This window comes from Bacillus tuaregi, from assembly GCF_900104575.1.
Classification (GTDB): Bacteria; Bacillota; Bacilli; order Bacillales; family Cytobacillaceae; genus Bacillus_BD; species Bacillus_BD tuaregi.
In genome coordinates, this window is sequence record NZ_LT629731.1 from 1,501,194 (window position 1) to 1,558,864 (window position 57,671).

At 39.6% G+C, this 57,671-nt stretch carries 63 protein-coding genes (2 of these 63 cut by a window edge); 49 read left to right on the top strand and 14 right to left on the bottom strand.

The annotated features are described in order from the left end of the window. A protein-coding gene (locus tag BQ5321_RS09405) for a phage tail protein (RefSeq protein WP_234978378.1) crosses the window boundary here: on the bottom strand, positions 1-389 show its 5' portion. The gene continues 103 nt to the left of window position 1, outside the view; only the first 389 of its 492 coding nucleotides appear in the window; its start codon is at positions 387-389; its stop codon lies off the left edge, out of view. Positions 390-624: 235 nt separating this feature from the next. Between BQ5321_RS09405 and BQ5321_RS09410 the strand changes: the two genes are divergently transcribed. From BQ5321_RS09410 to BQ5321_RS09450, 10 genes are all read left to right on the top strand, one after another. After that, complete coding sequence (locus BQ5321_RS09410) at positions 625-1,317, top strand: response regulator transcription factor (protein WP_071394248.1); 693 nt, start codon at positions 625-627, stop codon at positions 1,315-1,317. Between the two features lie 80 nt (positions 1,318-1,397). After that, complete coding sequence (locus BQ5321_RS09415; protein ID WP_071394249.1) at positions 1,398-2,321, top strand: ABC transporter ATP-binding protein; 924 nt, start codon at positions 1,398-1,400, stop codon at positions 2,319-2,321. Then, the gene (locus tag BQ5321_RS09420; RefSeq protein WP_071394250.1) at positions 2,314-3,069 is read left to right on the top strand and encodes an ABC transporter permease; all 756 of its coding nucleotides are present in this window, start codon (positions 2,314-2,316) and stop codon (positions 3,067-3,069) included. Before BQ5321_RS09415 ends, BQ5321_RS09420 begins: the two co-directional genes overlap by 8 nt. Positions 3,070-3,081: 12 nt before the next feature. Further along, on the top strand, positions 3,082-3,987 hold the full coding sequence (locus tag BQ5321_RS09425; RefSeq protein WP_315970099.1) for a sensor histidine kinase: 906 nt from the start codon (positions 3,082-3,084) through the stop codon (positions 3,985-3,987). A gap of 160 nt (positions 3,988-4,147) precedes the next feature. Then, positions 4,148-4,939 carry a MerR family transcriptional regulator gene (locus BQ5321_RS09430; protein ID WP_071394251.1) on the top strand — a complete coding sequence of 264 codons (792 nt, stop codon included), beginning with the start codon at positions 4,148-4,150 and terminating at the stop codon, positions 4,937-4,939. 169 nt (positions 4,940-5,108) lie between these two features. Then, positions 5,109-5,258, top strand: coding sequence for a hypothetical protein (locus BQ5321_RS24415; RefSeq protein ID WP_187143731.1), 150 nt, complete (start codon positions 5,109-5,111; stop codon positions 5,256-5,258). Between the two features lie 366 nt (positions 5,259-5,624). Next, on the top strand, positions 5,625-6,068 hold the full coding sequence (locus tag BQ5321_RS09435; RefSeq protein WP_071394252.1) for an NUDIX hydrolase: 444 nt from the start codon (positions 5,625-5,627) through the stop codon (positions 6,066-6,068). 100 nt (positions 6,069-6,168) lie between these two features. Next, positions 6,169-6,441 (top strand): GrpB family protein, encoded by a 273-nt coding sequence (locus BQ5321_RS09440; protein WP_071394253.1) that lies wholly within the window; start codon positions 6,169-6,171, stop codon positions 6,439-6,441. 183 nt (positions 6,442-6,624) lie between these two features. Continuing rightward, the gene (coaD, locus tag BQ5321_RS09445; RefSeq protein WP_071394254.1) at positions 6,625-7,113 is read left to right on the top strand and encodes a pantetheine-phosphate adenylyltransferase; all 489 of its coding nucleotides are present in this window, start codon (positions 6,625-6,627) and stop codon (positions 7,111-7,113) included. Between the two features lie 159 nt (positions 7,114-7,272). Continuing rightward, the gene (locus tag BQ5321_RS09450; protein ID WP_071394255.1) at positions 7,273-7,647 is read left to right on the top strand and encodes a nuclear transport factor 2 family protein; all 375 of its coding nucleotides are present in this window, start codon (positions 7,273-7,275) and stop codon (positions 7,645-7,647) included. Between the two features lie 153 nt (positions 7,648-7,800). Here the strand turns inward: BQ5321_RS09450 and BQ5321_RS09455 are convergent, their stop codons facing one another. The 4 genes from BQ5321_RS09455 to BQ5321_RS09470 form a co-directional block, all read right to left on the bottom strand. Further along, positions 7,801-9,789 (bottom strand): TRAP transporter permease, encoded by a 1,989-nt coding sequence (locus tag BQ5321_RS09455; RefSeq protein ID WP_071394256.1) that lies wholly within the window; start codon positions 9,787-9,789, stop codon positions 7,801-7,803. Positions 9,790-9,808: 19 nt separating this feature from the next. Then, the gene (locus BQ5321_RS09460; RefSeq protein ID WP_159433414.1) at positions 9,809-10,813 is read right to left on the bottom strand and encodes a TAXI family TRAP transporter solute-binding subunit; all 1,005 of its coding nucleotides are present in this window, start codon (positions 10,811-10,813) and stop codon (positions 9,809-9,811) included. Between the two features lie 164 nt (positions 10,814-10,977). After that, positions 10,978-12,351 carry a sigma-54-dependent transcriptional regulator gene (locus BQ5321_RS09465; protein ID WP_234978379.1) on the bottom strand — a complete coding sequence of 458 codons (1,374 nt, stop codon included), beginning with the start codon at positions 12,349-12,351 and terminating at the stop codon, positions 10,978-10,980. A 1-nt stretch (position 12,352) separates the two neighbouring features. Continuing rightward, complete coding sequence (locus BQ5321_RS09470) at positions 12,353-14,371, bottom strand: transporter substrate-binding domain-containing protein (protein ID WP_159433415.1); 2,019 nt, start codon at positions 14,369-14,371, stop codon at positions 12,353-12,355. A gap of 506 nt (positions 14,372-14,877) precedes the next feature. Here BQ5321_RS09470 and BQ5321_RS09475 point away from each other — a divergent pair. The 4 genes from BQ5321_RS09475 to BQ5321_RS09490 all read left to right on the top strand — a co-directional run bounded on the left by BQ5321_RS09475 (position 14,878) and on the right by BQ5321_RS09490 (position 17,184). Further along, the gene (locus BQ5321_RS09475; protein WP_071394260.1) at positions 14,878-15,666 is read left to right on the top strand and encodes a hypothetical protein; all 789 of its coding nucleotides are present in this window, start codon (positions 14,878-14,880) and stop codon (positions 15,664-15,666) included. 5 nt (positions 15,667-15,671) lie between these two features. Then, positions 15,672-16,130, top strand: coding sequence for a hypothetical protein (locus BQ5321_RS09480; protein ID WP_071394261.1), 459 nt, complete (start codon positions 15,672-15,674; stop codon positions 16,128-16,130). A 216-nt stretch (positions 16,131-16,346) separates the two neighbouring features. Beyond that, the gene (locus BQ5321_RS09485) at positions 16,347-16,625 is read left to right on the top strand and encodes an ArsR/SmtB family transcription factor (protein ID WP_071394262.1); all 279 of its coding nucleotides are present in this window, start codon (positions 16,347-16,349) and stop codon (positions 16,623-16,625) included. Positions 16,626-16,797: 172 nt separating this feature from the next. Further along, positions 16,798-17,184 (top strand): VOC family protein, encoded by a 387-nt coding sequence (locus tag BQ5321_RS09490; RefSeq protein WP_071394263.1) that lies wholly within the window; start codon positions 16,798-16,800, stop codon positions 17,182-17,184. A gap of 167 nt (positions 17,185-17,351) precedes the next feature. On the opposite strand, the gene BQ5321_RS09495 is transcribed toward BQ5321_RS09490, so the two are convergent. Then, the gene (locus BQ5321_RS09495; protein WP_071394264.1) at positions 17,352-17,897 is read right to left on the bottom strand and encodes a VanZ family protein; all 546 of its coding nucleotides are present in this window, start codon (positions 17,895-17,897) and stop codon (positions 17,352-17,354) included. Between the two features lie 271 nt (positions 17,898-18,168). Between BQ5321_RS09495 and BQ5321_RS09500 the strand changes: the two genes are divergently transcribed. The 4 genes from BQ5321_RS09500 (at position 18,169) to BQ5321_RS09515 (ending at position 22,533) form a co-directional block, all read left to right on the top strand. Beyond that, positions 18,169-18,564, top strand: a complete 396-nt coding sequence (locus BQ5321_RS09500) for a nuclear transport factor 2-like protein (RefSeq protein WP_071394265.1) — start codon at positions 18,169-18,171, stop codon at positions 18,562-18,564. Between the two features lie 199 nt (positions 18,565-18,763). Next, positions 18,764-19,837: a GerAB/ArcD/ProY family transporter gene (locus tag BQ5321_RS09505; RefSeq protein WP_261798757.1), complete on the top strand. Its 1,074-nt coding sequence runs from the start codon at positions 18,764-18,766 to the stop codon at positions 19,835-19,837. Next, positions 19,827-21,377 (top strand): spore germination protein, encoded by a 1,551-nt coding sequence (locus BQ5321_RS09510; RefSeq protein ID WP_084786721.1) that lies wholly within the window; start codon positions 19,827-19,829, stop codon positions 21,375-21,377. The genes BQ5321_RS09505 and BQ5321_RS09510 overlap by 11 nt, the downstream gene beginning before the upstream one ends. Then, complete coding sequence (locus BQ5321_RS09515) at positions 21,352-22,533, top strand: Ger(x)C family spore germination protein (RefSeq protein WP_159433416.1); 1,182 nt, start codon at positions 21,352-21,354, stop codon at positions 22,531-22,533. Before BQ5321_RS09510 ends, BQ5321_RS09515 begins: the two co-directional genes overlap by 26 nt. On the opposite strand, the gene BQ5321_RS09520 is transcribed toward BQ5321_RS09515, so the two are convergent. Beyond that, positions 22,520-22,708 carry a hypothetical protein gene (locus BQ5321_RS09520; protein WP_071394267.1) on the bottom strand — a complete coding sequence of 63 codons (189 nt, stop codon included), beginning with the start codon at positions 22,706-22,708 and terminating at the stop codon, positions 22,520-22,522. The two genes, BQ5321_RS09515 and BQ5321_RS09520, sit on opposite strands and share 14 nt — an antisense overlap. A gap of 56 nt (positions 22,709-22,764) precedes the next feature. Between BQ5321_RS09520 and BQ5321_RS09525 the strand changes: the two genes are divergently transcribed. The 4 genes from BQ5321_RS09525 (at position 22,765) to BQ5321_RS09540 (ending at position 25,888) form a co-directional block, all read left to right on the top strand. Beyond that, a complete protein-coding gene (locus BQ5321_RS09525; RefSeq protein WP_071394268.1) occupies positions 22,765-23,493 on the top strand; it encodes a MerR family transcriptional regulator in 729 nt (242 codons plus the stop codon). A gap of 166 nt (positions 23,494-23,659) precedes the next feature. Continuing rightward, entirely contained in the window at positions 23,660-24,130 is a 471-nt protein-coding gene (gene trmL, locus BQ5321_RS09530; RefSeq protein ID WP_071394269.1) for a tRNA (uridine(34)/cytosine(34)/5-carboxymethylaminomethyluridine(34)-2'-O)-methyltransferase TrmL, read from the top strand. A gap of 361 nt (positions 24,131-24,491) precedes the next feature. After that, positions 24,492-24,977 (top strand): DUF4306 domain-containing protein, encoded by a 486-nt coding sequence (locus tag BQ5321_RS09535; RefSeq protein WP_071394270.1) that lies wholly within the window; start codon positions 24,492-24,494, stop codon positions 24,975-24,977. Positions 24,978-25,246: 269 nt separating this feature from the next. Further along, the gene (locus BQ5321_RS09540) at positions 25,247-25,888 is read left to right on the top strand and encodes a CPBP family intramembrane glutamic endopeptidase (protein WP_071394271.1); all 642 of its coding nucleotides are present in this window, start codon (positions 25,247-25,249) and stop codon (positions 25,886-25,888) included. 247 nt (positions 25,889-26,135) lie between these two features. On the opposite strand, the gene BQ5321_RS09545 is transcribed toward BQ5321_RS09540, so the two are convergent. Beyond that, positions 26,136-26,612 (bottom strand): DUF4003 family protein, encoded by a 477-nt coding sequence (locus BQ5321_RS09545; RefSeq protein WP_159433417.1) that lies wholly within the window; start codon positions 26,610-26,612, stop codon positions 26,136-26,138. A 322-nt stretch (positions 26,613-26,934) separates the two neighbouring features. On the opposite strand from BQ5321_RS09545, the gene BQ5321_RS09550 reads away from it, so the two are divergent. Continuing rightward, positions 26,935-27,450 carry a YehS family protein gene (locus tag BQ5321_RS09550; protein ID WP_071394273.1) on the top strand — a complete coding sequence of 172 codons (516 nt, stop codon included), beginning with the start codon at positions 26,935-26,937 and terminating at the stop codon, positions 27,448-27,450. Positions 27,451-27,495: 45 nt separating this feature from the next. Next, complete coding sequence (locus tag BQ5321_RS09555) at positions 27,496-27,894, top strand: transcriptional regulator (RefSeq protein ID WP_071394274.1); 399 nt, start codon at positions 27,496-27,498, stop codon at positions 27,892-27,894. A gap of 288 nt (positions 27,895-28,182) precedes the next feature. On the opposite strand, the gene BQ5321_RS09560 is transcribed toward BQ5321_RS09555, so the two are convergent. After that, the gene (locus BQ5321_RS09560; RefSeq protein WP_071394275.1) at positions 28,183-28,416 is read right to left on the bottom strand and encodes a hypothetical protein; all 234 of its coding nucleotides are present in this window, start codon (positions 28,414-28,416) and stop codon (positions 28,183-28,185) included. Between the two features lie 224 nt (positions 28,417-28,640). Between BQ5321_RS09560 and BQ5321_RS09565 the strand changes: the two genes are divergently transcribed. The 17 genes from BQ5321_RS09565 (at position 28,641) to BQ5321_RS09650 (ending at position 43,746) form a co-directional block, all read left to right on the top strand. Continuing rightward, the gene (locus BQ5321_RS09565; protein WP_084786724.1) at positions 28,641-29,258 is read left to right on the top strand and encodes a GNAT family N-acetyltransferase; all 618 of its coding nucleotides are present in this window, start codon (positions 28,641-28,643) and stop codon (positions 29,256-29,258) included. Between the two features lie 38 nt (positions 29,259-29,296). After that, positions 29,297-29,914, top strand: a complete 618-nt coding sequence (locus BQ5321_RS09570; protein WP_071394276.1) for a TetR/AcrR family transcriptional regulator — start codon at positions 29,297-29,299, stop codon at positions 29,912-29,914. 452 nt (positions 29,915-30,366) lie between these two features. Beyond that, positions 30,367-31,572, top strand: a complete 1,206-nt coding sequence (locus BQ5321_RS09580; RefSeq protein ID WP_071394278.1) for an iron-containing alcohol dehydrogenase — start codon at positions 30,367-30,369, stop codon at positions 31,570-31,572. 209 nt (positions 31,573-31,781) lie between these two features. After that, positions 31,782-32,063 carry a hypothetical protein gene (locus BQ5321_RS09585; RefSeq protein ID WP_071394279.1) on the top strand — a complete coding sequence of 94 codons (282 nt, stop codon included), beginning with the start codon at positions 31,782-31,784 and terminating at the stop codon, positions 32,061-32,063. 839 nt (positions 32,064-32,902) lie between these two features. Beyond that, a complete protein-coding gene (gene urtA / locus BQ5321_RS09590) occupies positions 32,903-34,147 on the top strand; it encodes an urea ABC transporter substrate-binding protein (protein ID WP_139187778.1) in 1,245 nt (414 codons plus the stop codon). An 88-nt stretch (positions 34,148-34,235) separates the two neighbouring features. Further along, entirely contained in the window at positions 34,236-35,138 is a 903-nt protein-coding gene (gene urtB / locus BQ5321_RS09595; RefSeq protein ID WP_071394280.1) for an urea ABC transporter permease subunit UrtB, read from the top strand. 12 nt (positions 35,139-35,150) lie between these two features. Further along, complete coding sequence (gene urtC, locus BQ5321_RS09600) at positions 35,151-36,224, top strand: urea ABC transporter permease subunit UrtC (RefSeq protein ID WP_071394281.1); 1,074 nt, start codon at positions 35,151-35,153, stop codon at positions 36,222-36,224. Next, entirely contained in the window at positions 36,199-36,942 is a 744-nt protein-coding gene (gene urtD, locus BQ5321_RS09605) for an urea ABC transporter ATP-binding protein UrtD (RefSeq protein ID WP_071394282.1), read from the top strand. Before urtC ends, urtD begins: the two co-directional genes overlap by 26 nt. 1 nt (position 36,943) lies before the next feature. Beyond that, positions 36,944-37,645 carry an urea ABC transporter ATP-binding subunit UrtE gene (gene urtE / locus BQ5321_RS09610; protein WP_071394283.1) on the top strand — a complete coding sequence of 234 codons (702 nt, stop codon included), beginning with the start codon at positions 36,944-36,946 and terminating at the stop codon, positions 37,643-37,645. Between the two features lie 94 nt (positions 37,646-37,739). Next, a complete protein-coding gene (locus BQ5321_RS09615; RefSeq protein ID WP_071394284.1) occupies positions 37,740-38,042 on the top strand; it encodes an urease subunit gamma in 303 nt (100 codons plus the stop codon). Between the two features lie 38 nt (positions 38,043-38,080). Continuing rightward, a complete protein-coding gene (locus BQ5321_RS09620) occupies positions 38,081-38,401 on the top strand; it encodes an urease subunit beta (RefSeq protein WP_071394285.1) in 321 nt (106 codons plus the stop codon). A 6-nt stretch (positions 38,402-38,407) separates the two neighbouring features. Next, entirely contained in the window at positions 38,408-40,114 is a 1,707-nt protein-coding gene (gene ureC / locus BQ5321_RS09625) for an urease subunit alpha (protein ID WP_071394286.1), read from the top strand. Between the two features lie 10 nt (positions 40,115-40,124). Beyond that, positions 40,125-40,571: an urease accessory protein UreE gene (gene ureE / locus BQ5321_RS09630; protein ID WP_071394287.1), complete on the top strand. Its 447-nt coding sequence runs from the start codon at positions 40,125-40,127 to the stop codon at positions 40,569-40,571. Between the two features lie 97 nt (positions 40,572-40,668). After that, on the top strand, positions 40,669-41,253 hold the full coding sequence (locus BQ5321_RS09635; protein ID WP_234978381.1) for an urease accessory protein UreF: 585 nt from the start codon (positions 40,669-40,671) through the stop codon (positions 41,251-41,253). A gap of 41 nt (positions 41,254-41,294) precedes the next feature. Continuing rightward, positions 41,295-41,912: an urease accessory protein UreG gene (ureG, locus tag BQ5321_RS09640; RefSeq protein WP_071394289.1), complete on the top strand. Its 618-nt coding sequence runs from the start codon at positions 41,295-41,297 to the stop codon at positions 41,910-41,912. Next, positions 41,909-42,727 carry an urease accessory protein UreD gene (locus tag BQ5321_RS09645; RefSeq protein WP_071394290.1) on the top strand — a complete coding sequence of 273 codons (819 nt, stop codon included), beginning with the start codon at positions 41,909-41,911 and terminating at the stop codon, positions 42,725-42,727. Before ureG ends, BQ5321_RS09645 begins: the two co-directional genes overlap by 4 nt. 158 nt (positions 42,728-42,885) lie before the next feature. Next, positions 42,886-43,746 carry an EamA family transporter gene (locus tag BQ5321_RS09650; RefSeq protein WP_071394291.1) on the top strand — a complete coding sequence of 287 codons (861 nt, stop codon included), beginning with the start codon at positions 42,886-42,888 and terminating at the stop codon, positions 43,744-43,746. Between the two features lie 92 nt (positions 43,747-43,838). Here BQ5321_RS09650 and BQ5321_RS09655 read toward each other — a convergent pair whose 3' ends face one another. Then, positions 43,839-45,488: a glycine betaine uptake BCCT transporter gene (locus BQ5321_RS09655; protein ID WP_084786725.1), complete on the bottom strand. Its 1,650-nt coding sequence runs from the start codon at positions 45,486-45,488 to the stop codon at positions 43,839-43,841. A 799-nt stretch (positions 45,489-46,287) separates the two neighbouring features. After that, positions 46,288-47,196 carry a nuclease-related domain-containing protein gene (locus BQ5321_RS09660; RefSeq protein ID WP_071394292.1) on the bottom strand — a complete coding sequence of 303 codons (909 nt, stop codon included), beginning with the start codon at positions 47,194-47,196 and terminating at the stop codon, positions 46,288-46,290. Between the two features lie 258 nt (positions 47,197-47,454). Here BQ5321_RS09660 and BQ5321_RS09665 point away from each other — a divergent pair, with 258 nt between their 5' ends. From BQ5321_RS09665 to BQ5321_RS24225, 5 genes are all read left to right on the top strand, one after another. Next, complete coding sequence (locus BQ5321_RS09665) at positions 47,455-48,132, top strand: CPBP family intramembrane glutamic endopeptidase (protein WP_071394293.1); 678 nt, start codon at positions 47,455-47,457, stop codon at positions 48,130-48,132. Between the two features lie 26 nt (positions 48,133-48,158). Further along, on the top strand, positions 48,159-48,653 hold the full coding sequence (locus BQ5321_RS09670) for a hypothetical protein (RefSeq protein WP_071394294.1): 495 nt from the start codon (positions 48,159-48,161) through the stop codon (positions 48,651-48,653). 387 nt (positions 48,654-49,040) lie between these two features. Continuing rightward, a complete protein-coding gene (locus BQ5321_RS09675; RefSeq protein WP_071394295.1) occupies positions 49,041-49,988 on the top strand; it encodes an exonuclease domain-containing protein in 948 nt (315 codons plus the stop codon). 651 nt (positions 49,989-50,639) lie between these two features. Then, positions 50,640-50,822: a hypothetical protein gene (locus BQ5321_RS09680; protein WP_071394296.1), complete on the top strand. Its 183-nt coding sequence runs from the start codon at positions 50,640-50,642 to the stop codon at positions 50,820-50,822. 408 nt (positions 50,823-51,230) lie between these two features. Then, positions 51,231-51,374, top strand: coding sequence for a hypothetical protein (locus tag BQ5321_RS24225; protein ID WP_159433418.1), 144 nt, complete (start codon positions 51,231-51,233; stop codon positions 51,372-51,374). Between the two features lie 149 nt (positions 51,375-51,523). Here BQ5321_RS24225 and pplA read toward each other — a convergent pair whose 3' ends face one another. Next, entirely contained in the window at positions 51,524-52,471 is a 948-nt protein-coding gene (gene pplA / locus BQ5321_RS09685) for an extracellular electron transfer flavoprotein PplA (protein WP_071394297.1), read from the bottom strand. Positions 52,472-52,764: 293 nt separating this feature from the next. Next, positions 52,765-53,364: a TetR/AcrR family transcriptional regulator gene (locus BQ5321_RS09690; protein ID WP_071394298.1), complete on the bottom strand. Its 600-nt coding sequence runs from the start codon at positions 53,362-53,364 to the stop codon at positions 52,765-52,767. Positions 53,365-53,587: 223 nt separating this feature from the next. Here BQ5321_RS09690 and BQ5321_RS09695 point away from each other — a divergent pair, with 223 nt between their 5' ends. Next, positions 53,588-54,817 carry a benzoate/H(+) symporter BenE family transporter gene (locus tag BQ5321_RS09695; protein ID WP_071394299.1) on the top strand — a complete coding sequence of 410 codons (1,230 nt, stop codon included), beginning with the start codon at positions 53,588-53,590 and terminating at the stop codon, positions 54,815-54,817. 144 nt (positions 54,818-54,961) lie between these two features. Continuing rightward, positions 54,962-56,176, top strand: coding sequence for an MFS transporter (locus BQ5321_RS09700; protein WP_234978382.1), 1,215 nt, complete (start codon positions 54,962-54,964; stop codon positions 56,174-56,176). A 38-nt stretch (positions 56,177-56,214) separates the two neighbouring features. Here the strand turns inward: BQ5321_RS09700 and BQ5321_RS09705 are convergent, their stop codons facing one another. After that, positions 56,215-56,502 (bottom strand): HesB/YadR/YfhF family protein, encoded by a 288-nt coding sequence (locus BQ5321_RS09705; protein ID WP_071394301.1) that lies wholly within the window; start codon positions 56,500-56,502, stop codon positions 56,215-56,217. Positions 56,503-57,097: 595 nt separating this feature from the next. On the opposite strand from BQ5321_RS09705, the gene BQ5321_RS09710 reads away from it, so the two are divergent. Then, on the top strand, positions 57,098-57,671 hold the 5' portion of the coding sequence (locus BQ5321_RS09710) for an NADH dehydrogenase subunit 5 (RefSeq protein WP_071394302.1). It continues 938 nt past the right edge of the window; the window shows 574 of its 1,512 coding nt (coding positions 1-574); it begins with the start codon at positions 57,098-57,100; its stop codon lies beyond the right edge, outside the window.

The window sequence follows — 57,671 nt, forward strand, 5'->3', positions numbered from 1 at the left end:
TTTCCTTCTAATTCACTTGGTACCTCCATCCCTTCAGAAAGCTTAAAACCCACTGCCCGCTTCGGCTTAGGACCATCAACCGTGTACAGAATGTTGACTTCCAGACCGTCCTCATAGAAAACAAAGGTCCATTTGATATTTTCCACTTGAAAACGCGACGTTTCTAAAGGCTTGGCTGCAAACTCAATATCACGTTCTTCTTTCAAAATTCGGTTCACATAATCAAGCGTCTCTTGACTTTCGCTAGCGGGGAAAACCGTAAATTCATGCTTGTATTTATTCATAAAGTACCTGGCTTCATTAGCCCGTAAACCAGCCAACGCTTCTGCTACAGGTGACGTTTCTAGGCCAGCTATAGACACGTCTTTATAATCAACGAGATATTCCATTTTAACGCCTCCCATTATTTCCTTCAAAAGAAATTCACATTTCACCATATTCCACTCTATCATACCCGCGATCCGTTTGACTGATAAGGAGGTTAAAGGTCTTTTTTCAGGTATTGGGTTATTTCCTTCAACAACCTTTAGCAGCACCTATAGATATTTTGTTAAAATAATAACAGAAACAGAAGGCTTGCAATGATAAGCAAGATGCTAAATCTATTATTAAGGTGTTGATCATATGGAAAAGGAAATAAAAATTTTAGTGGTAGAAGATGATAATGATATTAATCAATTATTGTGTGACATTATAAGAAATAGTGGTTATCTGCCACAGCCTGCTTTTTCTGGAACAGAAGCGATGATTTACTTGGAGCAGCGAGAGTGGGATATGGTGCTGTTAGATTTGATGCTCCCCGGAATGTCAGGCGAAGAGCTTCTTGCTAAAATAACCGAACAATGTCCTGTTCCTGTCATGATCATATCAGCGAAGAGTGAACAGCAAACAAAAATAGAAGCATTAAGATCAGGTGCGGATGATTATATAACGAAGCCTTTTGATATAGAAGAAGTATCTGCGAGGATTGATTCCCATTTGCGCAGATATCGACAAACAAGGCAATATTCACAAAGTACAGAGCTAAGGTATAAGGATATTCGTATTGATACAGATTCGCAAATAGTACAGGTGAATGGAATGGCCCTTTTTTTTACAGCAAGAGAATATGCCATTTTGACCCTACTTATGTCGTCACCTAAGAAAGTCTTCACAAAATCCAATTTGTTTCAGAGTGTATGGAATGAGGAATACTATGGAGATGACAATACGATAAGTGTTCATATGAGTAACCTCAGAAGCAAACTATCGAAAGCCAATCCAAACGAAGATTATATTGAGACGGTCTGGGGTGTCGGATATAAATTGAAAGCTTAAGACTTTCTTAAGACTTTTATTAACTCTTTTTTATGATTTCCTTTCTAAACTAAGAGCATCACATAAAGGAGGGAAACAATATGGTTGAATATGTGCTAAGAACGAATAGCATATCAAAGAAATATAAAAATCAATTGGCCCTTAATAAGGTAAATCTTACGATAAAAAAAGGCGCTATTTATGGATTTATTGGGCAAAACGGTGCAGGGAAATCAACCCTTATTAGAATAGTAACAGGTCTTGCTTTTCCGACCATGGGGAAGATGGAATTGTTTGGACAAAATCATGAGCGGGAGCATATTGAGGCTAGAAAGCGAATAGGGACGATAATAGAAGGTCCTGCCTTGTATCCGCATTTGAGTGCAGCTGAAAATTTAGAAGCCCACAGACTATTAAAAGGAATTCCTGGGAGGGAATGTGTCCAAAAGATACTTGAAATTGTTGGACTTCAAGATACAGGAAAAAAGAAGGCAAAGAATTTTTCATTAGGAATGAAACAGAGACTTGGAATTGGGATTGCGTTGTTAGGTGATCCAGAATTCCTAATTCTTGATGAACCCATCAATGGACTTGACCCGATGGGCGTGGTTGAAATACGAGAATTATTGAAAAAGCTTAATCAGGAATATGGAATTACCATCCTAATATCAAGTCATATTTTAAGTGAACTCCATCTACTTGCTACCCACTATGGAATTATTCATAAGGGTGAATTGTTGGAGCAATTAACGGCAAATGAGCTTAATGAAAAATGTCAGCAGTATATTCATATTAAAGTGGATAATCCAGATAGAGCGGCTACGATCATTGAGACCGTGCTAGGTACTACCCATTATGATGTCTTGCCTGACGGGAAAATTAAGCTTTATCGTCACCTGGAAGCTCCAAGCAAAGTTTCAAAACTCCTTACAGATAACGGTTTATTAATCGAGCAATTTATGCCGATGGGCGAAGACCTAGAAACCTATTTTACCAATCGGATCGGTGGTGTTCAGCATGGATAATCTATTGAAATTTGAGTTATTTAAGTTGAGGAAGGATCGGTCATTTTGGACATTGGTCATTGGGCTCATCGGAGCGGCTGTTTTTTATCCAATGCTAATCTTTTTTCAGGATGGAGTATTTGGTACGGATCCGGTTTCCGTGAAGGATTTATACACGTTAACAGCTCTTGGAGGAAATAATTATATTGTTCGATTAGTTCCTTGTATTCTTGCCGGTTTCTTTATTTCAAGTGAATATTCAATTGGGACAATGAAAAGTATGGGGGCTTCTGGTAATAGTAGATTTCGTATTTTTTCTTCTAAATTAATTGTCTTTTCATTAGGGACAGCCATTATTTCACTGATATTCCCTGTGTTCATGACTGGGGTTGCGGCGATCTTTTCTGGATTTAATGACATGCCAGATGTAGGATTTCTCGTTCGAACGATGGGATTAACCGTTCTATACGCAGCCGCATTTGCTTCTATGATGGCTTTAGCTGCGATATTATTTACAGACGGTGGAAAAACAATTGGATTTCTTATCTTATTCTTTATTCTTTTTGATAGTATTTTATATATGTTAAGTCAAAAATTATCCTTATTTGAAACGATTTTTAATTATTCTGCATTCAAGCTCTATTTAGATATTGCCAAATATGATCTTGCGTCTGGTGAATTACTCAAGTTGATCCTGGTACCCATCATAACCTTTATTATTTTTGGACTTATAGGCAGTTTTGTGTTTCAAAGGAAGGAAATCAAGTAACAAGGAAAGCGGGTGAGAACTATCGTCTATATAGCCGTCACTTCAATCGTCATAACTGTATTCGTCCTCACTCGTTTTTATTTGTTGAAAAAGGAAATAAGAAGAGCTGAAAAGCAATTGCACGAGTTAAATCACGAGCGTACTGAAAAAAAAATCGACCTTGCTTTTTTTGATAAGGATATGGAAAAGCTTGTGAAAGAAATAAACAAGCAAATTGATGTCACCAAACAGGCAAACGCAGAAAAACGACGGAAAGAGAATGAACTAAAGCAGGCAATTGCGAATATATCACATGATATTCGTACGCCTATGACATCTATTTTAGGGTATATTCAATTTTTGGAATCAGATGAATTATCCACAGAGAAAAAAGCAGAGTATACTACAGTGGTAAAAAAGGGAGCATTGAGATTAAAGGTCTTATTAGAGGATTTTTTTGAGTTATCAATCATTGAATCGGCCGATTATCCGTTAAAGCCTGAAAAAGTAAAATTGAACCAATTAGTATTAGAGGTTTTGGTAGGCTTTTATGAGTCCTTTAATCAGCAGGGCCTTGAGCCTGCACTTCATATCCCAGACGAAGAGATTGAGATCATCGGTGATATCTCTGCAGTGAAAAGAGTGATAGAAAACCTAATGGTTAATGCGATTAAACATTCAAGTGGAAATGTTTCCATCCGGCTTGAAAAATGGCCATCATCCGTACAACTGACCATTAGTAACACTGTTGAACAATTAAGTGAACAGGATATTCAATTTCTCTTTGACCGATTTTACAAAGCAGACAAAACGAGAACGGAAAAAAGCACAGGATTAGGTCTGGCCATTGCTAAAAGCCTGATGACGAAAATGGAAGGTAATCTTACTGCACGCTTAAAAGATCAGGAGTTATCCATGATTTGTGAATGGAAAATTTAGGGGGATGTTGACGATAAATCATCTTTCGGAAATTGTAGAGTACCATTCAATATCATTCTGGTTCTGGTCCATTGTCTGCACAATGCTAATATTGATAAAAGTCCTTGCTATTGACGTTACGTCAAGTGATATCATTCAAAATGAAAAGGAGTGAGGACAAATGAGACTGGAGAAAAAATACTCAATTGGAGAATTTGCGAAACTGACAGGAATCACGGAACGCACACTGCGTCACTATGATCAGATTGGACTGTTGAAACCCTCGGAATACACAGAACATGGGCATCGGAAGTATAACAACCAATCCCTTGCAGAGCTTCAAAAAATATTAGTACTAAAATTTTTGGATTTGTCACTGGAGGATATTTCTGAATATCTAAAGCAACCTGAACAGGATTTTTCAAAGACACTGGTCAGTCAGGCAAAAATGCTAGAAGAAAAACAGAAGCAGATTGAAAAGGTGTTACAAGCCATTGCCCACGTTCAAAGTACCATTGCAGGACTAGAGGCCGTCGATCAGGATTCACTGCTTGTACTGATTCATGCCTTGAAAAATGAAGAGGCACGAAAGAGCTGGATAAATGAGCATGCGGACGACTCCGTGTATAATAAGCTGCACTCGTACACAGCGCAACTTGACACTGATAAGGACATGGCCAAGTGGACTAGTAAAATGAAGCGATTCATTCAAGAAGGGAAAGCTCCAAATGATCCTGAAGTACTTCAGCATACAGAAGCGATGGTGTCGATGATGAAGGATGAAGTCGAACTCCTTTTAGATGATGAAGCGAAAAATGAGCTCGTGAATAATGAAGGTTGTTTTGCAGAGCCGAATCCTTATTTATTTCCAAGTGCGTTTAACCAAGAAGAGGAGAAGTTCATGGAAAAGGTGATTGAGGAGCTGATTAGTAGGAAAATCACTATCAAGCGGCAGGATAATGAAAAATCGTAGCGTGGTCGAATCGTTCTTCCAAGAATCGTGCGCAAGAGTCAAAGAACTATGGACTGATTATTTAGCAGTCCTTTTTCTGTTTTTCTGTACTATACTAATAAAATAATCAGGTTTACTTTCGTGAAATAAGGTATATTATTATGGAAGACAAGAAAAGTAGGTGAACAAATTGGGAAAATATCAATTGGACTACAAAGGTCAGGCAGCTGTGACGAAGTTTCATGAAAAACAGAAGCCTGCCAAATTTGATAAAAAGCAGCAACTTGAAAAAATGCGTGCTGAGTATTTGAAAAAGAAGCAAAAACAAACAGAAAAATAATATGTATGAAAACATAGGAAGACAAACTCTCCCTATGTTTTTTATTAGGGAAAAGCCTATTGATTACCACCTTGGGCAGAAGCTTATGCTTTTTTTGAGAGGTGTTAAATAGTTAATGAATGAAGCGGCGAAAATATCCTAATTATAACCGTAGAATAGCAATCCATGTATCAAGAAATAATCGTATTTCTCGATAATACCCCGTCGTTTAAGATTGAACCTACTTCCCCTTGTCCTGAATCACCATCTTTTGGGACAACAGACCTGTCCCTCTGTCACTTCGAGGAGTAAGTAGAGCCTACATTTACATAAAAACGAATAGGCAGTAGTGTGCAAGTAGGACTCAGTTTTGAAAGGAGAAATGGCTTGAAAAGAGTGGATGTAGCATATGTACTAATTTTTGATGAATATAATGAAAAGGTATTGATGGTCAAAAATAAAGATGATAAATCATCTTATTTTACACTTCCGGGTGGCAAAGTAGAAGCTGGAGAAACCTTGAAAGAGGCCGCTATTCGTGAAGTAAAAGAAGAGACTGGTTTGGATGTTGCATTAGATGGGATTTTTACTGTGAGTGAGGCATTCTTTGAACAAAAAGGACATCATACAATCTTTTTTACTTTTATTGGGAGGATTGTTGGAGGGGAAATAAAAATAACATTCCCTGAAGAAATTGAAGAAGTAATTTGGGTAAATGGTAACGTAGCAGAAAACTATATGCATATTCCAATCGATTTGAAAGGAATGATTAATAAAAAGTTAACAACACCATATATTTTTAGAGGCAATGTTGTTCATAGAAGCACATGATACAAAGGCCCACAGGGACACGAAGACTCCTCGAAAATTCTACGAGTTCCTGAGGTAACAGGTCAGAATGATTGAAGAAAATAATGGGGGGATTGGATGAATGAACAATCATAAGGAACAGTCGAACATTCCAGTATGGGCATATGAAACAATTGAGATCAAAGCGCCTGACCCTATGTGGAAGGAAAAAGGAATACAGGAGGGAGCTACGCTTTACCAGATACTTTCAGATTTGGGTGTTAAACAAGTTGAACATATAGGCAGTACAACTATTCCTAAATTACCAGCTAAGCCCATTATAGACTTAATGGCTTCTATTCCATCATATAAACGGATCAAAGAAATAGTAGAAAAACTAGCATTACAAGATTGATAAGGTCACTCGCTTATACAAATATTAAACTATTATTAATAAAAAATATGATATCCACCATGAGTAGATTGTATCCATTTTCCTTGGTTAAAGCAGTACTTTGTTCATTTTTTCCTAAAAGAAAAGTTTCTAAATAAATAATGGGAAGAATAAACAAATAACAAGGAAAAATGAGGTGACGAAATGAAAGCAATCTATCCCGGTAGCTTTGACCCTATTGCAAATGGACATATAGATATAATTGAAAGAGCGAGTGAATTTTTTGATGAAATCGTCGTAGCGGTTATGATTAATCCTAAGAAGAAATACTTATTTTCACTTGAAGAACGGAGAAAACTGGTTGAAGACTGTTTTCATGACAATAAAAAAATCAAAGTGGTTACATTTGAAGGACTACTTGTTGATTATATGAGGGAGCACCATTATCGAGTCATTATTAGAGGATTGAGAACGCTTACTGATTATGGCTATGAAGCCCAGATGGCTTTAACCAATAAAAATCTCTATAAAGAGTCAGAAACCTTTTTTATTCATTCTGAAGAAAAATATACCTTTCTTAGTTCAAGCATCGTAAGAGAAGTCTATTTTAATGGGGGAAGTTTGTCCGGTTATATCCCTCATCATGTAGAAAAGGCACTTGTAGAAAAAATTCAAGCTACGAGGAGTAAGTAGCCTACATTTACATAAAAACGAACAGGCAGTAGAGTGAAGAAGGATTCAGTATTGAAAGGGGAAATGGCTTGAAAAAGTGGATGTAGCATATGTAATAATTTATGATGAAAATAATGAAAAGCATAAATAGGAACCTATTAAAGAAAGGAATGAATGGTCATGACTCAATCTAATAAGGAGAAGGCTGTATCTTTTTTGCAGCTGGTTGCATCGGGGAGAGTTCGCGAAGCATTTCGTCAATTTACGAGTCCGGATTTCCTTCATCATAATCCTTATTTTCGAGGAGATGCGGATTCTCTCATGCATGCGATGGAAGAGAATGCCAATAAGAATCCAGAAAAAGTATTTGAGGTGAAACAGGTGATGGGAGAGGGGAATCGGGTGGCGGTATACTCCCATGTGAAGCAAAAGCAGGATGACCTTGGGGGAGCTGTGGTTCATATCTTCCGCTTTCAAAACGACCTCATTACTGAGTTATGGGATGTGGGACAGCCGATACCGGAGAATTCCCCGAATGAGAACGGTGTCTTCTAAGAAAGAAGGTTTGTTCTAAAAAACGGAGTGAATGTACAAAAAAGGGTTGCCGGCGGCAGCCCTTTAAGTGGTTGTACGGTATAAAGGTGCCAGTCTCCAACCTAAAATTGAATGGTGACTGGCATCTTTTCATATTCTACGGGCGAATTTGATTTATTTCAATGTAAGATCATCTAATTGCTTCATGTGCTGAATAGGTTGTGCGTGTGTTTTTACTTTAGCTTTTCTAAACCATTGAAGAACAGCCACACAGGCTAATACCACTATTCCGATGATGTCTGTTAGCATACCTGGAATAACTAAGGTAATCGCTCCGATAAAACAGAGGACCGCGATATACCATTTCATGTCAGTTAAGAAATAGCGTTCTAATGCTGCACTTAGTCCCATGATGCCAACAATGGCTGTAAGGGTCACGGAAATGACTTCGAGTGGACCTGATACATCCTGCATCAGTAACGCAGGGGAGTAGACGAAAAGGAAGGGAATTAAGAAACCAGAAAAGGCTAATCTTAATGCCTCGAAACCCGTTCGATTCGGATTTCCTCCCGCTATTCCTGCTCCAGCAAAAGCTGCTAACGCAACCGGTGGTGTAACGTTCGCAAGAATGCCAAAATAGAAAACAAACATATGTGTTAACAAAGGCGCCACTCCAAGCTCAAGGAGAGCAGGTGCTGCCATGGTAGACGTAATGATATACGTTGGAATCGATGGCAAGCCCATTCCCATAATGATACAAGCGATCATCGTGAACAATAAGGTCAGCAGTACTTCACCTTGGCCCAAAACGAGAATCGATTGCGTTAATTTTGGACCAAGCCCTGTTAACGTACTCACACCGACAATGATGCCAACAATCGCACAGGACATCGCCACACCAAGCGAGGAACGAACCCCATCTTCCATCGCTTTAAGGATGGCTTTTGGTCCCATTCGCGTTTCTTTATTAAACCAGCTGACAACGATACTCAGCAGAATCGAAATGAAGGCTGCGTATAAAGGTGTTTTTCCCAGCATTAATAGGGCGATAAGAACGACAATTGGAATCAGCAAATGACCACCTTTTTTCAAGGTTTGTCTCACATTTGGTAATTCCTCTTTCGACATTCCATTTAAGCCAAGCTTTTTGGCGCGAAAATGGACAATAAAGATGATGCCTAGATAGTAGAGCAGTGCCGGTAGGATCGCTGCTAAAGCGATTTGATTATAAGGCATGCCCAATGTTTCCGCCATAATAAAAGCGGTTGCACCCATGACCGGTGGAAGAATCTGACCGCCGACAGAGGCCGTAGCCTCAACCGCACCTGCAAATTCAGGCTTATAGCCAACCCGTTTCATGAGAGGAATAGTAAAAGCACCCGTTGTGACGACATTGGCAAGGGCACTACCATTGATGGACCCAAGCAAGCCGCTTGAGATGACCGATACCTTTGCAGGGCCACCAGAGGTATGACCCGCTAGACCCATGGAAATATCGGTGAAAAATTTTCCCATTCCAGAAGCGTTTAAAAACGCACCGAACAGGATGAAGAGAATAATGTAGGAAGCCGAAACCGAGATTGCAATCCCAAATATTCCTTCCGTAGATAGGAACATGTAGGTGACCACATCCTCCACATCTTTACCAGAATGACGTAATAAATCGGGGGCATATTGTCCAAAGAAAGCATAAGCCATGAATAGGAGGGCAAGAATCGTTAAGGCATTCCCCGCCACCCGCCTTCCGCCTTCAATGACGACAGCTATTAAGACAATTCCAAAGAAAATATCTAATGAGTTAGGCATATACACAGACATGCGCACAGCAATCATTTTATAGTCGGCAAACATATAGATGGTCGTTGACAGAGCAGCCAGCATCCAAACCATATCCATCAGACTGACCTTGTCTTTCTTCTTTTTATAAAAAGCTGGATAAAGAATGAACACAAGTGCAGCAATGACGGCTGTATGTAGTGAGCGATGTCTTAACGCATCAAGCGGACCAAAATAAGACGTATACAAATGATATCCAGCAAGTCCGACACTTAAAAGAAAAATGACCCATCGCCAAAAGCCTTTATTGATCTTTTTTGTTCTCGATTCTGTATCAAATTTCTCTAGTATGTCCTTTTCATTGATATTTGCCTGAGTTTCCTGCAAATCCCTTCACCGCCCTTCATTATTGTAGAATTCCTTCTTCTTTATAATATTTTTCAGCGCCAGGATGTAGTGGTAATGGTAGTTGCGTAGCTACTTTATCGAGATGAATGTCGTTGGCAGAGTTGTGTATTCTCTTTAATTCTTCTAGATTGTCAAATAGTGTCTTCGTTAATTCATAGACTGCTTCGTCAGGTAAATCCTCATTTGTAATTAGTAGATTATTGACCATGACGGTTGGCTGGTCTTCACTGACTCCTTCATACGTATCGGATGGAATCACGCCAATCTCAAAGGCGGGGTACTTTTCCTTTAATTCAAGCGTTAAGTGTTCAGGAACAGGAATGATGACAACATCGTCTGTGGCAGCAAGCTCCATAATTCCTGAGTTTGGATAGCCAGAAGAGAGGAATGCCGCATCAGTTGTGCCGTTTTTAATGCCTTCAATGCCCTCTGCAAAGGAGAGGAAATCCGCCTTTACATCCTTATACGTCATGCCGGCACCTTCGAGAATCCGCTTCGCCATGATTTCCGTTCCGCTTCCTAGCGCCCCAACAGCTAATTTTTTTCCGCGAAGATCCTCAAGTGTTTTAATCTTAGTGGTGGAAGTGGTGACAATTTGCATATAGTTGGGATACAAGGAGGCAATCGCCCGAATATTTTTAATGCTGCCAAAATCCTTGAAATTTCCTTGTCCATTATAGGCATCTGCTACCGTATCGGCCATCGCAAAGCCCATTTCGGCTTTTCCACGTGATACCTTTGCTGTATTTTCTGCAGAGGCGCTTGTTGTCTGCGCGCTTGTTTGTGCGTGTATTTTTTCTCCATAAATCTTAGCCATTGCATTTCCTAGCTGAAAATAAACACCAGATGTGCCACCGGTTAAAATGGTAAGCGGTTCATTTTCATAATAGAATGTACGATCGCCACCTTTGTGATCGCTTTCATTTACTTGCTCGGTTATTCCGCAGGCACTTAATAGCAATAGAGTATATACCGTAACAATCAGCCACGTTTTACGAAACAAAGTGTAACACCCCTTTATCATGTTCTTACTGGGAATATAGCAATAACCATGCCAATAACTTAATATTCTGATAATGTGTGATTATCATCCTTTACGATAAAAAAACGGCAATATTTGCCGTTTTAGGGCGGAAAAATTTTCCTACCGGCAAATTTTTCCCTCTTTTATTCTTCATCTCGATATTGCTTTAATTTATTCCGTAGATTGCGTTCACTTATTTCTAATAGAGAAGCCGTTTTTCGTTTATTACCATCACAATAATCTAGTACTGCTTTGATGAGCATTTTTTCAACCTGTTTGAGTGTGGATGGAATCGGAATTTGAAGGCTATGATCTCTCGTTGTTTCATTTTGTCCATTTCGTGCTTCTGGTTTATTCTGCAAAAAGGGCAGTTCAGCGGGTGTAATCATGTTGCTTTGTGCCATAGCTACTGCATATTCGATTACATTGGCTAGCTGTCTAATATTTCCAGGGTAGGAGTAATTCTCTAACGCATTTTTCGCTTCTTTTGATAGAGTACTAATCGGGCGATTCATCTCTTCTGCATATTTTGCGATAAAATGAGAGATAAGAAGCTGTAAATCCTTTTTTCGTTCTCGTAATGGTGGTAGATGGAGTGGGATGACATTTAAGCGGAAATATAAATCTTCGCGAAAGCTCCCATTTTCCACCATTTCTAATAGATTCCGGTTCGTGGCCGTTATGATCCGGACATCCACTTTAATCGGGACATTTGCTCCGATTGGAGTGATTTCCTTTTCCTGTAAAAAACGAAGGAGCTTCGCTTGTAATTGCACATGCATTTCACCGATTTCATCAAGAAATAACGTACCATTTTTTGCCGCTTCGACTTTACCCTGGCGTCCGGTAATCGCCCCAGTAAAGGCACCCTTTCGATGTCCGAATAGTTCACTTTCAAGAATGGACTCAGGAATTGCGGCACAGTTTAGCGCGATAAACGGTCCATCCTTTCGTTTACCGTTCCGGTGAATCGCACGGGCAACGAGTTCTTTTCCTGTGCCACTTTCTCCCGTAATTAATACATTTGAATCAATATCCTTGACCTGTTCGATGATGGAAAAAACCTTTTGGATTTCAGGGCTTTCCCCAATGATTTGATCGTACCCTTTGATTCTATCGATTTGTTCATTCAACTGCCGAACTTGATGATGTAATTGCTGGTGCTCGAGCGCCTTCTCGATGAGAACAAGCAGTTCGTCTACCTCGGGCGGCTTTGTAATATAATGAAAGGCCCCGTGCTTCATCGCTTCCACTGACGATTCAATAGTTCCAAAGGCTGTCATCATGATAACCGCTGTCGCAGGGCGTATTTCTTTTATCTTCACTAATATGTCCAGACCATTATGTCTCCCAAGACGCCAATCGAGTAGGATGACATGAACCTCTTGTTCTTGTAACCGCTCTAATGCCTGTTCTGCATCTGGACAGGCGGTGATGTGATAATCATCTTCAAGAACAAAGCGGAGCGATGAACAAATGGCTGGTTCATCATCTATAATCATGATATAGGGCTTCACACTATTCCACTCCATTCTCTGCTATAGGTAATTTCATCGTAAACTCCGTTCCATCCGGGAGCGCCGCTGCTTCAAGACTTCCTTTATTATCGGCCATCCATTGATAGCAAAGAGATAGACCGAGGCCAACACCCTTTTCCTTTGTTGTATAAAAAGGTTCAAAGATTTGCGAAAGGATCTCAGGTTGTATGCCACACCCTGTATCTCTAACCCGAATATAGGCATATTGTTCGTCATGATAGCCTTGAATCTCCATCTTTTTTTCGATCTGATCCTCCATAGCATCCATGGCATTTAACATGAGATTCAATAGTACCTGTCCCACTTGTTCCTTGTCTCCAAAGGCTTTTGCTTGATTGTCTATTTGCCATTCTAATTGGACAAAGCTCTTTTTCAATGTAGGTTCCATAATTAGAACAATAGGGTGGATGCATTCTGACAAGAGGAAGCTATCTTTTTTTCGTTCACCTTTTCTCGAATAGCCGAGTAGGCTCTCGACAATTCCATTCATCCGTCGCACAGCCTCAGGCATATGCATGAGCATTTCTTCTCGAAAAGTGGGATCCTCATACTTTTTCGGAAGCATATCAATGAATATCTTTAACGTCGTGAGTGGATTTCGAATTTCATGCGCCACACCAGCGACCAGTCTGCCAAGTGCACCCATTTTTTCTTGTAAAGCTAGCTTCTTTTCTAACACTCTTTCATCCGTACGGTCTGCAAGCGTGATAAGGAATCCATCCGAATGGGATTGTTGATTCTGTAGTGGGATGATTCGAAAGAGTATCGACTTTTGTTTTCCGTGTTCTTCAAACGACAGTTCTTTTGAAAAAGATTGATTGGGCTTAAGACTCACAAACTCCTGATAATCTGAGAAGATTTGTTGAATAATGGGAAGAGACAGGATGTCGGCGGTTTGAACGGGTTGAATTTCATTGATATTTAGAATCAGACGGGCACGATTATTCAAACTTGTTAGCTTGTGTGTTTTACTGAAAGTAATAATCCCTGAGTAGATGTTGTTTAATATCTTTTCTTTAAATTGATCGGCTTCGAATAATTCTTTCTGCTGCTGTTTCAATTGTTCATTGGCTATATTTAAGGCGGATGTTCTTTTTTTTACTTCGCTACTCAATTTCTTATTCCATAGTTGGCTAACGAACAAAGCTACGAGAAACAGCACCAGAAAGAGGACTAGTAAAATAATCGTCTTTCGCATTTCCTGCAATCGTTCGTCCGGTATTAAACCAAACCAGTGGGAATAGATTTCAAGGTAGTCACCATTTTCTCTCATATCACTTAATGATCGATTGATTGTTTCTAGCAGCTCTGTTTCGTTCGGATGAATGGCTGCCGCATATTCAACGGATGTGCCTGTTAAACCATCAACGGTCACAAAGGCTTTATGCTGATTTTTTTGTTCTAAATAATAATCAGCGGTCCATTTATTCGTCAATAGTGCATCTGCGCGTCCTTCCATTAAATGAACAAAGGCGTCCTTTGTATGCAGGGTAAGGGCAATCTCTGCCCCTCGGACATTTTTCATCATTGAAAGGGAGGAGGGGTCTTCCTGCATCACAACGACCTTGTCGCGTAAATCGCTTAAAGTACGTACATGCTCGGCCTCTTCACTTGGAATGACAATCGTATCGGTCATCAACATATATGAATCTGAAAACAATAGCTGCGAATTCAACTGGCTAGAATATTTCATGCCTAAAATGGCATCCACTTCACCTTTTTTCAGTAAATCAAGCGCTTCATACGAATTCATCGGGATCCATTCGAACCGTATATTTTCTTTCGTGGAAATTCTTTCAAATAATTCCACACTAAAACCATTAAACCTACCGTTTTCATCAATGAACGAAAAGGGCGGTAGGTGTTGATCTCCCGCAATTCGATAGACTCTCTGGGGAGGTTCTTCAGCATACCTATTTCCAAGAACATCAGAGGGAGTCACAAGTAATATAGCTATGAATATCAATAAAATGGGAATAGATTGACCAAAAGTTTTCATAGAAAAAAGCTCCTTGCATAGATCAAATTCGCCTGTCGAATTTGCGTCCGGATTACCTGAGCTCGCTCGATAAACTACCTTAAAAAAATCCGTGACATCCGCCGGAGGCTTAACTTCATTCAGCCGGGGTTTGAACCTCCACTGAATCGAAGAACTATTTGCATTCATCCCCCACTTGTAGAAGTGAGGACTTCTGTACCTGTCGCAAGCTTTCGGTACAAAAAGCATTTGCTGAATGAAGTTAAATAGTATTTTAACATAAAATGGAATGAATTTTCTTTATATTTGGAAATTTAAGGAGGGTGTAAGGTACCTTCTGGAATTTGTAAAAAACGAAGTCGTTAGGGCAGACATTATTGGTATAGTTTTGTACTCGGCATGGGTGTTATCTCTATAGTGTGAGTCCTGAGACGCACCATTCTCGCGCGGGTTAACGAATAAAGACAGGAATAAATGCATTCCAAATTTGGAAATCTATTTATAAATCGCTCCTGAAGGTGAATTAGGTGAACAACTATTCAAATGATAATACTGCCAGACGATATATAGCCCATGTTAGTATTTTTGGGTCGACGCAATTGCACTTAAGAAATCCTTATATTATTGCATGGTGGTCTGCAGCTTTCCCAGGGTTCGGGCATATGCTTTTATCAAAATATCTTCGAGGTTATGTCTTATTTATTTGGGAGGTTGTGGTTAACATTAAAGCCCATGTTAATTCTTCTATGATTTATTCTTTTCAAGGGAATATTGATATGGCAAAAGAGGTACTAGACACAAGATGGCTTCTGATGTATATTCCAGTTTACCTTTTCGGAATTTGGGATAGTTATCGGACAACCGTGGATATGAATAAGATTTATCTGTTAGCCGAGCGAGAGGAACATCGTTATAATTCCTTTGCATTAGGCGCGATAGAGGTTAATTATTTAGATAAGCGGAACCCCATCATTTCCCTTATGTGGTCATTGTTTATCCCTGGACTAGGACAACTTTATATCCATAGGATTTTAACAGCATTCTTTGTCATCATATGGTTAGTTATTTTTTATTATTATTCTCATGTCCAAGAAGCGGTTGTCCTTTTATTTTTAGGTAAAGTAGAGGAAGCAACCACGGTTATAAATCCAGAATGGCTTCTCTTTATCCCTTCACACTATGGGTTTGCCGTGTATGATTCTTATATCAATACGGTTGAGAATAACAAACTTTTTGAAAAGGACGTAAGAAAGCACTTAATCGAGAATTATCAATCGCAGGGCTTCAAAATACTAAAAGGACAAAAAGTGAAGTGATAAATATGCAGTTATTTTCAACCTTTGAAACTACAGGATTCCTAGAAATGGCCATCTCAACACTGGAAAATAGAGGGATTAAGAAAGATAGCCTATTTGCTGTCCCATTGGATAATAGAGCAGAAGAACGGAAAATTTTCGATAACTTGCATCGCTCAGATGGTACAAGCCTGATTGATATTGGAATGGGGCTTGCTACTGCTTTTTCCGTAATTGGAGCAAGTATTGGCTTCAAATTAGCGTGGGGACCCATTTATTGGGGGCTGATTAGTGCGTTTGTGGGATTTGTTGTTGGTTTTGCTATTCGGCTTTTTCTGGAATTGGTCATAAAGAAAAGGAAAAAACTCTTGAAAGGAAAACACTCTGAAGTTATCTTAATTGTTGATTGTGAAGAATCACAAGCAGAATTAGTAGAAAATATCCTTTGGAGCCATTTTGCTTTAGGAGTGGCAAAAGTAAAATGATGAGAGGTGACAGGCATCTTCCAGAAGTTTGGAAGGTGCCTGTCACCTCTTCTTTTATTCTAAATGTTATTTGAAAATCCGTTAAAGATTTCTGTAATGGTCAAACTACATATATTGACTTAAACTCATTATGGTTACATAATTTGTTTCATTTTCATGCAACTTTTTAGTTGCGTGATATTGACAAGCAACTAAATGGTTGCTTATAATAGGAATATGAAATGGGAAAAAGACACGATATTCAAAGCATTGGCTGACTCGACTCGGCGACTGATACTAGACGAACTATCCGAATGCAATGAGATGACGATGTATGAACTCACTTCACGTCTTATTATGAACCACAAACTTATCATTACTCGGCAGGGGGTAGCAAAGCATCTTTCTATATTGGAAGAGGCTGGGCTTGTTAAATCAGAACGAAAGGGGAAATATCGAGTACTTATATTCGACAACGAACCACTTAGAAACTTGCTGAAAGGGTGGATTGATTAAGAATAAGAAATAAGAATTATCTATCCTGCAGACGTTATGAAGGGAACACAAGGTGTTTGAATAGTTCAGGAAATTCGAGTATATCAATTAGATTTTTGACGAACAGGTAGTGATTCACTTACAGCATAGATTATGCATCACGCTACAGCGCAGACATTATAGGAGGAATAATATGAAAATCATCGTAACCAGTTTATTTGTTGACGATCAAGATAAGGCACTGAAATTTTATACAGAAACGCTTGGTTTTCTAATAAAGCATGACATACCAGTCGGTGAATTCAGATGGATAGCACTTGTTTCTCCGGACAATGAAGACGGTACACAGCTTCTTCTTGAACCGAATGACAATCCAGCTGCCAAAGAATATCAAAAGAAATTGCTCGAGCAAGGTATCCCAGCAACCATGTTTGGCGTCACAGATATTCGCAAAGAATACGAAAGATTATTACAACATGGTGTGAAGTTTACAATGGAGCCGACCATGATGGGAGACAACACTATAGCTGTCTTTGAAGATACATGCGGTAATCTTCTTCAAATCATTGAGCAAAAGTAAAGTTTCCAAAAGCCCTGTCCGTTTATTGGGACAGGGCTTGCTTTTTAAGCAAAATAAAGTTGGAAATGAGGGTTATATCATTTACAAGCTGCTATCGCACAATAACGAGATTCCACGTTAGACGTTTCTTAAATTCTGGTATCGTTCACCTACCTCGGTATTTGCCATTACTGTTTTTTAATCTTATCTATGTCTTTGGCCATAATCGAGGTTTTTCCAATCAACTTGCAATAAACCTTGTCATACCATTGGATGGCACCATAGCCAATCAATCCGCCAGAAGTATTCAGGAGTAAGTCATCTACATCGAAAATGCCAAGAGAAGTTAAAAGCTGTAAGCATTCAAAGCCAAAGCTTAAACCAAAGGATAGAGTCAATACGTGTATACAGGATATTCTGTTATGTTTAGACAATAAGACAAGAAAAAGACCAAATGGTATGAATACGATAATATTTCCAACCAAATTACTGAAATCTCGCCACATGGATAGGCTATGAATATTAATGAATATGGTTTTAAATGGGATGATATTACTGCTTTGAAATTGGTACATGAGATGATCAGGGTTCTCAAGATTCCTCTTTAATAGCTGCCAGAGTATGGTTAAATCCATCCACCTATACTTAAACAGTATAATTCTAATTAATCCGTACAGATAAAGGAAAAATAGTCCTGGTATGATTATTTTGTTCATTACTATCTTTTTTTTCATTATGACATCGATAGCTCCTTTTTATCCCATTTGATTATTTTTTTGGTGAGCCTTGTTATAGGTTAAGAAAAACTTTTAAAATAAAAAGTGGGGTAAATATTAAATTTTTCTTAAATATGATTTAGGATATTTTTCAATCGGGAGAAGTATTGCAGTAATGCTGCCATCATTAAGACACTATTAGTCGTTACGATGATCATATAAATTGAAAAGTCTTTTTACATAAAATTTTAGTAAGTTAGTAGTAAACCCGAAGAAGGAGGAGTTAACGATGAATTCTGAAAACATAAGGGTGGAATGTGCAGAGAATTGTGGGAACTCACCTAAAAAACAGATGCTAAAGGAGCTTAGCATTGCTTTTGTCAAAAAGGAGATTGATTTCTGTCTGAATTGTATGAGTGATGATGTGATTTGGAATATCATCGGTGATCGATTGAATCAGGGGAAGGGTGATTATGAGAAAGCACTATGGAAAATGGGAAATCGAGAGGTTCAGGAATTACATATTCACAATATCATCACGCATGGAAACGTTGGCTCTGTCAATAGCACGTTGATTTTAGACGATGAGAGAAGGATAGAACGTTGTGATGTCTATAATTTCGGCGGTTTTGGAAAAAATTCTAAAATTAAAAAAATCACTTCGTATGTGATTGAAATAGTCTAATTAGATAATAAAGAAGCAAGTAAGTGATAGAAGCCTACTGCTTCTTTTTTGTTTTTTTTAGAAAGTTACTACCATAACGGGGTTGAGTAATTTATCCTAATTTCCTTTTTACAAAGGAATATTTAACTAATCTACGCAAAGGATAATAGGAAAATAGTATTAGGGGTGTGATACCATCAATAAATATCACCTAATCTCGATTTTTCAAATCATCCTTTTACTGATTACCGCTGTAGGGATGAAAAACCATGTACTCGTGATCCCTCCATTGATTCAAACTGCGAAAAAGGATTCCTGGATAAGTGTTCTGCTAGCCATGCTCATTGCGTTTGTTTGTATATGGATGATCGTCAGCATACATAAAAAGACGAAGAAAGAGAATTTATTGAAGTGGTTAAACGAACATGTAAATAAAGGGGTCGTTGCCTTTCTAGTTGGATTGCTCTTGCTGATTTTTACCATTATGAGTGTAGTAACGCTAAGAGAAACCGTAACATGGATCAATATCTCCTTGCTTCCCAAGACACCTGAATTTGTCACGGCCATAATCCTCGGATTGGTCTGTCTTTTGACGGCTTGTACAAACCTCAAATCCATTTGTATTATTAATCAATTTCTACTCTTCTTTGTTGTGATACTTGGTTTTTTTGTCGCAACCGTCAATATGCAGCATAAAGATTTTTCCTTATTATTGCCCGTATTTGAGCATGGCTACCGCCCGATTTTGAAGGGAATTCTCTATCCTCTATCTGGATTTATTGAATTAATATTCATATTATTCATCCAAGACCAAATTAAAGAAAAGCTGCGGTTTCGCTATTTAGCCGTCACACTCTTTATTTTAACAGGCTTAACCATAGGACCTTTAGTGGGAGCGATTATTGAGTTTAGTCAAGGGGAGGCGGAAAGACTTCGTTTCCCAGCCTATGAAGAGTGGGAATTGGTAGCAATCGGGCACTTTATTGAACATATTTTCTTTTTTGTGATTTATCAGTGGTTAACAGGTGCATTTATTCGTATAACGCTGATGTTTTTCTTTATCAGAGAATTACTTTCGCTAATAAATAAAAAGGTGAACCAATTATTTTTCGCTATTTTTATTGTGGTGATCGTTTTGACCCTTTACCCAATGAATGATTTTCAATACTCCTTCATTTTATTTTATGTGTTGATTCCTTTTACAGCTATTTTCTTTATTGGATTTACGATTATCTTGTATGGATTCGTGACTTTTGCAGCAAGACATGAAAAGGGGATGAAGAATGAAGCTTAATGAATGGATAGAGAAAAGTAAGGAAAAGAAATCGAAATCTATTAACCAAATAGCAATTAGTGAAGAGAAAAAAGAAGCAACCGAACCATTTAATGTAGAGGATTTAAAAAAGATCTTTGCGAATAACTCAGATGTTGTCATTTCACCATCAAAATATGGCCAGCATGAATTGACATTCATCTATTGTTCGGGATTAGTCAAAACAGAGATGCTGTTTACAACGATTCCGATCATACTTGAGAAATTTTTTGAATGTCATCGTGACATACCTTCAGAGGCATTTATTCAGCAAAACCTCCATATTCCTTCCCTAAGAACCATTAAGAATAAAGAAAACGCCGTATCGGAAGTATTTGGAGGAAAACTATTGTTGTATTTCACGATGGTTAATACGTTCTTTATGGTTGATATCTCGGAACGACCGCAACGAAGTCCTGAGGATACAAAAGCGGAGTCAACCATTTTAGGACCGCGGGATGATTTTATTGAAGATCTGAACGTAAATTATTCTCTTATTCGAAAAAGGTTAAGAACGCCTTCTTTAGTATTTGAAGAGTTTACAGTTGGGCAACGCTCGAACACTAAGCTATTACTACTTTATATGGACGATATTGCTAGTAAGGAAATATTAAAGGAAATCAAAAAAAAAATATCGCAAATCTCGACGGACAGTTTGACAAGCCGGACTCAATTTGAAGAATTAATCAATGATCATCCCTACGATCTTTTTCCAAAGCATAAATATACAGGAAAGCCAGACTTTGCGGTAGAGAGCCTTCTGAGTGGCAGATTCGTTATCTTAATAGATGGGGTGGCTACCGCCTACATTACCCCAATCACCTTTCATGTTCTGTTTAAATCGAACGAGGACCGCGAAGTTAATTATATTTTTAGCTCATTGGAAAGATTTTTACGGGTATCTGGGTTACTCGTTTCCACCTTATTACCTGGGTTTTGGATTTCTTTGACCACCTTCCATCAGGATCAGTTACCATTAACCTTATTAGCAACAGTGGTCGAAACTAGAAGAGGTGTACCCTTTCCTGCTCCGGTAGAGGCTTTTGGCATGCTGCTGTTATTTGACCTTTTTCGTGAAGCGGGGGTGCGTTTACCGATGGCTATTGGTCAGATATTAAGTGTTGTTGGAGGATTAATTATTGGGGATGCAGCCATACGCTCCGGTCTAACCAGCCCTTCGATGCTCGTGATTATTGCCTTATCGACGGTTTCGACCTTTACCTTAATTGACCAATCTGTCATAGGGGCTATTTCCGTTATCCGATTTTTTTCGATTATTATGGGCTCTATTTTAGGCTTCTTTGGGGTATTAATGTCCTTTTTCATCCTTTTAAGTTATATGGGGAGTATTCAAGTATTTGGCGTGGCCTATTTAGATGGAATGAATGAATTCAATAGTGGCAGTTTTCTAAAAACGTTTTTTAGATTACCTCATTCTGCCCTTAAGAGTCGTCCTGAGGGGCTTAATCTTCAAGATGAAACGAGAAAGGATGATAGTGATCATAATAAAACAAAAGGGTAAATATTTCATTTTGTTCTTTTTGCTTATCGTGTTCATTTTTCCCTTAACAGGCTGTTGGGATGCCGAAGAAACGGACCGAATGGTGTATGCTCAAGGCTTAGGAATTGATTATAAAGATGGTAAATATACGGTATATGTTCAGTTAATGAATTTAAGCCTGTTAGCAAAAGCAGAATCATCAGGGGGAAATGGAATGGATATACAATCCGAAATTGGGCAAGCAACAGGAAGTTCTTTAGAGAATGCATTTTATACTTTATATGAAACAGCACAGCGCCAGATTCACTGGGGCCATCTCAATTATATTTTTTTTACAGAGAACGCTTTAAAAAGTCAGGCGCTACAGGAAATAACCGAAATAATGGATCGATATTATGAATCCCATTATCGAATGTATATCTACTCCACAAAAAATCCAATAGAAGATTTAATGAGCACCGATCCACCGATGAATATGTCTACCTATCTGACACGAATCAGTGATCCTAAGGAGGCATTTGAGCAGAATTCCCGGTTTCAACCGATTGATATGAGAGAAATGATTGTACTACACTATCAACCACCACATGAAGTGGTGATTCCTCATGCTGCGGTTAATAAAAAGGACTGGAAAGGGGATAAAGAAACTCGAAGTATTGGCATCATTAATGGAGTTTCGATCATATCGAATAATACATTGAAGGGTACTATATTAAATGGAGATGCCCAAGGTATAAGATGGATGAACCTAAAAAAATTTGAGCGAACAGGATTAAGCTTAACTCCAAAGGAGGGGGAAACAGAAGGGATTACGATTACAAAGAAAAAGATAGATATAAAACCAGTTATAGAGGACGGAAAGATTCAATTTGATGTAAAGATGGATGCGGAAGCGGTTATTTATAAGCTCGCAAGCAATATGAAGCTTTCACAATTAAGTAAAGCTGCAAAAAAAATAATTGAAAATGATATTAGGCGTACATATAGAAAAAGCTTGGAGATGGATAGTGATATTTATCGTTTGTCTGAAGTGCTATACAAAAAAGACTATCAAGCTTGGAAAAAGGTTGAGAAAGGAGGGAAAATCCCTTTACATGAGGATTCTATTAGAAAGATTGATATAGAAATTATGATTCATAATGGAGGGAAAAATCGCAAGCTACCTACATTAAAATAATCACTATTTTTGATAAATAAAGTGGAGGGGGGACTTGAGGTTCAGCCTCTTGTCCCGAAGGTGCCATTCTCCAGGCCTTCAGTCCCCAATTCATTTTTAGCGCCTGGGATATGGCAGGGATTCGATCAATCGGGTCTATTTCTCCTAAATAGCGGGCTAATATTGTATGATTCATATTGACTCTCACGTTACGGGATACTTTATAGTAACTAGTGAAGGGAGCGATTCAGGATGAAGGTCAAGGAAGTGGCTGATTTAGTCGGAATTAGTGTGCGCACACTCCACCATTATGATGAAATTGGATTATTAATCCCCGAGGAAACCACTGAGGCTGGTTATCGAGTCTATTCTGACGAGAATCTCGAAACCCTGCAGCAAATCTTATTTTTTAAAGAGCTCGGCTTCCCTTTAAAGAAAATTAAAGAAATCATTGATAGTCCGGCATTTAATCGGCAGGAGGCACTAGAAATGCAGTATCAAATGCTTCAAGAAAAAAAGCGACGGCTCGATAAAATGATACAGACTATAGAAAAAACCATTCAGTATTCAAAAGGAGAGAGACAAATGTCCAATCAAGAAAAATTCGAAGGCTTTGACTTTAGCCATAATCCTTACGAACAGGAAGCAAGAGAAAGATGGGGAGATCAAGCGGTGGATGAGGCAAATGAAAAAGCAAAAAGCATGACCGCTTTCGATCAAGAGAAATTTAATGAAATCTATCGTAATCTTGCCGCCATTCGCCATCATTCACCGAATTCCAAGGAGGCACAAGAAGGTATTCATGAATGGTATCAGTACCTAAACAAATTGGGGAACTACTCACTTGAGGCCTTCAAATCACTAGGCCAAATGTATGTTGATGACAACCGCTTCACGAAGAACATTGACCAATTTGGTGAGGGCTTAGCGAAATTCATGCGTGATGCCATGGCGGTTTATGCAGACGCACAAAAACAATAGTAGAAAAAACCTATTAAGCCTGGCTTAATAGGTTTTTTCTCTTTCTTCAACCCTTTCCATTGATAAAACAACCAGTACCGTAAGTGAAAAAGACAATACAGTCCCTATCATATGCATGCAGTATGCTATAATACGGAAGGATAAATAAAGCTAGAGGTGAGCATTCTTGGCCATACATGTTGTACTATATCAACCAGATATTCCATCAAATACCATTAATATTGCCCTGACCTGCGCTGCGACGGATACAGCCCTGCATTTAATTCGGCCGCTAGGCTTTTCAACCGATGAAGAAATGATCAAAAAAGCAGGCATCGATTACTGGGACTCGGTTAAATTAAAGTATTATGACTCATTGGAAGAATTTTTTTCGAAAAATAAAGGTGAGTTTTACTATATTGAGACTTTCGGTGAAAAAACACATTCAGGCTTTGACTTCAGTGATACATCAAAGGATCATTATTTTATGTTCGGAAAAGAAACAACCGGCTTACCAATGGATTTGCTGGAAAATAATAAAGATCATTTCCTAAGAATCCCGATGAATGAGCATGTTCGCTCCCTGAACCTTTCCAATACAGCCGCGATTTTGGTCTATGAGGCATTAAGACAGCAGGGGTATCCGAATTTAACCTAAAGATGATGATTAAAAATTGGATTATGTCCAGTAAGAAAACTCTTCCTTATTGTAAGGGAGAGTTTTTTGTTATGAAAAAAATGGATGGTGCCTGTCGCGTTTCGCTAAAAATCCGTTCCTTTTTGTCAGTAAAAGCAAAACGAATCCCGGTTGGCTAAGGAAGGATTTCTCAACAAAACGAAGAATTGTAGTACAGAACGAAAATGCAAATGGCGGGCCTAGCAATCTATTTATCAAGGTTAATGTTAGGAATAGCTTGCTTTGATGCCTTTAGATGTGGAGACGGAATGAAGCTTATGGAAAATCAGCCAGAATACAACAAAAAAAGGTTGTTAATTCCTATATAGGGAGGTTATTTTTCATGCTGCGATATCTCTTTCAATTCTGTACGGCCTTTGCTGTTTTTTTATTTTCCTTTCTTGCCGCATGGTATGAAGGGAGTGCGCTCCTCAATCATCCTTCGGAATGGCGCTCCTCGACACCGATTACCCAGCTTATGTATGGACATGTTCAACAATCCAGTGAGATTTTACAATGGGACTTTTTCGTTTACGCTGCCAAATACCGGCCGACCTTTCCGATGATCATGACCGTGAGCGGTCTCTATTTGCTCCTATTAATAGGAAATCTGATTTTTAGAAAGGTGCGGAGATGGTTTGCCTATTATCTGTTTTTGATAAGCGCAGTATTATTCACGCTTAGTTATTTCAGCTTTGAAACCGCAACAGTAGGCGGTCAAAAAATGTTCATCCTATTCGCAGCCTGTGGGTCACTTTGCTTGATAACGGGACTCATCATCTATTTGCTGGTCACAGTGAGGATGAAGAGGATGATGAAGACGGAATAAAGCTGGGGCTTTTCACACTTTGTGAGAAGCTTTTTTTCTTGCTAGCTAGACCTCATATTGGTTGATTTTCTTCCTTTTCTATTTACATCAATGATAAAAGCGGTTTTATCAATCCCTCCATCAGAATTGGTTTTAAATACGGAATAGTATAAAAAGTCAAGAATAGGACACAGCCAATGGAAGAGAAAAGTAATAAAATAATAATAGATAATTGGTTCTATGCTAGATTGTACGCATTACAGTCTAATTGAAATCGGGAGGGAAAGGCTATGCAAAATATAAATAGGATGTCCTTAACCGTAATGAGTATCATGGTGGTTTTATCATTTACTAATTTCTTTGGAGTAAAAATCGCTGGAGCAGCCGTAATGATAGGTGTAATCTTCTTTTTTATTAATAAGGCTTATGAGAAACAGCCGATTAGCGACAGTGGACTTGATGTAAAGGCGATTGGGACCAATTTAAAAAGTAGAAGTATTTGGTTTTGGATGGCACTGCCTATTATCATGGATGCTATCAGTATTAGCATCTCAAAATTATTTTTACCTGAGTACATCGATCATGTCCTTGCTAGAACGGAGATTTTTGTATCCTTTGATAAGGTCATTATACTAGTATTTCAGCTTATCATTCTTGCATTAGGAGAAGAAATAGCTTGGCGGGCATTTTTCCAAAAGCAGTTAAACAAAGTTTTGCCTATTGTGCCAACACTCCTCCTTTCGTCACTGTTATTTGCTTTCGGACATATTACAGAGGGAAATACCTTCATTGTGGTCTATGATATCTTTTTTGTATTTATAAACAGTGTTTTATATGGTGTTATTTTTTATAAAACCAATAATGCGTGGGTGAGCGGTATATCCCATTTTCTAGCCAATTTATTTAGTGTCATCATTTTAGTATTCCTTTGATATAGGTGCGGTGCTAGTTGTATAACTATGTGTAGTACATCACTAATTATGTTTAAATGATTTATCGGCAATCTATAAAATCTAAGTGAAAAGACGGAAAAGAATTTCGCCAATTGTCTCGAAAAACATGTATAGGGGCAGTTTTGCTATGCCTAATCGGAAAAACTTCACCTATTATCCCCAAAACGAGCTCTACTCTGCATCTAACCGAATAATTTTCGCTTATTATACTTTCGCTAATTCTTAATTAGGACATGCCTGCATATTTAAGAAAAATGGGACGGTGTTCCATTCTACTGAAATATTCACAACCGTCCCAGCCTATCACACTAATTTGTCGTTGAAATATTCCTTTGAGTCGGCTTACCTCTGTATCTTCTTCCATTAGCATGGCCGCCATATAAGTGTGCATGGAAGATTGGAAGCCTTTCTCTTTGAGTGCTTTGTAGTTACGATGTAAACGATCGATTTCATGGTCATAATGATTCGTTTTTATATAGATTAATCCTGCAATTGAAAAAGTAATCAATCTTAATGGGGAAAACGCAGACGAGCTTTTTTTCACCTTTTCGATTACATTTTTAAAATCGGTCCCATTTATTCGTTTACCTTTTGCCGTACACTGTGCCGCGGTCATCATAACGAGTCGTTGATCTATCCATTTACCACCAGATTGTCGTAGTATTTCTATATTCTCCTGAAATAGAGCAATATCCATCATCATCACTCCAATATTGAATAGTCTTGATATCTTTATTACGGATAATAGAGTAAAAAGGTTTCTATAACTATGCCACCTTTCTAACAAAGAAGGAAATATTTTCACTGAATTAATTATTATGAAACCTGTGATGACTAAATAATTCTTCATACGGTAGGAATATAAGCTACTAAGTTACACGATGAATTTCCTCCGTGATACCGATAGCAAATTTCCGCTATTCGTTAACAAATGAAGTGGACAAGAAGGGTCTTTTGTGAGTATGCTTGAACACGGTACAAATAAAATGAAACTTCAAGAAGGCAACGTTATGGGAGGATTTTAGATGGATAATAATGATATATTAATTAGATTAAGATATGCCCTAGATATCAAAAATACTGATATGGTAGAGATATTTAAGCTTGGTGGTATTGAATTAACAAAAGAAGAAGTGCTTAAAGTGCTGACAAAATCAAAAGACAGTGATGAGGAAGCTGATTTTGATTATGATTTAAATGAAAATGAAGAACATATCAAATGTGATGATCACATGCTAGAGTCATTTTTAAATGGATTGATTATTTTTAAAAGAGGAAAGCAAGATCCTAAACCAGGTCAGCCGGCACAGTCTATTAAGAGCCATGAGCATGTTAATAATCTCCTCTTAAAGAGAGTAAAAATTGCGCTGTCATTAACAAGTGAAGATATGCTCGATATTTTAGCGGATGCAGGGGCAATCCTAACTAAAGGGGAATTAGGTGCTGTCTTAAGAAAAGCAGGGCATAGAAATTATAAAGTGTGCGGTGATCGCTACGCTAGAAATTTCTTGAAAGGTTTAGCCATAAGATTCAGGGGATAGGGGTCAATAAAGCATGAATAATGACTGAGAAAGGATGGATAAAGTATGGAAACGGTAGTGATTGAGAAAGATATCAATGTCTATTGTGTAACGGCAAAATCCTTTCCAGACGGGATTCTGGATGCTCATAAGCAGCTGCATGGGTTGCTTCCTTCAAAGGAAAGAAAATTCTTCGGTCTATCCCGTCCGGAAAACGGGACGATAATCTACAAAGCAGCCGCTGAAGTTTTGGCAGAGGACAATCTTGATGTAGAAACATATGTCATTAAAAAGGGTCACTATAGATGTATAACCGTATTGAATTTTATGAAAGACCATCAGGGCATTGGTCGTGCATTTAGTGAATTAACCTCAGACCCTGACATTGATCCAAATGGATATTGTCTCGAGTATTATTATAATGATGAAGATGTTACATGTATGGTGCGATTAAAAGATAGGTAGCGGGTATGAATTTGAAATCCGAACCTATCATATACTCCTTATGATAAAAAAGGCCCGGTTACTAAACCGAGCCTTGTTCGCATCTTATCTGTCCTTATAGGCAGACCTTCATTCATTTTGTAGAATGGCTGCTTTTTTCCTCACATTCAGCAGGAGCACCACCAATTAATGGCCCAATATAAGGAATGATATTGGTTACTGCTACGATTAATGCCATGACGAGAGGTTAAGGCAAATCGATAATAAGATACCAAATAAAGGAAAGAACTCCTACAACAAATGCAACGGTCACCTGTCCTTGTATATAAAGGTGTAGAATAATAAAAACGGTACAGAAACAAAGATAATGGCAAGATTGGACATTAATCCGATAAAATTGGAAATTCCTCCAATTACTCGGTTCGGAATTGTGTGAGAGAATTCAAGTAGCTTTTGTTTTCCCGTTTCAATCAGCTCTTCTTGGTCCTCTTGAATCGAAATAAATTCAGATGAATTAGAAACATAGTCAATGATCTGAGTCATTTTGTTCACATACATTGGCAATGCATTGTAAAGATAATATATAAGTCCAAGAAAATGAATAAGAAAAGGCATTCCATAAACAAAAAAAGGGAATGTCTTTTTTATTTCTGTCTATGTTGATGATGCGTAGAGGAGGTGGCTAAAGGATAAGAATTTACAATGCAGAATTCAAATTTTATAATGAAAATATATTCATTCATTAAAAAGGACAAGGAGAATGATATATGCAACCAATGGATAAGCTTACAATTGTCAAAGCAAACAAAACTGAGATTGATGTGAGGAAGCAGATGTCCGAAATATTTGCAGAAGGCTTCACACAATGGCTTGGCTATTTCTCCAAAGATAAAGATATCATTGCAAAGGCCTTTGCCCATATGTTTGTTTTAGAACAATTTTATGTAGCGATGGTTCACGATAAAGTAGCTGGAATGACAGCACTTACTGACGGTAACGTGTTATCAATACGTTTAAATAAAACAGAATTACGAAAGCACTTAGGTTTCTTTAAGGGCAGCATAGCAGGGGTCGTTTTAAAAAAGGAATTTGAAGCGCCCTTCGAAAATTTCCCTCCCCATACAGGTTCGATTGAATTTGTCGGAACGGCTACCGAGTTCAGAGGACAGGGTGTTGCAACTCAAATCATCCAGCATATCATTGAACATACACCCTACACCGATTTTGTAATCGAAGAGGTTGCAGATACGAATATTCCTGCCATGAAATTATATGAAAAAATGGGTTTTGTTGAATACAAAAGAAAATCATTTCCGGAAAAGGTAGCGAAGAGAAATGGAATCAATCATCTTTTATCTTTGAAATATGTGAAAAAAACAACATGATTTTTGCTTGCGGAGGAATCGAATAGGAGGTGAAACTCTTGCCTAGAACGAAGGAACAATTTGAGTCTATGAGAAAGGCAACAAAAGAAAAAATCCTTTCGGCAGCCATAAAGCTATTTGCAAAGAAGGGGTTCGCGGCCACAAGTGTAAACGATATAGCGGAAGAGGCAGAAATCAGCATCGGCCTCATGTATCGTCATTACAAAAAGAAGGAAGATTTATTTAATGAACTGATTACCTTTGCTGCGGAAGGATTGGAGCAAATGACAAACCGGTTTAAACAGGATGCTTCTCCACTTGAACTGATGCGTCAATTTACATTGGATATCATAAAGGATCTCGAGAAGGATGATGAATTTGCTAATTTTCTTATGATTATGTATCAAGCTTCGACCATGAGCAATCCTTCCTCTCTCATACAATATTTGAATGAACAAAGTGAAGCGATGCTAAAACAAACGGCGATATTAATTGAAAACGGACAGGAGCTTGGTCAGTTTAAAAAAGGAAACGCAAGGGAGATGTCGCTTTATTTTTTTGCTTCCATCCAGGGGTTAGCGATGATGAAGCTTAGTATGAATGAAGCGTTCATAACACCAGGTTTGGATGTCCTAACAGGCTTCTTGTTAAAGGATGGTTATATCTTAACCAAATAACACCATTTTCCCCTTTCTTATATACACTTCCCTGAGCGAGCGCCATTCCAAAAGAAGAGTGCCCTTTCTTTTGGTCGGTTAGTGAGTCACACTTAGTGGGTTAATATGGTTTTTATGTTAAACTATATACTAGATTGTGAAGAAATGTACTCTTTTAACTTCATTCAGCAAATGCTTTTTGTACCGAAAGCTTGCGACAGGTACAGAAGTCCTCCCCTTCTACAAGCGGGGGATGAATGCAAATGGTTCTTCGATTCAGTGGGGGTTCATACCCCGGCTGAATGAAGTTAAGCCTCCGGCGAGTCTTGCGATTTTTTTAAGGTAGTTTACCCGAGCGAGCTCAGGTAATCCGGACGCAAATTCGACGGGCGAATTTGATTAATGGGTAGATTTCACTTCAATAAGGGATACTTGATTAGTGCTTCTAAAATCCATTGAAAAGGGGAAATGACATGTTAAATTTTACTTTAAACATTCCTACTAAGATTATCTTTGGAAAAGGCGAGGTAAATCGTACTGGAGAAATGGTTAAGGAGTACGCCAAAAAGGTACTGCTGGTTACAGGACGTTCGTCGACTAAAAAAACGGGGTCACTGGATAAGGTAACCAAGTCCCTACAGGAAGCTGGCGTTGATTATGTTCTGTTCGATCAGGTTGAGCCTAATCCACGTGCAGAAACTGTTGATCGAGGGGGACAAATCGCCCGTGATGAAAAATGCGAGCTGATTCTTGCGTTAGGTGGAGGCTCTGCTATGGATGCTGCTAAAGCCATTGCAACCGTAGCTGTTTCAGCAAGACCGATACATGAATACATACGCGGAAATAAAACTGGTCTTTGGAAGGAGCTGCTGCCGATTAAAGAGGCACTTCCCATTATGACGATTCCAACATTAGCGGCGACAGGATCTGAGGCTAATTCCACTGCAGTCATTACGAACTGGGAAACGAAGGAAAAATCAAGTATCGGAGGGCCAGGATTATTTCCTCGTGTAGCCATTCTTGATCCAGAATTAACTTATACCGTATCTGCCAGCTATACGGCAGACGGAGCGGTGGATATGTTCACCCATTTGTATGAAGCTTATATGACAGGTGATGAGAATGCGAACGTGCAGGATGAAATCACAGAAGGACTCATGCGCAATGCGGTGAAATATGCCAAGACAGCGATTGATCAGCCAGAGGATTATAACGCCCGTGCCCATCTTCTATGGACGAGTACTCTCGCTTTAATTGGCATTGCTAATGCAGGAAGAGGAGGAAGCTTTCCAGTTCATCAAATTGAACATACATTGTCCGCGCATTATGATGTTTCACACGGACGCGGCCTGGCTGTTCTGACACCTGCCTATTTCCGGCAAATTATCAAAAAAGACCGGCCACATCGACTTGCACGATTGGGCCGCGAGGTGTTTAATGTGACACTTGAGGATGATTCTGCAGCCTGTGATGCAACAATCGATGCCCTGGTCAGCTGGTATAAAGAAATAGGAACCTACGATTCATTGAAAAATCTCGGCGTGAAAAAAGAAGATTTGAAATTGATGGCAGAGGAAACCATTCGGATCTCAGGATTAGGTAAAGATTCGATAGCAGCTACACATCCTCTAACGGCTGAAGAGATTCTTCGCATGTATGAAGAGGTTTATGAATCATAAGACTGTCCCAGTGTGAAGACCTAGGACTTGATAATAACAAAAGGAAGGAGAGCAATAGTTGCTCTCTTTTTTTGTTTATGAAACTCAGTTTAAGCGTTATCAACACGGGAACAAGAAGTGAAGAATCATGAAAGATAGGATTTTTGGATACGAACCAAGCCTTGATGACATAACATAATGTAGTTCTAATAAGTGAAGAAGGGGATATTATGTGTCCACTTATTAATAGTAACGAGAATAATCCCAGTAATGGCAACAACTTTGCTGATATTCTACAATTCGTTGGACAGTGGTTCGTATCCACTGGTGATATTATCACGTTCATCGGGCAAGCGATTGCACTAGAACAAGATAGGCTCGATCGAATCCAAGAGGAAAATGACAAACAACAGCAGGAATACAAACAAGAACAAATGCAGCAACAAATTGAACAGCTCCAGCAGCAGCTAAAACTTTTGCAAGAACAAATGAACAAACAGTCTAATGAATAGGGGAGTACTTATTCATACCATCAAAGCCCACTCAAAGGAACTACAATCATAACTGTTATTGAGAAGTATATAAGCTTCTCTTTTTTTTAACTTCATTCAGCAAATGCTTTTTGTACCGAAAGCTTGCGACAGGTACAGAAGTCCTCCACTTCTACAAGTGGGGGATGAAGGCAAATGGTCCTTCGATTCAGTGGGGGTTCAAACCCCGGCTGAATGAAGTTAAGCCTCCGGCGGATGTCACGGATTTTTTAAAGGTTATAAGTGCTGCCGAAAACGCCGCCACTTTAATCCGTTTTTCAATCTACTGTATATCACTAATCATATAATTCTATATACAGTATTACATACACGTATCGTTTTACTTGAAATTAGATTCCGGTAATCGATATATCTATCCCAGTGTCTAAGTAAGTTCCCTAAATATCTTAAAGGCTAGTTAAACATGTAGTCTGATTTTACGAAAATTTGCCTATAAAAAGCCAAGCCTGATTTCTCATGTACAATGGGAAATCAGGCTTTTGTTATTTTTTCACAGATTATAGAAGAGAATATAAAAATTGGCTATAGTCAAATGTAACTATTCTTAACATGGATTTGAAACTGAATAAGCTCCGTAAAAGTTATCAATGAATAATGGAAATAAAAAACAGGTAAACCAGCGATGGCAACGGTTTCACAAACAAAATATTCTAAAAATTTAGTAAAAGTAGTTGATTACGAGCAAAATCGCTGTATAATAAAAATGTAATCTATGTTAGGTTTCCTGACATTAAAAAGAAACTAAATCTTACAATCATCAAGAATAGACAAAACTAAAATGATAAAAGGGGTGTTATGACATGAAAATGAAAAAAAGATGGCTGCTTTTCCTATTGGCAGTCCTCATGATGGCGGCTTGTGCACCAAATTCTAGTGAAACCACATCACAATCAAGCACGGGCAAAAGCACAATGAAGGTTGATGGTGACACAGTTAAGGTTGGAATCCTCCATTCATTAAGTGGAACGATGGCAATAAGTGAGGTTTCCTTACGTGATGCTGAGCTCATGGCGATTGAAGAGATCAATGAGGCCGGAGGGGTACTAGGGAAAAAAATCGAACCGGTTATTGAGGATGGAGCATCTGATTGGCCGACATATGCCGAAAAGGCACGTAAGCTTTTACAGGAGGATGGCGTAGCAACCGTGTTTGGCGGCTGGACTTCGGCCAGCCGGAAAGCGATGCTGCCGGTTTTTGAACAAAACAATGGCTTGCTTTGGTACCCGGTGCAATATGAGGGCATGGAGCAATCACCGAACATTTTCTACACAGGCGCAACCACTAACCAGCAAATCGTTCCTGCAGTTGATTGGTTACTTGAGAACGAAGGGAAGAAATTTTTCTTAATTGGTTCCGACTATGTATTCCCTAGAACGGCGAATCAAATCATTAATGCTCAGCTAAAAGAAAAAGGCGGGGAAGTGGTGGCTGAAGAATACACACCAATGGGTCACACGGACTATAACACGTTAATCAGTAAAATTAAGTCTGCTAAGCCGGATGTAATCTTTAATACATTAAACGGTGACAGTAATGTAGCCTTCTTCAAGCAGCTGCAGGATGCAGGAATTACAGCTGAAGATATTCCGGTTCTTTCTGTCAGCGTCGCCGAGGAAGAAATTCGCGGGATTGGGGCAAATGTTCTTGAAGGGCATTATGCAGCATGGAACTACTATCAAACAACAGAAACGCCTGAAAATACTAAATTCGTAGAAGCCTATAAAGCAGCATATGGGGAGAATCGAGTAACGGCTGATCCTATTGAAGCGGCCTACACAGCTGTTTATCTATGGAAGGCAGCGGTTGAAAAAGCCGGGTCCTTTGAGGTGGATAAAGTAAAAGAAGCTGCAGATGGTATTGAATTCAACGCACCAAGCGGTCTAGTTCAAATAGATGGTAAGACCCAGCATATCTACAAAATCGTCCGTATCGGTCAGGTGCAGGAGGACGGACAATTTAAAGAAGTATGGAACTCCGGTGAAGCTGTTAAACCAGATCCATACTTAAAAACTTACAGCTGGGCATCCAGTCTAAGTACCCAATAACGAGGTGGCAGACACCGTAAATGGACAGTTTACCACTATTTGTCTTTTTGCGGTGTCAGACACTGCCAATAGAAAGGGGGAGAGAGTCTTGTCTGTAATCGTTATGCAACTGTTTAACGGCATAAGTCTAGGATCGATTTTATTATTAATTGCTTTAGGGCTTGCCATTACGTTTGGGCAGGCGAAAATTATCAATATGGCACATGGGGAGTTTATCATGATTGGCGCATACACAACCTATGTTCTTCAACAGGCCTTCATTCAATATCTTCCGCAAACAGCCTTTACCTATTATTTTATTCTAGCGATCCCATTATCCTTTCTTGTCGCTGCTCTAATCGGTTTACTGATGGAAAAGACGATTGTTCGTTTTTTATATGAACGTCCAACCGATAGTTTGCTGGCAATGTGGGGAGTGAGCTTAATTATGCAGCAGGTGGCCCGTTCCATATTTGGAGCGCCAAACGTAGCTGTGATTGCACCGGATTGGTTGAACAGTGGTCTGGTGATTGCCGGGATGACCTTTCCGTATAAACGTCTTTTCATTATTTTACTGGTGGCTGCCGCTATTTTTCTATTATACTTGTATCTTTTTAAAACTCCTTCTGGACGTCGGATGAAGGCTGTTACCTTGAACCGCAATATGGCATCCTGTCTAGGTGTTTCAACGAGGAAAGTCGATAGTACGACCTTCGCACTTGGAAGCGGGCTCGCAGGTTTAGCTGGCTGTTCGCTAACCCTCTTAGGCTCGATTGGGCCCACGCTCGGAACTGCTTATATAGTTGATGCTTTTATGATCGTGGTTCTTGGTGGTGTCGGTAAAATAAAGGGAACCATTATAGCTGCACTAATGCTTGGAATTCTAAGTACAGTGGTTGAGTATTCAACAAGCGCCACGATGGCCAAGGTCATTGTCTTTGTCTTCATTATCTTATTCCTACAGTGGAAGCCGACCGGGCTCGCAGGTACAAAAGTGCGGGCGCTCGACTAGGAGGTATCTTATATGAGTAAAAATGTCAGTCAAACCGTAGCATACGGAGTCTTTTTTCTCTTACTCTGTAGCGCGCCGTTTTTTCTATCCGATTTTCGTATCGGTTTATTAGCGAAGTTTCTCTGCTTCGCCATCATTGCGGTTGGAATCAGCTTGATTTGGGGCTTTACAGGAATCTTAAGCCTTGGTCACGGTGTCTTTTTCGGACTTGGTGCCTATTGTATGGCCATGTATTTAAAGCTAGAAGCATCATCCGGTGGGATTCCAGATTTTATGCAATGGAACGGTATCATGGAGCTGCCCGTTATTTGGGCACTCTTTCAAAATCCGTTCATCGCCATTTTGGCAGCTGTGCTAGTGCCGTTTTTCCTGGCTGTCATCATCGGCTATGTGACATTTAAAAACCGCATTAATGGAGTGTTCTTTTCAATTATTTCTCAGGCGGTTGTAATCGTGTTTGTGACCCTGTTTATTGGTATGCAGCATGTAACAGGTGGAACGAGCGGATTAACAAATTTCTATTCTGTTTTTCAAATCCCATTAACAGACCCGGCAACGAAGCAATTTTTATTTTTTTTAACGGTTGGAATTCTCGCAGTCATTATGGGGATATCCCTTGTATTGACGAAGACAAGGTTTGGGAAAGTGCTTGTGGCAATCCGCGATGGAGAAAATCGTCTGCGCTTTCTAGGCTACAATCCAACAAGCTATAAGGTCATTGCCTATGCGCTTTCAGCGGCATTTGCTGGTGTGGCCGGAGTCTTGTTTGTGCTTCAGGTTGGAATCATTTCGCCGGAAATGATGGGCATTATTCCTTCTATTGAAATGGTGCTATGGGCAGCGATTGGCGGGCGCTATTCCATACTCGGAGCAGCGATTGGGGCGATTTTAACAAACAGTGCAAAAAGCCTGTTAAGCGAATCATACCCTGACCTATGGACGATTCTCTTGGGTTTGATGTTCTTGGTGGTAGTTTTGTATCTGCCAAACGGATTGGCGGGGCTGGTTGCAAAGGTGAAGGGCCGTTTTGTCAAAGCAAAGCAGAAGGAGGAGGAGGAAAATGCAGCCGATACTGTCGTGTCGTGATGTAATGGTGGATTTCTCAGGCTTTAAAGCACTTCAGGGTGTGGATTTAGAGGTTCATAGTGGTGAAATTTTGTTTTTAATCGGTCCAAATGGAGCGGGGAAAACGACTCTGCTTGATATTATTTGTGGCAAAACAAAGCTGACAAAGGGAGATGTCCTGTTCGACGGCACCGTGTCGCTTACGAAGCTGCCGGAGCAAAAAATTGTCTATGAGGGTGTTGTGCGAAAGTTCCAGGCACCGAGTATTTTTGTTAATTTAACACCGTATGAAAATCTTGAAATTTCGATGAAGCAGCGAAAAAACCCATGGTCACTCCTTTTTTCAAAATGGTCGAGCGTGCAAAAAGAAAGGATAGATAGCTTGCTTGACCGGATTGGCTTATATCTGGAACGTCATGAGCCGGCACGTCTGTTATCACATGGACAAAAGCAGTGGCTTGAAATCGGGATGCAATTAATTCAAGAACCGAAGCTGCTGCTTTTGGATGAACCGATTGCTGGTATGTCTGGTGAGGAACGGACGAAAACAGGCCGGCTGATTGAAGATATCTCAAAGGACTGTACCATACTGGTGGTCGAGCATGATATGGATTTTGTCCGCAGGTTTTCAACCCGTGTAGTCGTGATGCATGAGGGCAGGGTTCTAAGTGAGGGGTCGATGGAGGAAATTCAGCGTGATGATGAAGTGAAGAATGTCTACTTAGGAAGGGGGCGCTAATATGCTGTCAGTGTCCCATTTAAAAGCGGGCTATAAGGAAACAATGATTCTACAGGATATTAGTTTAAGCCTTCCAAAGGGGAAAATTGTCGGGCTTCTTGGCCGTAACGGAGTGGGGAAAACCACGCTACTCAAGGTGTTGATGGGATTGCTTCCTGTTTCACACGGAGTTGTTTGTTTCGGGGAGCAGGAATGGAGGAAGAACCGCCCTGAGCAGCGGGCACGTGCTGGCTTAGCCTACGTCCCGCAGGGCAGAGAGATTTTTTCGGAGCTCTCTGTAAAAGAAAACCTTCTGCTCGGACTTGAGCCGCTACCGAAATCCCAGCGACCGACTGAAATTCCTGCGGAAATCTTTCAATGGTTCCCGGTGTTGCAGGAAATGCTCAACCGAAAGGGCGGCGACTTGAGCGGAGGACAGCAGCAACAGCTGGCGATCGCGAGGGCCATCATCTCGAATCCAACGGTACTGCTCCTGGATGAGCCAATGGAAGGAATTCAGCCGTCAATCGTTCAGCTTATCAGGGATGTGCTTGTGAAGATCGCTCGGGAAAAAGACATGGCGATTTTGCTGGTCGAGCATAATTTGGATGTTGTCCTGTCATGCTCTGACTATGTCTATATTTTGGATAAAGGACAAATGGTCGTTCATGGTTCATGTGATGAGTTAAATGAAGAGTTGCTGCATGAGCATTTGGCGGTGTAGCTATGATGACTAAAGTAAAAAATGGATGTGTACTTTTGGCTAATGAAGTGCTCTAGTGTTACGAATACACCGAAAAATATAAGGAGGCTGAGAAGTGAAGCTTACATCAAGGGAACAGGAAAAGCTGATGATTGTCGTGGCTGCTGATTTAGCGAGAAGGCGCCAGATGCGGGGACTGAAGCTAAACTACCCTGAAGCCATCTCCATTATTACCTACGAGGTCATGGAGGGAGCAAGAGGTGGGAAAACAGTTTCTGAGCTTATGCAATTTGGCAGACGAATCCTTACACGTGAGGATGTGATGGAGGGTATTCCTGAAATGATTCATGATATCCAAGTAGAAGCAACCTTTCCGGACGGCACAAAGTTGGTGACCGTGCATGACCCGATTCAGTAGTGGAGATTAAATATTTATAAAGTAAGGAGTGAAAACGATTGATTCCAGGAGAATACCGCCTAAGGAAAGAGCCTATCGCCTGTAACGTTGACAAACTGCCAAGCACTCTTGAGGTCATCAACAAAGGCGACAGGCCCGTGCAAATCGGCTCGCATTTTCATTTTTACGAGATTAATAGCCAGCTCCAGTTTGATCGAGAAAAAGCCTACGGTTTGAGGCTCAATATTCCCGCCGGCACCGCAGTCCGCTTTGAGCCCGGTGACAGTAAGGAGGTACAGCTAATACCTTTTTCCGGAGAAAGAAGGGTCTTCGGGCTTAATAACAGAACCAACGCTGCATTAAATGACAAGGGGGTGTGAACCAAGATGAGCTTTAACATGACGCGAAAGCAATATGCAGATATGTTCGGGCCGACTGTCGGGGATCAAGTAAGACTCGGGGACACCGATCTGTTTATTGAAGTTGAAAAGGATTATACGATATATGGGGATGAAGTGAAATTTGGCGGTGGAAAGGTAATCCGTGATGGAATGGGCCAACATCCGCTTGCCACAAGAAGCGAGACGGTTGACCTGGTGATCACGAATGCTCTCATTCTTGATTATACCGGCATTTACAAAGCGGATATTGGCATTAAAGACGGCACCATAGCCAGCATCGGCAAAGCAGGCAACCCGCTATTGATGGATAATATCACCATTACCATTGGCGCGTCGACTGAAATCATTGCCGGGGAGGGAATGATTCTCACAGCTGGAGGAATTGATGCCCATATCCATTTCATCAGCCCGCAGCAAATTCAAACTGCACTCGAGTCGGGTATCACCACGATGATTGGCGGCGGGACTGGTCCGGCAACTGGAACCAATGCTACCACCTGCACGCCAGGAGAATGGAATATCCAGCAAATGCTGAAGGCGGCGGAGGAATTCCCGATGAATATTGGATTCCTTGGGAAGGGAAATGCCTCAAGTGAAGAAGCGCTCATGGAGCAGATTGAAGCAGGTGCCATTGGCTTAAAACTTCATGAGGATTGGGGCACGACAGCCTCCAACATTGATAAAGCACTCACCGTTGCGGATAAATATGATATTCAGGTAGCCATTCACACCGATACGCTTAATGAGGGAGGATTTGTTGAGGATACCTTACGTGCCATTGATGGACGCTTAATTCACACCTACCACACAGAGGGGGCTGGCGGTGGGCATGCACCAGATATTATTAAAGCCGCTTCCTATCCAAATATCCTGCCTTCCTCCACCAATCCAACGCGGCCTTTTACAGTCAATACCATTGCGGAGCATTTGGATATGCTGATGGTGTGCCACCACTTAGACCCGGCCGTCCCAGAGGATCTCGCTTTTGCAGATTCGAGAATTCGCAAAGAGACGATTGCAGCAGAGGATATTCTTCATGACCTCGGAGTATTCAGCATGATTAGCTCGGATTCACAGGCCATGGGCCGAGTTGGAGAGGTCATCATCCGCACCTGGCAGACAGCTGATAAAATGAAGCGGCAGCGCGGCGAGCTTCATTCAGGCGAAGAAAATGATAATCTGAGAGCCAAACGATATATTGCTAAATATACGATTAATCCTGCCTTAACCCATGGAATAGCTGACTACGTCGGCTCGATTGAACCAGGAAAAATAGCTGATCTCGTCCTTTGGAAGCCCGCTTTCTTCGGTGCCAAGCCGGAGCTTATTCTAAAGGGAGGCATGATTGCCTGGAGTGTTATGGGAGACCCAAACGCATCCATTCCGACTCCGCAGCCGGTACTTTACCGTCCCATGTTTGCGAGCTTTGGGAAGGCCAAATATTCTACATCTCTGACCTTTGTTTCTAAAGCGGCTTATGAGCTGGGCGTTCCTAAAAAACTCGCTCTCCAGAAAAAAGTCGTACCAGTAGGGAATATCCGTCAGCTTACGAAGAAGGACATGATTTTTAATGGAGAAACACCTGAAATTGAGGTGGACCCACAGACCTATGAAGTGAGGGTGAACGGTGAATTCATCACCTGTGAGCCGGATGACAAGGTTTCACTTGCACAACGATACTTTTTATTTTGAGGTGATGAAGATGATTATTGAAAAAGTGATTGGAAATATCAAGCAAGCAGCACAAAGACCGGCCCATATAGAGCGTGTGTATTTACGAAGCGACGATCTTGTGAAAAAAATACAGCGTGTCCAAACCGACCACGGCAAGGAATTAGGCATCCGGCTAAAAAACGGCAAAGAATTAATGGATGGCGATATTCTCTATCAGGATGATAAGAATTCAATTATCATCAGCGTCATTGAGGATGATGTGCTTGTGATTCGGCCAACCTCCCTCCAGCAAATGGGAGACATTGCCCATCAGCTTGGAAACCGTCATCTGCCTGCGCAATTTGAAGCGGAAGAAATGATTGTTCAATATGATTATTTGGTCGAAGAGCTGCTTCAGGAGCTGAACATTCCCTTTGCCCGTGAAAAAAGAAAAATGAATCACGCTTTTAAGCATATCGGGCATTCCCATGACTAATCCGCTTTTTAATCTCCTGCAAATATGCGATTCCAACTTTCCCTCTGGTGCCTTTTCGCATTCCTTCGGGCTGGAAACGTACATTCAGGAGGGCAAGGTGGCGGACAAAAAGACCTTCTGTAGGGCTTTAAAGCACTATCTGCTGTCGCAGTTTGTCTATACAGACGGTCTTGCCTGCCGCATGTGCTATGCGGCGATTCAAGAAGAAAGGCTCGACAGGCTCTGGACGATTGACCAGGAGTTATTTGCTTTTTCTGGGGCGAGGGAAACAAGGGAAGGTAACAAGCGGATGGGGCGTCAGCTAGTCAAGGTCATGACAGAGCTTTATCCGAAAAATCCTCTGCTAAAAAAATACAACGAAAAAATCAAACAGAAAGAACGTCACGGTCACAGTGCCCTCGTATTTGCAATGGTGCTGGAGGGACAGAAGGTGGATTTAGAAACAACCTTATCCTGTTATGTATTTGCCACTGCTTCCTCCTTAACGCAAAATGCCGTGAGAGGAATACCGTTAGGGCAAACAGATGGACAGAGGATTCTTCGGGAGCTGGAGCCCTTTTTTCAGGACTTAGTAAAAAAGGTACTAAAGCAATCAGAGGAATGCTTTGGAGCCTGTGCCCCAGGACTGGAAATAGCCCAAATGAAGCATGAGGATTTGTCGGTTCGGTTGTTTAGTTCATAGAAAGTTAACTTAATAGTGAATAGAAGGAAAGGATGAGACAAATGGGAGAACCTATTCGAATTGGAGTTGGAGGACCTGTCGGGGCTGGAAAAACCTTATTGGTCGATCAATTAAGCCGAGTGCTGATGAAGGAATATGAGGTAGCCGTAATCACAAACGATATATACACCAAAGAGGATGCGTTATTTTTAATAAAAAATGGCGCGTTGCCTGAGGATCGAATTATCGGCGTCGAGACGGGAGGCTGCCCCCATACGGCTATTCGTGAGGATGCTTCAATGAATTTTGCCGCAATCGAGGAGCTGACAGAGCGTCATCTAAACCTTGATTTAATATTTGTCGAAAGCGGGGGAGATAATCTCGCTGCAACGTTCTCACCGGAGCTGGTGGATTTTTCGATTTATATTATTGATGTCGCACAAGGGGAGAAAATTCCCCGTAAAGGCGGGCAAGGGATGATTAAATCTGATTTATTTCTGATTAACAAAATCGATTTAGCCCCATATGTCGGAGCTGATTTAGAAATCATGAGAAAGGATACCTTAGCAACACGGGGGGATAAAACCTTTTATTTTACCAATCTTAAGGATGGCACAGGGGTCTCAGAGGTAGTGGAATGGATTAAACGGGAGGCCTTCCTGGCAGGGCTTGAGGTATGACCGTCCACACCGGTTATCTTCAGGTCGAGGTCGGAAATAAAAACGGCAAATCTGTCATTACCAACAGCTTCTTCGACGGTGTTTTCAAAATCACTCGTCCGACCTATGGCCCTGACAATCTGCCGCTCCTTACACTGATTCATGTCGGAGGAGGCTATGTGGATGGCGATTCCTACCTGACAGAGGTGGTGGTGAATGATGCGGCCTCCCTTGCGCTTACGACTCAGGCATCTACCAAGGTCTATAAATCCCCGCGATTCGGTGTAACACAGACGATGGATTTTTTTCTAAAAGAAAACAGTGAACTCCATGTTAAACAAGACCCATTAATTCTTTATCGTGATGCCAGCTTCAAGCAATTTACCAATGTATACATGAATTCCTCGGCCCTATTTACTTATTGCGATATCATGACGCCAGGCTGGTCGGTGGACGGACAGCCTTTTCTCTATAAAAAATTGGCCTCCCAAATGAAAATATATGTAGACTCTGAATTGAAGGTATTTGACCACCTGCTGCTAGAGCCTGATGAGCAGATACAATCCTTGATGAATTTGGAGGGGTTTACCCATATTGGTACAATGTTTGTCATCCATCAAACCATAACCGAAGCCTTTATCACCGATGTAAGGGAGCTGTTATTAACGGAATCGACACCCTCTAGATGGGGAATCAGTAAGCTAAGCGTGCCAGGCTTGGTACTGCGTGTATTGGCTTTCAGAACCGCTGATATTGAGAAGATTTTTTCAAGGTGCGAGCACTATTTCAGGAAAACGCTTCAGCAAAAAGAAGGAATTGAATGGAGAAAGTGCTAGAAGCGGATTCGTAAGGAATTTTCTTTCATAATAAATGAATTTGCCTTCATTGCAATGCCTGGATCTAATAAATGTGAGGTTCCCTTTATGAAAAGGTTACCGTTGCCTGAGTGCATATGGTATCCTTTTTTTAATAAAATGGAAAAGAAGGGAAGTACATGAGCGTAACGTTAGCATTGTTTGCGGCTATATTTGCAGCACTAACAAGTATCCTCGCAAAAATCGGGATGGAAAATGTAAATTCCAATCTGGCAACAGCCATCCGGACCATTATTGTCTTAGTGATGTCCTTTATTGTAGTATGGATTACTGGTCAGCTCGATACGATTGCGACCATTTCTACGAAAGCGCTGGTTTATATTGCCCTTTCCGGTGTGGCAACGGGCTTGTCCTGGCTGTTTTTCTTTCGCGCGCTTGCGATGGGTGATGTCTCCAAGGTTGTTCCGATTGATAAATCCAGCATTGTCTTAACCATCCTTTTATCCATCGTTATTCTGGGGGAGAAGGCTGAGTTGAAAATTATGGCGGGAGGGGCGCTTATTGCGATTGGAACCTTCGTGCTAATTGGGAAAAATGAAGAAAAAAAGCGCTTTACCGGTTCGCAAATTTATATACTGTACGCCATTATTGGGGCTGTATTTGCCGCACTGACGTCGATTTTGGCAAAAATCGGCATGGAGGGTGTCGATTCCAATGTTGCCACTTTTTTAAGAACGATCGTAATCTTAGTATTTGCATGGCTCATTGTATTTTTTCAAGGTACATATAAAAGCATGAAAAACATATCTAAGAAAGGCTATCTCTTTTTAACACTATCAGGCATGGCTACCGGACTTTCCTGGCTATGCTATTTCGCTGCTATCGCCATCGGCAAGGTGTCGGTAGTCGCGCCGATTGACAAGTTCAGTGTTGTGATCACCATGATCCTCGGATTTGTGATTTTAAAGGAAAAAGTAGCCAAGCATACGATAATAGGCGGCCTGATTATCACAATCGGTACGTTTTTCTTGGTTTTTTAAGAAACTTTCTTTCATAGAACGGTCATATCTTAAAAGCCAACCAAATTTTGATAAAAAAACAACGCCCCAGCGGAAGCTGAAACGTTGTTTTTTTATTTGCTTGATATGGTTAGTAAGGCGTCCTTAACCTCTACATCTTTTTTAGTTCGTTTATTTACCACAGCTTCTTTCTCATCCTTTTTGCTGTGTTTGTCTTCGACAGCTTCCTTCACAACCTGTGTACGTGCATTCCCTGCCGGTTTCCGTACATGATGACCAAGTCCGAGCTCTTTAGCGTCTAGCTTTAGGGCTTTCAGTAAACTACCGACCATTAACAGCATGATAACGGAAAATGGAAGTGCTGAAAGGATCATGGTGTTTTGAAGAGCCTGTAGACCCCCTGAATAGAGAAGAGCTAGGGCTGTAATCGAAAGCAGAATTCCCCATGTCGCTTTAATGGCAGTACTTGGATTTTGCGAACCATTCGTTGTCATCATTCCTAGAACAAATGTACCTGAGTCCGCTGATGTGACAAAGAATATGGCAACAATTAAAATAGCCAGAATGGATAACGCCGCGCTAAACGGGAACCCTTCTAACACACCGAAAAGGGATTCCTCTGGTGCTAATGTAGAAATGGAAAGCAGCCCAGAGACTTCAGTAGAAATAGCGGAACTACCAAAGGTTGTAAACCAGATGAAGCCAATCAGTGTTGGAACGAGTAAAACTCCTACAACAAACTCACGAATCGTACGGCCTTTAGAGACTCTGGCAATAAATACCCCAACAAATGGAGCCCATGCAATCCACCATGCCCAATAAAAAATGGTCCATCCATTAATCCAGCTACGGCCCTCTTCGTTTAGTGGAGCAATCCGAAAACTCATGTTCAGGAAGTTTTGCATATAAGATCCAATCGTATCTGTAAATAGGTTAAGAATAAAAAGTGTCGGCCCAAAAATAAATACAATGATGAGGAGGAGAGCCGCAAGACCCATATTTAAATTACTCAGGATCTTTATCCCTTTGCTTAGACCTGTTAAGGCTGAAATCATAAATAAGACAGTTACAACGAGAATGATAATGGTTTGACTAGTTTGCGTACTAGGTACATCCCATAGATAGGAAAGGCCGCCGTTAATTTGCATGGCACCAAATCCCAGTGAAGTGGCAACCCCCATAACTGTTGATATAACAGCTATAACATCAATTGCTTTCCCGACAAAGCCATCTGCATGCTTCCCAATTAACGGTCTTAAGGTACGGCTTATTAAACTTAATTCCCCTTTTCTAAAGGTAAAATAAGCCAGTGCCAGTGCGACTGCGCCATATATGGCCCATGCATGGATTCCATAATGGAAGAAAGTAAATCTCATGGCATCCTTAATTCCCTGATCTGTGCCTTCTTGTCCTGTTGGAGAGCTAATGATGTAATGGCTAATGGGTTCGTAGGTCCCATAGAACATTAAGCCAATCCCCATACCTGCACTAAAAAGCATGGCAAGCCAAGTTGGACGTGAAAACTCAGGCTTATCCTCCTGTTTCCCGAGCTTAATCCGGCCAACTGGACTCACTAATAAATAGAAGCATACAAACACAAACAGTGAAACGATTAATAGGTAATACCATCCAAATGAATCTGTCATAACACTTTGAGCACTACTGGTAATGCGTTCTAACGACTCAGGCATAATAATCCCCATTGATACAAGACCAACCAATAATGCTAACGATACGTAAAAAACAGTTGAAGCATTTTTCATATTAAATTTTAACTCCCATCTTTGATAAATTCGCAGAGGGTCTTACTACGAGTAGTGAACATATTAATTGCAAACCCTAATTAAGTGGATTATTCAGGGTAGTGTCCTGTTGTTGTTTTATCCCACTTAGGATTTTAATGATCCTCATCTTCTTTCGTCTAGGTCTTATAGACCATTAATCTGCGTTAATAATTTTGATTTTTCATTTTCTCTCAAACTATTACATGTAAAAACTACGACAATATAAACAACAATATCGTTTATCTGTTTGAGTATTGGATAATTTAATTGCTTATGCACGGTAGAGGTGCTTTGAATGGATCAGTAAACAGGTCACTTTTGGGGTATGTTACAACTATATCAAAAGGAAATGCCCCCAGCAAATGGGAAAAACAAGCTTATTCAAGGCTCTGGTCTGCTAAACCTTTCGTAGAAGAGGGATTCAATACCTATCCTTAAAATAACTCCCAGATCCTCTTTATCTGACCGATATTCGAGAGAATTGAACTTTTTGTGAAGCGAGGGAGAGGATTCTCACTCTTCCTGAATGGAGGAACAGCGGGGAAGGGGGTCCCAGACTAAAAAAAGATTCGTTCGTTTTTTACTGATACTAGGCAAAGGTAAAAATCAACAAACTAAGAGCAAGGAAAAGAAACGCCAGCTGAGGGTTTCTTAAGTTACCATCTATAGAAGGACAAAGCAAAAAGGTAAGTGGAAGATTGTGTAAGAGTAGTGGGGGATACTCTGACAAGCGGCAATCCTAAAAATAAAAACCGGTCAGATCCCTTCATCAGTACTTCTATTGATAAAACATATCATTAGTAATTCCATATGGAGTATAATATTTCTTTAATACTCTACTAACTGTCCTTTTATGTGAATCAGCATTACACCACTCAAAAATCATTTGCGTAGTAATTTTTCTCTCAGGAAACAACAACTGGAATTCCTTCACATGCCGTAATATTGCTTGTTCGGTTTTTTCAAACTGCCCGCACTTTCCACATTCAATCCCATAATTTTTATAAGAAATCAATAAAGAGCCACAGCTTTTGCAAAGAAACCCCTTTTGTAGCTTGTCGTAATGATATTCAGGGATTTTTGTATGTGGATTTTTGGTTAAGTGTAAGGAGAGTAGCTTTTGGGCAAGCTTTTTATGTCCTTCATTTAATTTAGATGGAGTTTTATTTATTTCGTTAAAAAAACGATTTAATTGTGTTGGCAGGATAAAGGAGTTTTCAAGTGGAGCTTGAAATAAAGTGAATTCAGAGTTAATAAATATAACTGAGGCATCAATAAGGTAATTTTCCTTAAGGTTTTGGAGCAGTTGGCGGAGTAAAGTTGTGCTTCTTTTTATTTGATCGACTGGATTCGTATACTCTCGATTAGTAGCAGCAGCATAAAGCTTGTCCGAGTTTAAGTAAAAATCACCGTGATAATTTTTTATATCCACTAGATAGAGTAAATATTGTGAAATAATAAGGGTATCGATTTGAACAATTGAGTGGTTCACTTCGAGCAATAAATCATGGATGATATACCGTTCTTCTAATAGGCATTCTGCAAGTAAATCAAACTTAACCTCTCCAGCATAGCCTTTCTCAAGATTCATATAATGAAACTTATCCTTGTCTGTTAATTCCATTCTCCGATTTAATGATCGCATAAGCAGTAATTCATCGGACTCCGTTCGAGATTTTAGTAACATAACCCACTTCCTTTCTTATGTTATAAGCTTATTGTATAAAAATATATTAGGATTTTACTCAAGGGAAAATGTCCAATTTGTTAATTTTCTAGTCATTACACAACTATTACTCCATCAACCCCCTACGCTATAAAACTTCACTTCCCGCAGCTTTAATAAAATTTTTAAAACAAATCTGTCAATTCAATCTCTCATGCAAAGGAATTTACACTATAAACACGAATATTATATAGAAAAACTAACAAAGGAGTATTTAACATGATTTTTTTCGGAATCTTATTGCTCATTTTTTTAATCGGGATTTACCCATTTTGGGATAAAAAATATACGAAAAGGTTGGAGGCAACAGGTCATGAAGCCGATCGTATCTCTTATTTTAAATATGTCATCTATTCAGAATGGACGATTACCTTTCTCCTTTTGGTGGCTGTGTCCGTTTCTTCTACGAAATTAGCACAAATTGGTCTGAAGTTGCCAGATGAGAATTCGGTTCAATTTTTAGGGATGTTATCAGGATTTTTAGTTGGGATCCTAGCGGTTACGTTTATTTTATCTCGGATTCCTTTTTATCAAAAATATCAAAAACTACAAACAAATAATGTTTCCTATTTAATTCCTACCGGTAAGCTTGATAAACGATATGCGGTGATGACTGCTATTACAGCAGGCATATGCGAGGAAATTATTTATAGAGGATTCCTGCTACACTTTCTATCACGTTCACCTTTTTCACTTGAAGGCAGCTTATTGCTCCTAACGGGTGCTGTTATTTTCGGTATTGCTCATTATTACCAAGGCTGGAAGGGAGTCATGTTAACGGGTCTAGTTGGTTTTGCGTTATCAAGAGTATATGTTGAAACCGGCAGTTTGATTTTTCCTATCCTTTTACATATCTTGATTGATTTACGCTTTATGCTTTTCGTAAAAAAGGATTAATACATTTAAAGAAGAGGGTTGATAGAATGAAGCGTTCAAAAAAACGAAACAATCTGACTCTCCTATTTTTTACGGGGTATGTATTTTTGCTAATCTCCTTAATTGCGGGTGTCATGTTTATTGATTCTCCTATCAAAAGTGAATCAATTAGTACAGCCCTGGTGGATTCAACGTTTAAGGAAGCGATAGAATCCTATGAAACGAAGCAGGAAGAGAAAAAGAAAGTACAATCGGAACCAAGGTGGAAGCCCTCGAACGAATTGGTCATGACAGCTGTGTCAATTGGTGCTGTTCTTGACATCATCATTATCGTCATCTGGGCAAAATATCAAAATCGAACGCAACAAGCTTCAACATCTTCAAAGGAAAGAAAGTGGCTTTATTCTAAATTATTCTGGAATATCGTTGCATTAGGCGTGATTCAGCCAAAGGAAAATAAACTTGTGATTAACTGGATCAATATGATTGCTGTCACCATATTCATTCATCTTCTTCTTTACTACATATTAAAAGATATCTAGCAAACTACAGGGAAGCGAACTGATCTTTCTCGTTAATATATCCAGAAATCGGTCTGCCCTTCTTTTGCTGACAACTGCTATAATAGGACAAGAAGATGCTCTCGATCCAAATCGTCGAGCTTTTAACTTCATTCAGCAGAAGTCCTCCACTTCTACAAGTGGGGGATGAATGCAAATGGTTCTTCGATTCAGTGGGGGCTTAAACCCCGGCTGAATGAAGTTAAGCCTCCGGCGGATGTCACGGATTTTTTTAGGGGTAATCTATCGAGCAAGCTCGATAAAAATCCGGACGCAAATTCGACGGGCGAATTTGATATAATATGGAAACAGTAAAAAATCAGGACATAGAATTTCTGCCTATATGTCCCATGATAAGGGGGATGACTTATGGACTTTATCACAATCGATTTTGAAATAGCGAATAATCATCTAAACAGTGCCTGCTCAATGGGGCTGGCTTTTGTTAAAAATAATACGATCATCGATGAAAAATATTATCTCATTCAGCCACCAACCCTTGAGTTCGATGAGGAAATGACAAGGGTCCATGGTTTGACAGCTGAGGATGTGAGAGAGGCTAAGAAATTTAATGAAATATGGGAGGAGATTAAGGCGTATTTTACTGATATCCCTGTAGTGGCCCATAATGCCCAATTTGATATGAGCGTGCTCCACTCCTGCTTAAAGACGTACTCGCTGGAACTGCCGGAATTTCCCTATATTTGCAGCATTCCAATTAGTGCGAAAGCCTGCGGAAATGAAAAGGTTGGTCAGTCATTAAAAGACCGGCTCGATTATTTTCAAATTGAGCTTACAGACCATCACAATGCCATTGCAGATGCTGTGGCCTGCGCAAAGCTCGTGACTACATGTGTTGAAGTGAAGCGGAAGAAATCCTTACAGACCTATTGCAAGGTACACAGCAGCATACCGGTGAAAATGTTTTCGGAGCTAAAGCCACAAGTCTATTTTAAAATGAAAAAGAAAACTCCAAATAATAGGTTTAAAAACAGAGTTGCCATTTCTGAAATAACGGCATCTGTTGATAGCTATAATGAGGACCATCCTCTATATGGAAAAAATGTTGTCTTTACCGGTGACCTTGAAACCATTGATCGTAAAGCGGCTATGCAAAGGGTAGTCGACCGCGGCGGCCTGGTTAAAAGCGGTGTTAGCAAAAAAACCAATTATCTCGTTGTCGGACAGCAGGATAAAACCCTTGTCGGCAGCAGTGGCATTAGTTCAAAAGAGAAAAAAGCATATGACCTGATGGAGCAGGGTATGGATATTATCATCATTAGAGAAGCTGAGTTTCTAAGCTTAATAGAAGAATAATCGTTTATGATGACTAGACATGAGCCAAGGTTTTTGGGTAGTGTTTAGTCATTTTTTATTGGATTTTTATTCGATCATAATAGGCTATCAATTTACTTATCAAAACCATCCTCAACATTTAAATTTATGATTTCCGCAGATGCTGAAAGAATACTCGCTATAATGCTTGTTCCATTAATATCGAGTGTTACTTCTGTTGATACAAGTCCTCTTCATTTGTGCGAAGTCCCATTAGCTTCAAAAAATAACCCCATTTTAAACTCCGGCAACAATAAGAGAAACAATCCAACCAGTATCCATTCTATACAGCTCCCATCTTTTCTTCTTTGCTAACTATACAAACGAGAAGCGGTAAAGGTTCATGTAAAATAAGAAATATTTTGAGAACAGGATTCGGTTTTGCCGTAATAGCAATGAGCAATATCACACGGGAAGTGTAACTGATATCACAATCGAATCCATTATTATTTATAGAATCCACAACCACTGAAAGGAAGAATTGTTAGGTAATGGAAATATAGTTAAGATTTCCTATGCAAATCACTTTACGTCCTGTCCATTTGGCTATAAAATAAGTGCAGATAATTGTCACATTTATACGAAAAATGTACTAAATTTGTAAAAATCGATTTAATTAGAGGAGGAGCTTTTTTGAATATTATTTTTGCCGTTCTGTTATTTGCTATTACCTGTGGAATCTTGAGTGTAAATATTCCAGCTGGAATCGCTGTAATTCTGCTTACTCTATCTGTAACAGCCCCATATATCATTAAGGAATATAATAATAAAATCAGAGTGCAGAGAAGAAGAGCACAATTTAGAGTGGTAAAATAAGGGCCTTTTGGGGGAAGAGGGACTATATATTAATGCTTTGGTTTTCTAATAGGAAAAAATGATAAAAACTCTACAGCGATGTAGAGCTTTTTTTTGCGGGGAGAAAGGTAAAAATTTACTTATATTCCGCAAAAATACATTAGATAGGAAACGTCATATAAATCTAAAATTTGTGTTTATTTTTAGATTTATAGTTGCATAGCATAATCATTAAGACTTATTAACTATGATTGTGTCGTAATATGAAGGAGAGAAAACCTTGAGTGATGCAAGCGTTTCCAATTATAATGAAGACAGGGAAATGGCGTGCGTGGCCATCTGGTATCAGGGCGAAGGTGGGGCTAATACCAATGAAAAGTAAATGTACGGGAGAAAATAATATAATAAATGTCGGAAAGGGAGGAGAAAATGAGAAAAAGTAAAGCGATTTTTAAACATTTTATTAAGGATAATCAGTTTGATTTGAATCAATATTTGAAGTATTTAATAAAACAAAAGAATACACATACACAGAATCAATTAAAGGAATATAAAACGAAAAAGATTAATTGAAGGGAAACCTATAACAATGACATTGAGAACGTAGCAAGAGACCTTGTCATTCTTTCCGAGAATCATACAAGGTCTCTTTTTCATGGCTGTATTAAAAATGCATCCCCCACTACAGCAGGGAATGCATTTATCAACCATTATGGGTCGTATTATTTTTCAAATACAAAGTTGTCTACTTCGATTGGAGTAGTATCACCTTTTTGCGCAGCATTGATTAATTGATTTGCATAGATTTTAAATCCGTGCCAAGAGTGAGTTGCACCTGTTACAACTTCAATGTCACCGGCATTTTGCTTTTCAATAAGTGCGTTGTTTAATGCAGGAATGAAATCTTGAGGTCCAACGCCTGTCTTTTCAGACATTGCTTTTTGGTACTCTTCATCCTCTGTTTTGATTTTGCCTTCACCATTTACATTATTGTAGCCAGGATCAACGATTTGACCATCCTTCACGACCATTTTAAATACCGTTTTCCAGCCTGAAGTACTTAGATTTTTTTCAGTTAGAGAGTATTCTCCATCCTTAAGCTCTGCAGCTTTATCAATCTCAATGGTAGTAGTATCACCTTTTTGAGCAGCTTGAATTAATTGTTGCGCATAGTTCATGAAGTCATCAGAAGAGTGTGTAGCACCTGTTACAACTTCAATATCTCCAGCATTTTGTTTTTCTAGTAATTGATCATTTAATGCTGGAACAAATTCTATAGGACCTACACCTGTTTTATCAGACATATTCTTTTGGTATTCTGCATCGTCTGTTTTTAACTTGCCTTCTTCGTTTACATAGTTATAATTAGATTCGGTAATTTTACCGCCTTTTACTGTCATTTCAAAATTAACTTTATACCCATGTGCATAATCTTTTTCTACTAATGTATAAGTGCCATCCTTCATTTCACCGCCGGCAAGTAGCTTTTTAGCTGTTTCAGTCTGCTCGGTTGTTTGTTCAGTTGTTTCATTTTCAGTCTGTTCTGCAGCCTCAGTTGTGATTTCTTCTTTTTCTTCCTTTGTTTCATCTGTGCTGTTGCCGCAAGCGCCTAAAAATAATGCTAATGATACAGCCATTGACGTCATTGCGAATTTTTTGCCGAATGTCATGATTTTCATCATCCTTTACTTAAATTATTTACGATTAAGGCTGTGAGGTAAATTGCTTAATTTGTTATTTATTCACAAATTAGACAAAATGCTCAATACTTCACAAACTTAATTCAAGGTTATATTAACATAGTAAAAGTAAACGTGTCTATGGATTCTTAATTACTAATAATTTAGAGTGAATCCTTTGTTCATCAATTAGACAAATAATTACGATAAATACAGCCAAAACCCCTTAAATTCTTATATTCAAGGGGTTTTTCTTTATTCAGCAGAAGGCTTCCATAGACTTGTCAATCCCGACAAATGCTCTTCATCACCTGATCAAGTAATGTATCAATAAACGTTGAATCCACCACTTTCTTTTGAATAAGCAGTCGGTAATAGATTGGTCCGTAAAACATATCTGCTATGATTTCCATATTCGTTGTGTATTGAATTTCAGCTTCTACAATGGCTCGTTCAATCACTCGTATCGCATCCTCGCGGCGGGACTTAAGAAACTCTTTGTGAAAAGCAACAGCAATTTCTGAATCCTCTCCACTTCCTGCTACAAGACCCACAACGGTTCGCCCAAGAGCACTGTTTAAAATTGTGGCTAGACTTTGAAGCTGCTGCCGAAAATTATCGCGGAAAGTGCTATGTTCTAAAAAGTATAGACTGGTTTCAGTTGATGTAAGAAAGGCATCAAACACGACAGATGCTTTATTTGGCCACCAGCGATAGATAGTGGATTTTCCAACACCTGCACGTTGGGCGATTGCTTCAATGGTCAATGCTTCATACCCGGATTCCTCTAATAAGTCAACGGTTGCATTCAGAATCGCCGTTTCAGATGCCGCACTGCGCGGTCTCCCTGGGGAATGCTGTTTCAATCGTTTATTTTCAGCCATTTTCATTCCTCACTTGAATGGATAGACTCCATGGTTTCTATTATATATTATGATTGTATACAATTTTCCACTATAAACCAATGAAAAACAAATATTATTAATATTGCAAAAATTTATCTTTTATTTATAATATAAAACAGAACGTATCGTTTCGAAATGTAGGTGCTTTGCCACAGGTGCAATCAAAATTCAAACAAAAAGTGGAATAGGGGGAAGAGCAGCAATGAAGGAGAATCATTTCCTAACGAATGTGAAGGATTTACGACACACCATCAATATCAATACGGTAAGCTCAGCAGTTGTTGCTTCCATTTTCGGCAGTACAGGCCCTGCTTTAATTGTGATTGGAGCGGCAACCGGAGGAGGCTTGACCTATGAGCAGACCATCAGCTGGCTGTTTGCTGTTTATTTTTTCAGTGGGCTACTAGGGATGTACCTAGCATTAAAGTATCGTCAGCCCATCACGGGTGCCTATACAATTGCCGGGACTGTCCTGGTAGCAGGGTCATTAACTCATTTTTCATTGAATGAGGCGATTGGCGCTTATATCGTTGCGAACATTCTAGTCATTATCCTAGGTCTATCGGGATTCATAGACAAGCTGATGAAATGGATGCCACTCCCCATTGTGATGGGGATGATTGTTGGTGTTATGATCCGGTTTGCCATCGAAATGATTACATCTATAACCATTTCTCCAATCCTAGCAGGTTCAGCGATTCTAGCCTTTTTACTTTCATCTCGTTTTTTTAAAAAGGTACCGCCTGTTTTATCTGCCTTAATAGTTGCGATTACTTTGGCCTTCTTTATGGATGCCTTTACGTTTCAGGAAATGGGAGTATCCTTTATTCTTCCGCAGATGATATGGCCGGTATTTAGTCTGGAAGCCATTATATCCATCAGTATCCCACTTGCGTTACTCATCATTTGCTCTGAAAATGCACAGGCATCAGGAGTGTTGATGGCTCAAGGCTACAACCCGCCGAATAATGCGATGGCCATATCTGGTTCGACTGTCGGACTGCTTGCATCTGTTTTTGGCGGTCACGCGATTAATATTGCGGGACCGGCAACAGCCATTAATGCCTCGAAGGAGGTAGGAGCTAAAGAAACTCGTTATGCAGCCGGCTTCTTAAATGGAGCAATCTACGCGGGATATGGCTTACTAGCATCACTGGTCGTTCCCTTTGTGATAGCAATGCCAGGAGTGATTGTGACGGTAATCGCGGGACTGGCGATGCTAGGGGTTCTAATCCATTCATTAAAGACTGCTTTTTCAAACAGTCAATTTCAGATGGGCGCTTTTTTTGCCTTAATCATCGGAATGTCAGGCGTGAACTTTTTCAATATTAGTGCTCCATTATGGGCAATTATTGGAAGCTTGCTCGTAACCTTATTACTTGAAAAAGAACAACTAGACTTAAAATTAAAAACAGATGCGAAAACATACTAGGTACCCTCGAGAAATAGAGGAGTACCTAGTATTCTTTTAACGGATTGCTGTCAAGAATTTTTTTGTAATAAATCTATTATTATTTAAATATATTAGAAAACGTGATAACATTATTCGTATTGTAAAGGAAAGGAAGTAATGTTCTTGGGTAATCGACTATGGACAAAAGATTATATCTTTGTCTGTTTAACTACTTTTCTTATGTTTCTAAACTATTATTATTTGCTCGTAACCATTCCAATCTACTTAATTCAGGATCTACAGGGGAATACAGCTCAAGCGGGGATATTGGTTGCAGTGTTTTACGTGGCAGCGATTTTTATTCGTCCCTTTGCCGGGCAATGGATAGAAGCCTATGGCATGAAGAAGGCTTTAATCGCCTCTCTTGCGATCTATCTGGGCGCTGCTATTATGTATCTTTTCACCGACTCACTGATGAGCTTAGCGATTTTGCGTTTTGTTCATGGAATTGGCTTTGGTATGATTACTACTTCACTAGGCACAATCGTCGCTGACATTATCCCTAAAGGTAGAAAAGGGGAAGGAATGGGTTACTATGGATTAATGATGAATGTTTCCATGGCGTTAGGTCCCTTTATTGGTTTACTGGCCATCAATCAATGGGGCGCAACGACCATGTTTGTGATAAGTGTCGTAAGTGTTGCCGTAGGTACATTTACAGCCTTCCTCATTAGTCTGCCGAAAGAAAAACTTAGGTCTGCAGCTGAAAACACAGTGAAGGATAAAGGCTTATTAATGAACAATCTAATCGAAATGTCTTCCCTAAGAATTTCGCTTGTCAGCTTCTTTTTCGCTCTTGTCTACTCATCGATTGTTTCGTTTGTATCGGTATATGCAGCGGAATTGCAATTAACAGAGGTGGCAAGCTATTTCTTTATCGTTTATGTGATTGCGCTGATTGTATCAAGGCCGTTTACTGGAAAATGGTTTGATCAGTATGGAGCAAACGTAATTATGTTTCCTTCCATTATCAGCTTTGCCATTGGGATGTTCCTATTAAGTCAAGCGAACAGTGCATTTATGTTCTTATTTTCAGCAGCCTTTATCGGTCTTGGCTGGGGAACCATTTTTCCATCTGCCCAAACGATTGCAATCCAGGTCGCAGCACCGGAAAGAAGAGGGGTGGCAACGGCTACCTTCTTATCCACGATGGACTCAGGTATCGGAATTGGCTCTGTAATCGTTGGGATTGTTGGAGCGAAAATAGGCTACAGCTCATTATATTTCTATAGCTCTTTATTTGTTCTTGTCGGATTGATTGTATATTATGTTCTGCATGGTAAAGCAAGCCGACGCAGTGCACCTGAACAAGCATTTGAATTAAGAAAAGTGGACTAAAAAAGAGGCACCAACACAATGGTGCCTACTTTCATAAATTAACCCTGTATAAAAACAGGCTCTTCTATTAGCTCATTAAAGTCTATTACTAAATCCTTATCTTCAAAATACCATGTGTCATCGTCTTCAATAAAGAAGGTGATTCCGTCCTTTTCTACAAGAGTATGAGATTGTTCAGGATTTTCCTTATCGATTCCCAGTGAAAATCCCTTTACAAACGAGTTGAAGCCGCCATATCGGACATAAAATCTTACAAAATCACCTTCAGTTAAAGATAAATCCTCTTTATACCATTCTACTACTTTATCGGACATTTTAATTTGCATGATTTTATCACCTCGTAAAAGAATACAGAAATTAATTGTGATGTATTTCACAATCACTTCTTGTCTTTAGTATATCACAGCTTATGTATAGAAACAGTGTATAGTTTGTGACATATTAAGTTGTATTTATATATATATATTTGCAGTTATTCATGTGAATTTTTGATAGTATATTGCTTTAGATGTGATAAATGTTGCTTCTTGACTTGACAGAATGTTTGAAAAAGAGTAGTATAATTGCTAAACATATATTCATAAATATATTCTATAAATATACGATTACTTTAGCGTTTAGTTAATCATTTGTAATTGACTGGATGAAAAAGTAAATTCCTATATAGATAGAAATCTAAACTGTTATCCTTATTAATTACATATTTAGGTAGACTGAAAAAAGCCTATATGGGCTAGTTGAAAGTAAACCGACAATTATCTTGATTTACGGTCGCAATCTGATCATAAATCAATGAAGTTGTCGGTTTTTTGTTGTTTTTTTAGAAGATGTGCTGGAAAGGAAGGAGCATCATGAAGTTCTAGTAACGTGCAAAACCGGCAGGGGTTGTTCCTGCCGGAAATTCGAGGGGAGGGGAGTATCATGTTAATTTCATGGCCCATCTTATTTCTTATTTTTCTTGCGGTTTCATTGCTTAGCTCGGTCCTGCTATTATTTTCGAAGGTCTCTTTGAACTACATATCTATTCATATTGGAGTGGTATCGCTGCCACCGATCGTTGCCTTACTTGCCCTCATTTTTCAAAAAAACGATCTGATTTGGGGACCCTGGCATTTTCAGTCCCTATCATGGCTTCTGGCTTTGTTTGTTCTGACAATGGGTCTTCTCGTCCAGCGCTTCTGTGTTCATTTCATGCTTGGCGACCGCTCCTATCGTAAGTATTTTACTCTTTTGACGCTTACGACAACAGCTGGTTCACTTGCCTGGCTTAGTGATGATCTTCGGCTGCTATTGCTCTGTTGGGGAACAGTCCTTCTCAGTTTAACTCTTATCATCAGATTAAAAAAAGAATGGCAGGTAGCCAAACGTGCCGCTGCTACGATGGGTCGTTTGTTTGGCGTTAGCTGGCTGCTTTTATTAGCAGCGATCCTCTGGATTTCGCAAGCAACAGGGCATTGGCAGCTGTCACAGATCCTGACCGCAGATGGCCTAGCAG

Excerpts from the sequence above, each read along its gene's own strand:
- BQ5321_RS09690 (WP_071394298.1), bottom strand. The coding sequence starts at position 53,364 with ATGGCTGAAAATAAACGATTGAAACAGCATTCCCCAGGGAGACCGCGC.
- BQ5321_RS09490 (WP_071394263.1), top strand. The coding sequence starts at position 16,798 with ATGAAAATCATCGTAACCAGTTTATTTGTTGACGATCAAGATAAGGCA.
- urtD (WP_071394282.1), top strand. The coding sequence starts at position 36,199 with ATGCAGCCGATACTGTCGTGTCGTGATGTAATGGTGGATTTCTCAGGC.
- BQ5321_RS09655 (WP_084786725.1), bottom strand. The coding sequence starts at position 45,488 with ATGAAAAATGCTTCAACTGTTTTTTACGTATCGTTAGCATTATTGGTT.
- BQ5321_RS09470 (WP_159433415.1), bottom strand. The coding sequence starts at position 14,371 with ATGAAAACTTTTGGTCAATCTATTCCCATTTTATTGATATTCATAGCT.
- BQ5321_RS09485 (WP_071394262.1), top strand. The coding sequence starts at position 16,347 with ATGAAATGGGAAAAAGACACGATATTCAAAGCATTGGCTGACTCGACT.
- BQ5321_RS09500 (WP_071394265.1), top strand. The coding sequence starts at position 18,169 with ATGAATTCTGAAAACATAAGGGTGGAATGTGCAGAGAATTGTGGGAAC.
- BQ5321_RS09430 (WP_071394251.1), top strand. The coding sequence starts at position 4,148 with ATGAGACTGGAGAAAAAATACTCAATTGGAGAATTTGCGAAACTGACA.
- coaD (WP_071394254.1), top strand. The coding sequence starts at position 6,625 with ATGAAAGCAATCTATCCCGGTAGCTTTGACCCTATTGCAAATGGACAT.
- BQ5321_RS09480 (WP_071394261.1), top strand. The coding sequence starts at position 15,672 with ATGCAGTTATTTTCAACCTTTGAAACTACAGGATTCCTAGAAATGGCC.
- BQ5321_RS09665 (WP_071394293.1), top strand. The coding sequence starts at position 47,455 with ATGATTTTTTTCGGAATCTTATTGCTCATTTTTTTAATCGGGATTTAC.
- urtE (WP_071394283.1), top strand. The coding sequence starts at position 36,944 with ATGCTGTCAGTGTCCCATTTAAAAGCGGGCTATAAGGAAACAATGATT.
- BQ5321_RS09535 (WP_071394270.1), top strand. The coding sequence starts at position 24,492 with ATGCTGCGATATCTCTTTCAATTCTGTACGGCCTTTGCTGTTTTTTTA.
- BQ5321_RS09525 (WP_071394268.1), top strand. The coding sequence starts at position 22,765 with ATGAAGGTCAAGGAAGTGGCTGATTTAGTCGGAATTAGTGTGCGCACA.
- urtC (WP_071394281.1), top strand. The coding sequence starts at position 35,151 with ATGAGTAAAAATGTCAGTCAAACCGTAGCATACGGAGTCTTTTTTCTC.
- BQ5321_RS09565 (WP_084786724.1), top strand. The coding sequence starts at position 28,641 with ATGCAACCAATGGATAAGCTTACAATTGTCAAAGCAAACAAAACTGAG.
- BQ5321_RS09660 (WP_071394292.1), bottom strand. The coding sequence starts at position 47,196 with ATGTTACTAAAATCTCGAACGGAGTCCGATGAATTACTGCTTATGCGA.
- BQ5321_RS09705 (WP_071394301.1), bottom strand. The coding sequence starts at position 56,502 with ATGCAAATTAAAATGTCCGATAAAGTAGTAGAATGGTATAAAGAGGAT.
- ureE (WP_071394287.1), top strand. The coding sequence starts at position 40,125 with ATGATTATTGAAAAAGTGATTGGAAATATCAAGCAAGCAGCACAAAGA.
- BQ5321_RS09415 (WP_071394249.1), top strand. The coding sequence starts at position 1,398 with ATGGTTGAATATGTGCTAAGAACGAATAGCATATCAAAGAAATATAAA.
- BQ5321_RS09545 (WP_159433417.1), bottom strand. The coding sequence starts at position 26,612 with ATGATGATGGATATTGCTCTATTTCAGGAGAATATAGAAATACTACGA.
- BQ5321_RS09695 (WP_071394299.1), top strand. The coding sequence starts at position 53,588 with ATGAAGGAGAATCATTTCCTAACGAATGTGAAGGATTTACGACACACC.
- pplA (WP_071394297.1), bottom strand. The coding sequence starts at position 52,471 with ATGACATTCGGCAAAAAATTCGCAATGACGTCAATGGCTGTATCATTA.
- BQ5321_RS09420 (WP_071394250.1), top strand. The coding sequence starts at position 2,314 with ATGGATAATCTATTGAAATTTGAGTTATTTAAGTTGAGGAAGGATCGG.
- BQ5321_RS09510 (WP_084786721.1), top strand. The coding sequence starts at position 19,827 with ATGAAGCTTAATGAATGGATAGAGAAAAGTAAGGAAAAGAAATCGAAA.
- BQ5321_RS09520 (WP_071394267.1), bottom strand. The coding sequence starts at position 22,708 with ATGAATCATACAATATTAGCCCGCTATTTAGGAGAAATAGACCCGATT.
- BQ5321_RS09550 (WP_071394273.1), top strand. The coding sequence starts at position 26,935 with ATGGATAATAATGATATATTAATTAGATTAAGATATGCCCTAGATATC.
- urtA (WP_139187778.1), top strand. The coding sequence starts at position 32,903 with ATGAAAATGAAAAAAAGATGGCTGCTTTTCCTATTGGCAGTCCTCATG.
- BQ5321_RS09585 (WP_071394279.1), top strand. The coding sequence starts at position 31,782 with ATGTGTCCACTTATTAATAGTAACGAGAATAATCCCAGTAATGGCAAC.
- BQ5321_RS09580 (WP_071394278.1), top strand. The coding sequence starts at position 30,367 with ATGTTAAATTTTACTTTAAACATTCCTACTAAGATTATCTTTGGAAAA.
- BQ5321_RS09440 (WP_071394253.1), top strand. The coding sequence starts at position 6,169 with ATGAACAATCATAAGGAACAGTCGAACATTCCAGTATGGGCATATGAA.
- BQ5321_RS09675 (WP_071394295.1), top strand. The coding sequence starts at position 49,041 with ATGGACTTTATCACAATCGATTTTGAAATAGCGAATAATCATCTAAAC.
- BQ5321_RS09645 (WP_071394290.1), top strand. The coding sequence starts at position 41,909 with ATGACCGTCCACACCGGTTATCTTCAGGTCGAGGTCGGAAATAAAAAC.
- ureC (WP_071394286.1), top strand. The coding sequence starts at position 38,408 with ATGAGCTTTAACATGACGCGAAAGCAATATGCAGATATGTTCGGGCCG.
- BQ5321_RS09540 (WP_071394271.1), top strand. The coding sequence starts at position 25,247 with ATGCAAAATATAAATAGGATGTCCTTAACCGTAATGAGTATCATGGTG.
- ureG (WP_071394289.1), top strand. The coding sequence starts at position 41,295 with ATGGGAGAACCTATTCGAATTGGAGTTGGAGGACCTGTCGGGGCTGGA.
- BQ5321_RS24225 (WP_159433418.1), top strand. The coding sequence starts at position 51,231 with ATGAGAAAAAGTAAAGCGATTTTTAAACATTTTATTAAGGATAATCAG.
- BQ5321_RS09650 (WP_071394291.1), top strand. The coding sequence starts at position 42,886 with ATGAGCGTAACGTTAGCATTGTTTGCGGCTATATTTGCAGCACTAACA.
- BQ5321_RS09670 (WP_071394294.1), top strand. The coding sequence starts at position 48,159 with ATGAAGCGTTCAAAAAAACGAAACAATCTGACTCTCCTATTTTTTACG.
- BQ5321_RS09555 (WP_071394274.1), top strand. The coding sequence starts at position 27,496 with ATGGAAACGGTAGTGATTGAGAAAGATATCAATGTCTATTGTGTAACG.
- BQ5321_RS09560 (WP_071394275.1), bottom strand. The coding sequence starts at position 28,416 with ATGACTCAGATCATTGACTATGTTTCTAATTCATCTGAATTTATTTCG.
- BQ5321_RS09410 (WP_071394248.1), top strand. The coding sequence starts at position 625 with ATGGAAAAGGAAATAAAAATTTTAGTGGTAGAAGATGATAATGATATT.
- BQ5321_RS09450 (WP_071394255.1), top strand. The coding sequence starts at position 7,273 with ATGACTCAATCTAATAAGGAGAAGGCTGTATCTTTTTTGCAGCTGGTT.
- BQ5321_RS09495 (WP_071394264.1), bottom strand. The coding sequence starts at position 17,897 with ATGAAAAAAAAGATAGTAATGAACAAAATAATCATACCAGGACTATTT.